General features: G+C 33.7%; 60 protein-coding genes, 4 tRNA genes and 1 other RNA gene (2 of these 65 only partly in view). 30 read left to right on the forward strand and 35 right to left on the reverse strand.

The annotated features are described in order from the left end of the window. Window positions 1-170 carry the 5' portion of an NADH-quinone oxidoreductase subunit NuoF gene (gene nuoF / locus AAGD65_RS06505; protein WP_064085745.1) on the reverse strand. 1,084 nt of this gene lie to the left of the window's left edge, so the window shows 170 of its 1,254 coding nt (coding positions 1-170); its start codon is at window positions 168-170; its stop codon lies off the left edge, out of view. A gap of 17 nt (window positions 171-187) precedes the next feature. Continuing rightward, window positions 188-260: transfer RNA gene (locus AAGD65_RS06510), tRNA-Lys, on the reverse strand. Between the two features lie 299 nt (window positions 261-559). Here AAGD65_RS06510 and AAGD65_RS06515 point away from each other — a divergent pair. From AAGD65_RS06515 to AAGD65_RS06530, 4 genes are all read left to right on the forward strand, one after another. Then, window positions 560-635: transfer RNA gene (locus AAGD65_RS06515), tRNA-Ala, on the forward strand. A 164-nt stretch (window positions 636-799) separates the two neighbouring features. Continuing rightward, window positions 800-2,248: an MgtE intracellular N domain protein gene (locus AAGD65_RS06520; RefSeq protein ID WP_264682703.1), complete on the forward strand. Its 1,449-nt coding sequence runs from the start codon at window positions 800-802 to the stop codon at window positions 2,246-2,248. A gap of 116 nt (window positions 2,249-2,364) precedes the next feature. Then, complete coding sequence (locus AAGD65_RS06525) at window positions 2,365-2,727, forward strand: hypothetical protein (RefSeq protein WP_264682702.1); 363 nt, start codon at window positions 2,365-2,367, stop codon at window positions 2,725-2,727. Between the two features lie 92 nt (window positions 2,728-2,819). Next, a complete protein-coding gene (locus AAGD65_RS06530; protein ID WP_264682701.1) occupies window positions 2,820-3,284 on the forward strand; it encodes a hypothetical protein in 465 nt (154 codons plus the stop codon). Window positions 3,285-3,361: 77 nt separating this feature from the next. On the opposite strand, the gene ccmE is transcribed toward AAGD65_RS06530, so the two are convergent. The 8 genes from ccmE to AAGD65_RS06570 are packed head-to-tail and all read right to left on the reverse strand — an operon-like array spanning window position 3,362 to window position 10,270. Further along, window positions 3,362-3,754 carry a cytochrome c maturation protein CcmE gene (gene ccmE / locus AAGD65_RS06535; RefSeq protein WP_264682700.1) on the reverse strand — a complete coding sequence of 131 codons (393 nt, stop codon included), beginning with the start codon at window positions 3,752-3,754 and terminating at the stop codon, window positions 3,362-3,364. Continuing rightward, a complete protein-coding gene (locus tag AAGD65_RS06540) occupies window positions 3,738-3,875 on the reverse strand; it encodes a hypothetical protein (protein WP_007302385.1) in 138 nt (45 codons plus the stop codon). The genes ccmE and AAGD65_RS06540 overlap by 17 nt, the downstream gene beginning before the upstream one ends. After that, a complete protein-coding gene (locus tag AAGD65_RS06545; RefSeq protein ID WP_264682699.1) occupies window positions 3,872-4,699 on the reverse strand; it encodes a biotin--[acetyl-CoA-carboxylase] ligase in 828 nt (275 codons plus the stop codon). The genes AAGD65_RS06540 and AAGD65_RS06545 overlap by 4 nt, the downstream gene beginning before the upstream one ends. 4 nt (window positions 4,700-4,703) lie before the next feature. Next, window positions 4,704-6,089, reverse strand: a complete 1,386-nt coding sequence (locus tag AAGD65_RS06550) for an NADH-quinone oxidoreductase subunit N (RefSeq protein ID WP_264682698.1) — start codon at window positions 6,087-6,089, stop codon at window positions 4,704-4,706. Further along, window positions 6,086-7,528 (reverse strand): NuoM family protein, encoded by a 1,443-nt coding sequence (locus tag AAGD65_RS06555; RefSeq protein ID WP_264682697.1) that lies wholly within the window; start codon window positions 7,526-7,528, stop codon window positions 6,086-6,088. The genes AAGD65_RS06550 and AAGD65_RS06555 overlap by 4 nt, the downstream gene beginning before the upstream one ends. Before the next feature lie 3 nt (window positions 7,529-7,531). Further along, the gene (gene nuoL, locus AAGD65_RS06560) at window positions 7,532-9,379 is read right to left on the reverse strand and encodes an NADH-quinone oxidoreductase subunit L (protein WP_264682696.1); all 1,848 of its coding nucleotides are present in this window, start codon (window positions 9,377-9,379) and stop codon (window positions 7,532-7,534) included. A gap of 4 nt (window positions 9,380-9,383) precedes the next feature. Further along, entirely contained in the window at window positions 9,384-9,692 is a 309-nt protein-coding gene (nuoK, locus tag AAGD65_RS06565) for an NADH-quinone oxidoreductase subunit NuoK (RefSeq protein ID WP_010404075.1), read from the reverse strand. After that, entirely contained in the window at window positions 9,683-10,270 is a 588-nt protein-coding gene (locus AAGD65_RS06570; protein WP_264682695.1) for an NADH-quinone oxidoreductase subunit J, read from the reverse strand. Before AAGD65_RS06570 ends, nuoK begins: the two co-directional genes overlap by 10 nt. A 204-nt stretch (window positions 10,271-10,474) precedes the next feature. Here AAGD65_RS06570 and AAGD65_RS06575 point away from each other — a divergent pair, with 204 nt between their 5' ends. Both AAGD65_RS06575 and AAGD65_RS06580 read left to right on the forward strand, forming a co-directional pair. Next, window positions 10,475-10,885: a hypothetical protein gene (locus AAGD65_RS06575; protein WP_264682694.1), complete on the forward strand. Its 411-nt coding sequence runs from the start codon at window positions 10,475-10,477 to the stop codon at window positions 10,883-10,885. A gap of 128 nt (window positions 10,886-11,013) precedes the next feature. Beyond that, window positions 11,014-12,927: an ATP-dependent helicase gene (locus AAGD65_RS06580; protein WP_264682693.1), complete on the forward strand. Its 1,914-nt coding sequence runs from the start codon at window positions 11,014-11,016 to the stop codon at window positions 12,925-12,927. 42 nt (window positions 12,928-12,969) lie between these two features. Here the strand turns inward: AAGD65_RS06580 and AAGD65_RS06585 are convergent, their stop codons facing one another. Beyond that, window positions 12,970-13,716: an alpha/beta hydrolase gene (locus tag AAGD65_RS06585; RefSeq protein WP_264682692.1), complete on the reverse strand. Its 747-nt coding sequence runs from the start codon at window positions 13,714-13,716 to the stop codon at window positions 12,970-12,972. A gap of 1 nt (window position 13,717) precedes the next feature. Continuing rightward, window positions 13,718-14,242, reverse strand: coding sequence for a c-type cytochrome (locus AAGD65_RS06590; protein ID WP_007302376.1), 525 nt, complete (start codon window positions 14,240-14,242; stop codon window positions 13,718-13,720). Window positions 14,243-14,534: 292 nt separating this feature from the next. Between AAGD65_RS06590 and ruvA the strand changes: the two genes are divergently transcribed. From ruvA to AAGD65_RS06615, 5 genes are all read left to right on the forward strand, one after another. Next, window positions 14,535-15,107, forward strand: coding sequence for a Holliday junction branch migration protein RuvA (ruvA, locus tag AAGD65_RS06595; RefSeq protein ID WP_264682691.1), 573 nt, complete (start codon window positions 14,535-14,537; stop codon window positions 15,105-15,107). After that, window positions 15,104-16,093: a Holliday junction branch migration DNA helicase RuvB gene (gene ruvB, locus AAGD65_RS06600; RefSeq protein ID WP_007302374.1), complete on the forward strand. Its 990-nt coding sequence runs from the start codon at window positions 15,104-15,106 to the stop codon at window positions 16,091-16,093. Before ruvA ends, ruvB begins: the two co-directional genes overlap by 4 nt. Before the next feature lie 268 nt (window positions 16,094-16,361). Beyond that, on the forward strand, window positions 16,362-17,597 hold the full coding sequence (locus tag AAGD65_RS06605) for a hypothetical protein (protein WP_264682690.1): 1,236 nt from the start codon (window positions 16,362-16,364) through the stop codon (window positions 17,595-17,597). A 491-nt stretch (window positions 17,598-18,088) separates the two neighbouring features. Then, complete coding sequence (locus AAGD65_RS06610; protein WP_264682689.1) at window positions 18,089-18,277, forward strand: hypothetical protein; 189 nt, start codon at window positions 18,089-18,091, stop codon at window positions 18,275-18,277. Window positions 18,278-18,306: 29 nt separating this feature from the next. Continuing rightward, entirely contained in the window at window positions 18,307-19,809 is a 1,503-nt protein-coding gene (locus tag AAGD65_RS06615) for a hypothetical protein (protein WP_341810924.1), read from the forward strand. A gap of 161 nt (window positions 19,810-19,970) precedes the next feature. Here the strand turns inward: AAGD65_RS06615 and AAGD65_RS06620 are convergent, their stop codons facing one another. From AAGD65_RS06620 to priA, 5 genes are all read right to left on the reverse strand, one after another. Further along, window positions 19,971-20,603 (reverse strand): ankyrin repeat domain-containing protein, encoded by a 633-nt coding sequence (locus AAGD65_RS06620; protein WP_341810925.1) that lies wholly within the window; start codon window positions 20,601-20,603, stop codon window positions 19,971-19,973. Window positions 20,604-20,691: 88 nt separating this feature from the next. Then, complete coding sequence (locus tag AAGD65_RS06625; protein ID WP_306794344.1) at window positions 20,692-21,192, reverse strand: IS630 family transposase; 501 nt, start codon at window positions 21,190-21,192, stop codon at window positions 20,692-20,694. Window positions 21,193-21,202: 10 nt separating this feature from the next. Beyond that, window positions 21,203-21,550 (reverse strand): transposase, encoded by a 348-nt coding sequence (locus AAGD65_RS06630; RefSeq protein WP_264336399.1) that lies wholly within the window; start codon window positions 21,548-21,550, stop codon window positions 21,203-21,205. Continuing rightward, the gene (locus AAGD65_RS06635; protein WP_341810926.1) at window positions 21,540-21,707 is read right to left on the reverse strand and encodes a hypothetical protein; all 168 of its coding nucleotides are present in this window, start codon (window positions 21,705-21,707) and stop codon (window positions 21,540-21,542) included. Before AAGD65_RS06635 ends, AAGD65_RS06630 begins: the two co-directional genes overlap by 11 nt. 131 nt (window positions 21,708-21,838) lie before the next feature. Then, complete coding sequence (priA, locus tag AAGD65_RS06640; protein WP_264682686.1) at window positions 21,839-23,824, reverse strand: primosomal protein N'; 1,986 nt, start codon at window positions 23,822-23,824, stop codon at window positions 21,839-21,841. A 98-nt stretch (window positions 23,825-23,922) separates the two neighbouring features. Here priA and AAGD65_RS06645 point away from each other — a divergent pair, with 98 nt between their 5' ends. The 5 genes from AAGD65_RS06645 (at window position 23,923) to AAGD65_RS06665 (ending at window position 29,524) form a co-directional block, all read left to right on the forward strand. Then, complete coding sequence (locus tag AAGD65_RS06645; protein ID WP_264682685.1) at window positions 23,923-24,891, forward strand: hypothetical protein; 969 nt, start codon at window positions 23,923-23,925, stop codon at window positions 24,889-24,891. A 9-nt stretch (window positions 24,892-24,900) separates the two neighbouring features. Continuing rightward, on the forward strand, window positions 24,901-28,257 hold the full coding sequence (locus AAGD65_RS06650) for an ankyrin repeat domain-containing protein (protein ID WP_264682684.1): 3,357 nt from the start codon (window positions 24,901-24,903) through the stop codon (window positions 28,255-28,257). A gap of 204 nt (window positions 28,258-28,461) precedes the next feature. Continuing rightward, window positions 28,462-28,758 carry a transposase gene (locus AAGD65_RS06655; protein ID WP_264682683.1) on the forward strand — a complete coding sequence of 99 codons (297 nt, stop codon included), beginning with the start codon at window positions 28,462-28,464 and terminating at the stop codon, window positions 28,756-28,758. A gap of 193 nt (window positions 28,759-28,951) precedes the next feature. Then, window positions 28,952-29,191: a transposase gene (locus tag AAGD65_RS06660; protein WP_264682682.1), complete on the forward strand. Its 240-nt coding sequence runs from the start codon at window positions 28,952-28,954 to the stop codon at window positions 29,189-29,191. A gap of 210 nt (window positions 29,192-29,401) precedes the next feature. After that, complete coding sequence (locus AAGD65_RS06665; protein WP_341810927.1) at window positions 29,402-29,524, forward strand: hypothetical protein; 123 nt, start codon at window positions 29,402-29,404, stop codon at window positions 29,522-29,524. A gap of 445 nt (window positions 29,525-29,969) precedes the next feature. On the opposite strand, the gene tldD is transcribed toward AAGD65_RS06665, so the two are convergent. Further along, window positions 29,970-31,400 carry a metalloprotease TldD gene (tldD, locus tag AAGD65_RS06670; protein ID WP_264682681.1) on the reverse strand — a complete coding sequence of 477 codons (1,431 nt, stop codon included), beginning with the start codon at window positions 31,398-31,400 and terminating at the stop codon, window positions 29,970-29,972. Between the two features lie 62 nt (window positions 31,401-31,462). On the opposite strand from tldD, the gene AAGD65_RS06675 reads away from it, so the two are divergent. From AAGD65_RS06675 to AAGD65_RS06685, 3 genes are all read left to right on the forward strand, one after another. Beyond that, window positions 31,463-31,547 (forward strand) — tRNA-Leu (locus AAGD65_RS06675). Between the two features lie 59 nt (window positions 31,548-31,606). Continuing rightward, window positions 31,607-32,080, forward strand: coding sequence for a hypothetical protein (locus AAGD65_RS06680; protein WP_007302339.1), 474 nt, complete (start codon window positions 31,607-31,609; stop codon window positions 32,078-32,080). A gap of 351 nt (window positions 32,081-32,431) precedes the next feature. Then, window positions 32,432-32,818, forward strand: a complete 387-nt coding sequence (locus AAGD65_RS06685) for a hypothetical protein (protein ID WP_007302338.1) — start codon at window positions 32,432-32,434, stop codon at window positions 32,816-32,818. Between the two features lie 5 nt (window positions 32,819-32,823). Here the strand turns inward: AAGD65_RS06685 and AAGD65_RS06690 are convergent, their stop codons facing one another. Next, window positions 32,824-34,134: a bifunctional folylpolyglutamate synthase/dihydrofolate synthase gene (locus tag AAGD65_RS06690; RefSeq protein ID WP_063630904.1), complete on the reverse strand. Its 1,311-nt coding sequence runs from the start codon at window positions 34,132-34,134 to the stop codon at window positions 32,824-32,826. Continuing rightward, the gene (locus tag AAGD65_RS06695) at window positions 34,131-34,715 is read right to left on the reverse strand and encodes a phospholipid-binding protein MlaC (RefSeq protein ID WP_213863858.1); all 585 of its coding nucleotides are present in this window, start codon (window positions 34,713-34,715) and stop codon (window positions 34,131-34,133) included. The genes AAGD65_RS06690 and AAGD65_RS06695 overlap by 4 nt, the downstream gene beginning before the upstream one ends. Window positions 34,716-34,832: 117 nt before the next feature. Between AAGD65_RS06695 and ssrS the strand changes: the two genes are divergently transcribed. From ssrS to AAGD65_RS06710, 3 genes are all read left to right on the forward strand, one after another. Continuing rightward, window positions 34,833-34,994, forward strand: a non-coding RNA gene (gene ssrS, locus AAGD65_RS06700) — 6S RNA. A 17-nt stretch (window positions 34,995-35,011) separates the two neighbouring features. Continuing rightward, window positions 35,012-35,473, forward strand: a complete 462-nt coding sequence (locus AAGD65_RS06705; protein ID WP_264682777.1) for a type II toxin-antitoxin system RatA family toxin — start codon at window positions 35,012-35,014, stop codon at window positions 35,471-35,473. 53 nt (window positions 35,474-35,526) lie between these two features. After that, a complete protein-coding gene (locus AAGD65_RS06710) occupies window positions 35,527-36,219 on the forward strand; it encodes a thioredoxin domain-containing protein (RefSeq protein WP_007302335.1) in 693 nt (230 codons plus the stop codon). Between the two features lie 28 nt (window positions 36,220-36,247). Here the strand turns inward: AAGD65_RS06710 and AAGD65_RS06715 are convergent, their stop codons facing one another. Next, entirely contained in the window at window positions 36,248-36,526 is a 279-nt protein-coding gene (locus AAGD65_RS06715; RefSeq protein WP_010403908.1) for a DUF2671 domain-containing protein, read from the reverse strand. A gap of 251 nt (window positions 36,527-36,777) precedes the next feature. On the opposite strand from AAGD65_RS06715, the gene AAGD65_RS06720 reads away from it, so the two are divergent. Continuing rightward, window positions 36,778-37,455: an O-methyltransferase gene (locus AAGD65_RS06720; RefSeq protein ID WP_006013497.1), complete on the forward strand. Its 678-nt coding sequence runs from the start codon at window positions 36,778-36,780 to the stop codon at window positions 37,453-37,455. Here AAGD65_RS06720 and AAGD65_RS06725 read toward each other — a convergent pair. Next, window positions 37,427-38,080 carry a glutathione S-transferase family protein gene (locus tag AAGD65_RS06725; protein ID WP_010403901.1) on the reverse strand — a complete coding sequence of 218 codons (654 nt, stop codon included), beginning with the start codon at window positions 38,078-38,080 and terminating at the stop codon, window positions 37,427-37,429. The two genes, AAGD65_RS06720 and AAGD65_RS06725, sit on opposite strands and share 29 nt — an antisense overlap. Before the next feature lie 320 nt (window positions 38,081-38,400). On the opposite strand from AAGD65_RS06725, the gene AAGD65_RS06730 reads away from it, so the two are divergent. Continuing rightward, a complete protein-coding gene (locus AAGD65_RS06730) occupies window positions 38,401-38,697 on the forward strand; it encodes a transposase (RefSeq protein WP_264374473.1) in 297 nt (98 codons plus the stop codon). Between the two features lie 132 nt (window positions 38,698-38,829). Then, a complete protein-coding gene (locus AAGD65_RS06735) occupies window positions 38,830-40,197 on the forward strand; it encodes a hypothetical protein (RefSeq protein WP_341810928.1) in 1,368 nt (455 codons plus the stop codon). A 44-nt stretch (window positions 40,198-40,241) separates the two neighbouring features. On the opposite strand, the gene AAGD65_RS06740 is transcribed toward AAGD65_RS06735, so the two are convergent. The 10 genes from AAGD65_RS06740 to AAGD65_RS06785 form a co-directional block, all read right to left on the reverse strand. After that, a complete protein-coding gene (locus tag AAGD65_RS06740; protein WP_264682789.1) occupies window positions 40,242-41,483 on the reverse strand; it encodes a citrate synthase in 1,242 nt (413 codons plus the stop codon). Between the two features lie 79 nt (window positions 41,484-41,562). Then, window positions 41,563-41,832, reverse strand: coding sequence for a 30S ribosomal protein S20 (gene rpsT, locus AAGD65_RS06745; protein ID WP_007302369.1), 270 nt, complete (start codon window positions 41,830-41,832; stop codon window positions 41,563-41,565). 43 nt (window positions 41,833-41,875) lie between these two features. Further along, window positions 41,876-42,601, reverse strand: coding sequence for a lysophospholipid acyltransferase family protein (locus AAGD65_RS06750; protein ID WP_029237643.1), 726 nt, complete (start codon window positions 42,599-42,601; stop codon window positions 41,876-41,878). Between the two features lie 56 nt (window positions 42,602-42,657). After that, the gene (locus AAGD65_RS06755) at window positions 42,658-43,644 is read right to left on the reverse strand and encodes a site-specific tyrosine recombinase (protein ID WP_341810929.1); all 987 of its coding nucleotides are present in this window, start codon (window positions 43,642-43,644) and stop codon (window positions 42,658-42,660) included. A gap of 371 nt (window positions 43,645-44,015) precedes the next feature. Further along, complete coding sequence (locus tag AAGD65_RS06760) at window positions 44,016-44,651, reverse strand: DnaA ATPase domain-containing protein (protein WP_015588224.1); 636 nt, start codon at window positions 44,649-44,651, stop codon at window positions 44,016-44,018. 18 nt (window positions 44,652-44,669) lie between these two features. Then, window positions 44,670-44,831 carry a hypothetical protein gene (locus AAGD65_RS06765; RefSeq protein ID WP_012481963.1) on the reverse strand — a complete coding sequence of 54 codons (162 nt, stop codon included), beginning with the start codon at window positions 44,829-44,831 and terminating at the stop codon, window positions 44,670-44,672. Further along, a complete protein-coding gene (gene ltrA, locus AAGD65_RS06770) occupies window positions 44,828-46,375 on the reverse strand; it encodes a group II intron reverse transcriptase/maturase (RefSeq protein ID WP_019236826.1) in 1,548 nt (515 codons plus the stop codon). Before ltrA ends, AAGD65_RS06765 begins: the two co-directional genes overlap by 4 nt. A gap of 435 nt (window positions 46,376-46,810) precedes the next feature. Further along, window positions 46,811-47,008, reverse strand: a complete 198-nt coding sequence (locus AAGD65_RS06775) for a hypothetical protein (RefSeq protein WP_230609272.1) — start codon at window positions 47,006-47,008, stop codon at window positions 46,811-46,813. Window positions 47,009-47,056: 48 nt separating this feature from the next. Then, window positions 47,057-48,130, reverse strand: a complete 1,074-nt coding sequence (locus AAGD65_RS06780; protein WP_264682792.1) for an AI-2E family transporter — start codon at window positions 48,128-48,130, stop codon at window positions 47,057-47,059. A 49-nt stretch (window positions 48,131-48,179) separates the two neighbouring features. Next, window positions 48,180-49,067, reverse strand: a complete 888-nt coding sequence (locus AAGD65_RS06785) for an alpha/beta hydrolase (protein ID WP_264682794.1) — start codon at window positions 49,065-49,067, stop codon at window positions 48,180-48,182. Between the two features lie 102 nt (window positions 49,068-49,169). Between AAGD65_RS06785 and ispD the strand changes: the two genes are divergently transcribed. Next, window positions 49,170-50,375: a 2-C-methyl-D-erythritol 4-phosphate cytidylyltransferase gene (gene ispD, locus AAGD65_RS06790; RefSeq protein WP_264682795.1), complete on the forward strand. Its 1,206-nt coding sequence runs from the start codon at window positions 49,170-49,172 to the stop codon at window positions 50,373-50,375. 84 nt (window positions 50,376-50,459) lie between these two features. Here ispD and AAGD65_RS06795 read toward each other — a convergent pair whose 3' ends face one another. The 3 genes from AAGD65_RS06795 to AAGD65_RS06805 all read right to left on the reverse strand — a co-directional run bounded on the left by AAGD65_RS06795 (window position 50,460) and on the right by AAGD65_RS06805 (window position 54,732). Continuing rightward, window positions 50,460-51,326: a ParB/RepB/Spo0J family partition protein gene (locus AAGD65_RS06795; protein ID WP_264682796.1), complete on the reverse strand. Its 867-nt coding sequence runs from the start codon at window positions 51,324-51,326 to the stop codon at window positions 50,460-50,462. Next, window positions 51,323-52,165, reverse strand: coding sequence for a ParA family protein (locus tag AAGD65_RS06800; RefSeq protein WP_264682797.1), 843 nt, complete (start codon window positions 52,163-52,165; stop codon window positions 51,323-51,325). The genes AAGD65_RS06795 and AAGD65_RS06800 overlap by 4 nt, the downstream gene beginning before the upstream one ends. An 86-nt stretch (window positions 52,166-52,251) precedes the next feature. After that, complete coding sequence (locus AAGD65_RS06805) at window positions 52,252-54,732, reverse strand: response regulator (RefSeq protein ID WP_264682798.1); 2,481 nt, start codon at window positions 54,730-54,732, stop codon at window positions 52,252-52,254. 159 nt (window positions 54,733-54,891) lie between these two features. On the opposite strand from AAGD65_RS06805, the gene hemF reads away from it, so the two are divergent. The 4 genes from hemF to AAGD65_RS06825 form a co-directional block, all read left to right on the forward strand. Beyond that, entirely contained in the window at window positions 54,892-55,716 is an 825-nt protein-coding gene (gene hemF / locus AAGD65_RS06810) for an oxygen-dependent coproporphyrinogen oxidase (RefSeq protein WP_264682799.1), read from the forward strand. A gap of 82 nt (window positions 55,717-55,798) precedes the next feature. Further along, on the forward strand, window positions 55,799-56,938 hold the full coding sequence (locus tag AAGD65_RS06815) for a hypothetical protein (RefSeq protein ID WP_179949529.1): 1,140 nt from the start codon (window positions 55,799-55,801) through the stop codon (window positions 56,936-56,938). A 68-nt stretch (window positions 56,939-57,006) separates the two neighbouring features. Then, window positions 57,007-57,078, forward strand: a tRNA-Glu gene (locus AAGD65_RS06820). Between the two features lie 32 nt (window positions 57,079-57,110). Continuing rightward, window positions 57,111-57,671 carry the 5' portion of a 16S rRNA (uracil(1498)-N(3))-methyltransferase gene (locus tag AAGD65_RS06825; RefSeq protein WP_015588133.1) on the forward strand. It continues 135 nt past the right edge of the window, so 561 of the gene's 696 nt are visible here — the first part of the coding sequence; it begins with the start codon at window positions 57,111-57,113; its stop codon lies beyond the right edge, outside the window.

Consider the following 57,671-nt stretch of genomic DNA (forward strand, 5'->3'; position numbering starts at 1 on the left):
CCCCCTCGACCTCTCAAGCCAGATTTCTTTACTTCATCAATGATTTTTTCTGATCCTAAATCCAGTAATTCCTTTGTTTTTTGCCAACTACCACGTTTTTTTGCACCCTCAAGTAGTGGTGTTTCTTTACCATTTAAGTTTGTGAATATTTTGTCCTGTTCTTTTAGCATGCTTTTAAGATTCTAAGTGATCCCGACGCGATTCGAACGCGTGACCCACTGATTAAAAGTCAGTTGCTCTACCGGCTGAGCTACGGGATCATTTTATTTTTCAGCTATACTAAACAGTAATATAGTTTTTATCCATTTTAATCAAACTAAAATTTTCATGTGTGGTTAAATAAATTATATAATGTACTGTATTAGTGATAATTTAATTAAAAATTTTTGAAGGAAAACTTCTTGTTAATTCAAAGATTCATTTGGTAAAGCTGACGTACAACTCTAAAAAGATAGAGAATTATACATAAATGCAGAATTTGTGCACTATTTAGCAATAGCCTCACAAATAAATATTTCTTGCATTTCAGCCTGAGTGATTTATGCTTTAAGCAAAAGTTGGGGGCATAGCTCAGCTGGTAGAGCATCTGTTTTGCACGCAGAAGGTCAGCGGTTCGATCCCGCTTGCCTCCACCAATATAGGTTTCAACATACCATAAAGCCAGCCTATCTATTCTATCGCGGTTTTATACTAATTCTCTAGTGATATTTGTTATTATGACTCCAATACATGCTAATTTAATTATAAATTAATCAGTAAATGCTAGAATAGCTATAATTAAATTAATTAGATAATACTTATGAGTGGAAAAAAACATGTCTTTAAGATGGTACCTGGACAGCAATTTTCATGCGGATCTAGTGGATATGAAACGTATTCTAACATTGAAGATCCTCAATCTATGAAAAAAGTCAAGCTTATATCGCTAAGCAAAGAAGACGATACGCTAGAATTATCTATAAAATTCTGTAGCGATTTTCTTGATAGATTCGGAATGTATTGCGTAGAAGAAAAACAAAACAGATATATTCGAGATGATAAACCTGGTTATTATAAGAACAGTAATTCATTTGCATATGACAATGATAGATTAGTTAAACTATCATTAAATTGGGGCATAAGAGATAAAACTGGTTATCATGATTTTGTAGGTGAAGAATTGAAGTACAAATATTTAACATGGGAGGAATCAGGTCTTGGTGACGATAAATATTATTTTTCAGATAAGGAAGGAAACATAATCGATTCACCTGACAACAAGATATTACAATACAGTATGCCACACCATGATACAGCAAAGGTGATAGAAGATATAACATCGTCTAAGATACCAAAGAGTGTACTAATATCAAGTGAGTTCGCCAAAACTTTTTTTAAGAACTTAACAGGAAATCAGTTAGAGACTCTTGCCGATATTCTTAATAATGAGAAATTACAGATTTTAGCAAAGAGCTTAACAAATGAACAACTAAAGGTTTTAGCAGAGAACTTAACAGATGGACAATTTCTAGCTTTAGTGGATCATTTAACCTGTCATCAATTACAAGCCCTTACTCACACATTGGATTCAAAAAAGTTAGGAATAATAGTCCCCTTATTAAATAAGGATCAGGTTACGAACTTAGTAAAAGACTTTAACCCAGATCAAGTAAAACAAATTTTCCCTCACCTTAAAATGGATCAGTTCCAGATGGCGATCAAGACAATGAGTAATGACCAGTTTGTAGAACTAATAAAAGATGCACCTGAGCAAATTTTAAGCACTCTTTTTAATGAGGCGTTAAAAGATCGACTTCCAATCTTAGTAAAAATGTTAGAAGGAGATAGATTACATAATTTAATTAATAAGTTAGACCACAAGAAACTTGAAATAGTAGCTCGAGAGTTAACTGATGATTCTGATAAGATTCAGATGGTTGTTAAGTCTTTAGCTAACAACCCAGAAAAACTTAAAGCTTTTGCTCATAGTATGTCTAATGAGCAGTTTAAAGAACTTTTGGATAATTTAGGTGCAGAAGAGCTTAAAGATATTATTCACAAATTGCCTCACGAGAAAGTTATATCTGTGATTGGTGATCTTAGCAGTAAAGATCAGTCCAATGCTATCATTGATGCATTAAAAGAGAAGTTTGATAAACAAAGCGAATCGATAAATGAGTTACACAAAAAGCTTGAAGAATTTATCACACCGCCACCAATGGATTCTCCATATGATGTTATGGAAGAAGGATATTATGAGTTAATATAGATAAATAGCTCTAGATTTGGAGCTATAGCAAAGTATTCCAATGATAAGCAACTTATACGTTGTTTATTATAGTTAAGGATTAGTTAAATTTTTTTACATGACTATGGAGGTAAGATATGACAATCGACAACAGTGTACAAAATAGCACACAGAATCTTGCAGGGATTAACAGTGAAGGAAGTAAGCCAATTATGAATAGAATTGATCCCATCAAATTCACAGCTAGTGGAACACCTTACACAGCAAATCAATTAAAGCAGCCTGCACCATTCTCCCATGTTCAAAATATTATTGGGAAAGTAACTGACAATATGAATAATATGATTGATATATTAAATACAACATTAAAAACTGAGCAAACTAAAGTTATAACATTGATAGATAAAGTTGGTGATGAAAATAAAGGACTAATAAAGACAATTAACGATTTAAAGTCCGAATTAGAACCACCGCCAATGGATGCCCCTGAGTTCATTTAAGAAAAAAAGTAACAGCTTGCCAGCAGGCTGTTACTCTTTTTACATGCTATTTCAGTGTAACTGAGTTGATTTTAAAATTTTATGGAGCTAACATGAGTAACAACAGTAAACAAGAAAGCGAAAATAACTTTGAAGTAATAAACCAAATGAGCGATTTCAACTTTAAAAAAATAGACAATATAGAAGTTGAAGTTAAGCCCACAAACTTTGAGGACATTTCAGATAAAATTGCAACAATTCATTACGTCTATCAAGTTATGGATAAGTTAATCTACGATTTAAATGAGAAGTTTGTTGTTGACTTAAATGTCTCACTTATGAACAACATAAAACAACTTCGAGAAGAGTCTCTTGATATGAGTAAAGCATTGGCTAATGGTTTATCTCATTTGAATAAGTTAATTCAGCAGGATGGATTTATTGATAATAATAAAGAATATAGAACATGGGCAGAAAAACTTGATCACCTAAGGGGCGAAGTTGAAAGATTAAAAGGAGCAATAATTGACCATAATAACGTAGAATGGGAAGCACCAACTCACTCTGATATATTATAGTAGTTAGGAAAGTAAAAGCTTGCTAGCAGGCTGTTACTCTCTCTACATATCGTTTCAATACAGCTGCATTAGGGAATCTATTTTAAAACTTTCGGCATATAGTTCTCATCATGTTTTGCAAACACCGTATCTGCAAGAAAGGTACTATTATCAAACATTTTACCTTGCACAACAATACCACTTTTTTCTGAAAACATTGGTGGAAGTATTCCCTGATATTTCACCATAACGCTCTTATTAAAATCTGTCATTTGAAAAACTACTTCGCTTTCGCTCCGTATCACGCTATTTTCAACAACCATTCCACCAACACGGATTGGCTTTTGATTATTTGGCAAGACTATGGCTTCACTTACTGTATAGAAAAATGAGATATTTTCTTTGAGCGTTGTTAAAATAAAAAAAACTGCACAACTTAAAAAGCAGAAAATTCCTGAAGTTATAAGTAATCGCTTATGTTTCTTCTTCATTATTATCTTTCAGGCTTTCTAGAATTTTTTTACTTTTAGTATAGCAAGAAACGGTAAAAATCAAATTTCCACCAATCAGTATGAAACTAATAAGGTAAGCAAAAATTACATATGTATTCATAATGCACTGCCAATAAATAACTCACCTGCATCAAAATAAATTAAGCTTCCATCCTTTTGCTGCAACACTAATTTACCACTTTTGTCTATATCAGCAAAAATTCCTTCATACAATTTGTCAGCTAACTTTACACTGATTTGCTCATTCATTTTGAATGCTTTTTTTAACCACATTTCTCGTATAGCATAAAACTCATCAAATAGCCATTGCTTTCTTAGCTTATTAAAATTTATTATTAATTCCTTTAACAGATCCATGTTAGACACAGATTCACCGTAATTGCTAATGCACGTTGTTCCTGGAAGTGGTGCATGATTGACATTAATTCCAATTCCTATAATGAGCCAATTTAAATTGGATTTTTTTTCAAGCAATATTCCGCTTATTTTCTTGCCATCGATTAGAATGTCATTTGGCCATTTATGTTGAAGATTGAGATCGTTTATGAATTGATCTCTTGTCATCCCAGTGCTTTGACACTGGGATCCAGAAGAAAAACCAGTGTCACGCACTGGAATGACACCGCAGTGGGTTTGATTATTCAAGAAATTTAACGATAATAAAGTATTTCCAACAGCAAGAGCAGTCACAAAAGTCAATTCTGTCAATTTGCTGACATCCGTTTCTTGGTTAATTATCAAACTCGCATAGAGATTACCCTCTGGAGAAATCCAGCTTTTTCCAGTGCGTCCCCTACCTTCTGTTTGTTTATCAGCAATAATGACAGTTTCATTTGATATCCCTTTCTCAATTAAACCCAATGCTTCTTTATTAGTACTTGGAACTTCTTTGTAATGATAAATACGAAAACCTTCAAGGATCACCTTGTCAGCCCTTTAGTTTAATGAGTGAGTCAAGATCTTCTACATACAAGAAAAGAATGAGATTGATCAGTGAAACCACTGAAGTGATAATGAATAGACCCCTAGAATAAGCAACCTTATTACCACTAGCTTTATCAAAATACATAACTTTCATGATATTTAAATAATAGTAGCATGATATCACACTCGCTATTACAAGGATCAAAGACAGGCTGATAAAGCCAGAATTTATTAAACTTTTGAATATAAAAAATTTAGCGATAAAACCTGCAAGTGGAGGTATTCCCGACATCGAGAGTAATAGTATAGAAAGATGGAATGCTAAAATTGGTTGCTTTTTTCCTATACCAGATAAATTTGCAATATCACAATCATCATCGTCAATTTGTACGAGATATGAGAATAGCCCTATGCTTGTGATGATATATATCACCAAATACATTAAGGCACTATCTGTTCCTGCTTGTGTAAAAATAGAAAGTGAAGCAAATATAAAACCAATGTGACCAATTGAACTGTAAGCAAACAGCCTTTTTAAGTTTTGCTGACGCAAGGCCCCAAAAGCTGAGATAAGCACAGACAATGCTGAAACGTATAAGAAAATAGGCTGAACATAACTTTTTACATTTACTAACTCTTCATTCATCAATCGAATTAAAAATGTTACAAGTGCAGCTTTTGGGGCCGTAGAAAAAAACGCAGTTACTATGGTAGGTGCACCTTGATAGACATCTGGAGCCCACATATGAAAAGGAGCAATAGCAAGCTTGAAACACAAACCAATAAGGATAAAAACTAACCCAAAAACTATTCCATAAGTTATCTGATGGTTTTGCAAGAATGAACCGAGCTCAGAGAAATTGACTTGTCCTGTATATCCATAAAGCAGCGACATTCCATATAGCATAATGCAGGAAGATAGTGCACTAAGTGTAAAATATTTCACTCCTGCTTCACATGAATAAGCTGAATCTTTATTAAAGCTCGCAAGAACATACAAAGATATACTCATCAACTCAAAAGCTAAATAAAAAGAAATCAGACTATTTGCTGAAACCAAAGTTATCATGCCAAATAGCGCAAAAAGAATCAGTATTGAAAATTCATATTTATAGTCATATTTTGATAAATTCAGCATCAAAAGTATTAAAATTCCTGTGCTGAGAATTAACCCTTGGGCTGACCTGATGTATAAATTGAGTTTTAACAACGAATTAAAGAGAAAAATTTCATTGTTTTCTGCCGAGATAATTAAAATAATCAAAGTTACCGCTGTGCAGCCAAGTGCTAATAAGTTGATAGTTCGGCGGTTAAATATAATCCCAAGCAGCAGCAACACTAACGAGGAGATAATAGAGAACGTTTCCGGCAATATCTGTATATAATTCATAGCGCATCATATTTGACTAACAAATTTGCCATACATGGCTTCAAATAATTCAGTGCAAGGGTTGGGTAGAATCCAAGCAAAATAACAAACACTGCAAGCAGAATTAAGATAGAAAATTCTATGCTATCCAAGCGGTTATTTAATAATTTAGAATAGCTAACCCCCCATATTATTTGCTTACATAAATTCAGCATATAAACTGCGCTTAAAATAGTGCCAAGTGCGATAAATCCTGTAAAAAACCCTATGCTCTTAAACATCCCAACCATAGCCAAAAACTCACCTGCGAACCCAGATGTTCCAGGTAGCCCTATTGAAGCCATTGAAAATAAAATGAACATAAAACCAAATTTTGGCATTGTGTTTACTATGCCAAAATATTTTGCAATCTCCAAAGTTCCAGTTCGAGTATATAGCATTCCAACACATAAAAATAAAGCAGCAGAAATAAGGCCATGACTAATCATTTGAAATATGCTACCCAGTACTCCTTCCTCACAAAATGAAAAGAGGCCAGCAGTAACGATCCCCATATGTGCTATTGAAGAATAAGCTATTAACTTCTTTATATCATCTTGAGCAAACGCAACTAGAGAAGCATATATCACCGCAATAATGCTCAGCACAACAACGAAATTTGAAAAATACAAACTTGCCTGAGGAAGCATTGGAATAGAAAATCTTAAAAATCCATATCCCCCCATTTTAATAAGCAAGCCAGCTAAAATCACAGATCCAGAAGTGGGTGATTGCACATGCGCATCAGGAAGCCAAGTGTGAAATGGAAACATTGGAACTTTTATTGCAAAGGAAATAAAAAATGCAATCCACAGCAATGACTGCACTTCAAGATCAAGGCTTGGCACTAATGTAGCTAATTTTTGTATATTAAACGTCCCAAAAGTGCTATAGATGTACACCAATCCAAGTAGAAATAATAATGAGCCAGTTAATGTATAAAGAAACAACTTAAACGTTGCATATACCCTGTGTTTTCCTCCCCAAATGCCAATAATAAAGAACATTGGTATTAAAACAGCTTCAAAAAACACATAGAAGCTTATAGCATTCAGTGAAATGAAAAACCCGACTACAAAACTCTCAAGCAGTAGAAATAATGCCATATATGACCTAAGGGTTGTATAACTCATTTTGCAGTTATAGAGTATACAAATTACAAACAAGAAAGTTGTAAGCAGAAGGAAAAGCAACGATATACCATCTATCCCTATTCCTACATTCTTGATTGGATAGCTGACAAACTGAAAGTCCGCATTGTTATAATCAAATCCTATACAAGCTACAATGCTAAGCAAAAATGGAAGTATAGCAAAAAATAGGGCAAGGAATCTTAGGTGTATAGATTGATGGTTAATCCTGATCGAGGATAAAATTAACGCTCCTATCAGTGGAAGCAAGAATATACTAAGTAACAACACCTTCTATTTAATTCCAATAATATACAAAGCACCAATTATTAAAGTAACAAACATAACAAATGCATAATCAAATATATAACCAGTTTGTAACTTTATAGAACTTTTTGAACATTCATTAACCAACCTTACAACACCATTTGGTCCAAATGAATCAATAGCCTTAACATCAAACTTCCATAGAAGCCTAGATATAAACCTTATCGGTGCAATTATAACAAACTCATACACCTCATCAAAGTACCATTTATTCTGCAAAAACTTAAGTAAAAATTTACTCTTAATTTGCCTAATTAGTTGATATTGGTAAATTAGGTACGCAAGAGCTATTCCACTTAGGCTCGCTAAGGTTGGCAGCAGTTTTATAAAGAAATTATGAGCTCCATGCTCATCAATCACCATTAAACTTGATTTCCAAAACGCATTACTAGTTATGTTCAAAATATTTGCTCCCCACACTCCAGAAAATACCGATCCAAAAGCAAGTATCAGTAATGGTATAAGCATAATCTTTGGTGCCTCATGTATATTAATTTTACTTTGTTTTTGGCTATGGAACACAAGAAGCAATAACCTCCAAGAGTAAAACGCTGTGAAGAATGCAACAACTAAGCTTATTACAAAAGCAAAGCTATCCGTGCTATAAGCATGTTCAATTATCAAATCCTTTGAGTAAAAACCTGCAAATGGAAATATTCCAGAAAGCGCAAGAGATCCAATCCACATGAGAGCGTAAGTGCAAGGGATTTTCTTCCAGCAATTTCCCATTTTCTGAATGTTTTGCTCATGATGCATTGCATGAATTACATTGCCAGCACCGAGAAATAGTAGAGCTTTAAAAAAAGCGTGTGTCATTAAGTGAAAAATAGCAACATTGTAAGCAGAAAGCCCACATGCCATGAACATATAACCAAGTTGACTGCAGGTTGAATAAGCAATTATTTTTTTTATATCGTTCTGAGTAATCGCAACAGTAGCTGCAAAAAAAGCAGTGAGCGCACCAACAATAACTATTAATTCCCTTGCAATACTTGATAATTCAAAAAGTGGTGAACATTTTGCTATTAAAAATATACCTGCTGTTACCATCGTTGCTGCATGAATGAGTGCAGAAACAGGGGTTGGTCCTTCCATTGCATCTGGCAACCAAACATGTAAACCAAGCTGTGCAGATTTACCCATACAGCCAATAAAAAGTAATATGCATATTATATGAATTATTTTAAATTCACAGCAGAATGCCCTAATGTTCTGCGTGCCAAGAAGATCAGTTGTGTCAAAAACTTCAGTAAAATTCAAAGAGTGAAATGTATAATAAATAAGAAAGATTCCAATCAATAGTGCAAAGTCTCCTACCCTATTCACAACAAATGCTTTAATTGCTGCATTATTTGCAGAATATTTTTGGAACCAAAATCCTATGAGTAAATAAGAACACAGGCCAACCCCTTCCCAGCCAAAAAAAAGCTGCACGAAATTATCGCTTACAACCAGCACAATCATGCAAAACGTAAATAGCGATAGGTAAGAAAAAAACCTCGACTTCCCCTTATCATGCTCCATATAACCGATAGAGTAGAGATGTACTACCAGTGAAACGGTGGTAATAACAATAAGCATTAAGGATGAGAGAGCATCCACACTAATTGCCCAATTTACTTTTAATACACTTAATGAAAATAGAGGAAATAAACTCAAGTGATAATTTTCAGAGAAGGTGAGAAAAACATACCAAGATAAAACTGCAGATATTCCAATCCCTGCCGTTGTAACTAACTGACTTTTTCTAAAAAATGCTCCAAACAATGAACCAAAAAGTGGCAGAAATACTATTAATTTCAGTATATCCATCATACTTTCATTCTTTCATTAAATTTGCTTGTTCAACGTCTATATTGCCACGACTTCTATAATATACAACCAATATTGCAAGCCCAACTCCTGACTCTGCTGCCGCAACAGTCAACACAAACATCACAAAAATTTGCCCAACTATATCATTCATAAAGGCAGAAAAAGCAACTAGATTGATGTTAATCGCCAGCAATAATATTTCTATTGATAACAGTATGTTGATTATGCTCTTACGGTTGATGAAAATACCACACACGCCAATAGTGAACAAAACAGCAGCAATTATCAAAAAGTGATTTAATCCTATTTCCATTCCACTCCTTTTCCAAATTTAGCCTTAATCAATTTTACAGATGAAGATTGTGTCAATTGCTTTAACACGTTCTGTTTTCTAACTCCTTTTTTCTTTTCCTGCAAAGTAAGAGCAATTGCACCAACAATTGCAACAAGCAGCAGAATACCAGAAAGATGAAAAGCGTACATGTAGTCAGTGTAGAGCAAATTACCGATAGCTTTCACGTTATTGTTATTATAGTTTATAACATTGCTTATATTCGGTTCTGAACTGCGAATTACAAAGCTGATGATTAGAAAAAACACAACACATAATATAGCACCAAGAGTGAAATGCTTTGCAAAACCCTGATGCAATCTTATGTAGTCAATATCGAGCATCATAACTACAAAGAGGAATAACACTGCAACTGCACCGATGTATACTATCAGCACCATCATAGCAATGAATTCAGCTCCAAGGAGAATAAAAAGCACTGCAGAGTTAACGAAAGTGAAAATTAAAAATAACACTGCATGCACAGGATTCCTTACGCTAATTACACAAACAGCAGATAAAATGCTAAGAATTGCAAAAGAATAAAAGAAAAAAGGCATTAATACTTTAACTGCAACAATAGTTACTAACTTAAAGTAATTATTGCTGTAAAGTCAATATTATATTAAACGTTTGAAAACATTGTACTACAAGCTTCAGCTCCATTTTAAATAGAGCATTTTCTCAGTAATGCAATAAACACTCTTGACATTTTAATTTATTAACGTATAATATATGTATATTAATAATCAGTAATAGCTAAAATGTATAACATATTTGGTTACTTCAAAACTTATGATAAGCAAAGTGGCAAGTTAGATGGCAAAAGTTATCAATACACCACAAGAGATCATGTGACAATTTACTTCAATAACACACTAGCCAGTTTAGGTAGATCATGGAGAGAATTTAAAGAAGAAGCATATGAGTTTATATATGATATCGGAGCTTGGTTGAAAGAAACATATGAAAATCTCACTGAACGACCTGAAATGCATAACTTCTATGTTCCAGAAAAACTTCCTGTTAAAGCTGAGGAAATAGAGATGAAGGAACTGAATCGTAAGCCATTCAAAACTCCACCTATCCACCCAACAAGCAGAAGCTCTAGTAGCCAATACCTCAATCAAGTTGTTGTTACTCGACATACACCTGAAGCTACTAAAACAAGATAGATAAAAAACCTACGTTTAAATATGTAGTACTTGAGTGAAGCATTCTTTAAACTGTTCTATTCAATAAAATCTTTACAATATTTGGATCATAGGTTTAACTTTACGAAGTTATAGTCTATAGGGCTTCAATGAACGATTATCTCTCACTGTTAAATCCAGAGCAACAATTAGCTGTAACTAACTTAAATGGGCCAATTTTGATACTGGCAGGGGCGGGAACGGGAAAAACAAGAACGATTACTTCAAGGATAGCGCACATAATTAGAAACGGTCACGCTTATTCTGATGAAATATTAGCAGTTACATTCACGAACAAAGCAGCAAATGAAATGATATCAAGAGTGCTTGAACTCACGGGCACAAACATACCATGGCTTGGCACTTTCCATGCAATTGCAGCAAAAATTCTACGTCATCATGCTGAAGTCGTGGGGCTAAATTCCAATTTTACAATTATTGGTGTGGATGACCAATTACAGGTAATAAAAAACATCATGAATGAAATCAGCCCTGATTACCTATCAGAAAAATGTAAGACCATTATGAATATTATTCAGCAATGGAAAGAGAAGTGTTTACTGCCATTCGAAGTGGAAAACGTTCAATCATTTAGGCCAGTGTACGTAACTGCACTCAAAGTCTATCACCAGTATCAGGAAAGGTTAAAATTCCTTAACTCTGTCGATTTTGGTGACTTATTGCTATATAACATACAACTCTTTAATCAAAAGACCGAGGTTCTATCCTACTACCAAAACAAGTTTAAATATATCATGGTAGATGAATATCAAGATACAAATGCAATACAATATCTTTGGCTAAAATACCTTGCAAAAGAGCACTCAAATATTTGTTGTGTAGGAGATGACGATCAATCGATATACAGTTGGCGTGGTGCAGAAGTTGAAAATATTTTGAAATTTTCCGATGATTTTAAAAATGCAAAAACCGTTAAACTGGAGTGTAACTACAGGTCAACATCCCACATACTTGCAACTGCATCATATGTTATCAATCACAATAAGACTCGCTTAGAAAAAAAGTTGTGGACAACAAACATTGAAGGGGAAAAGGTAAATCTAATAAAATTATGGGACGGGAAAGCTGAAGCAAGGTTCATAAGCGAACAGATATTAAAGCTCAATAAATACAGATTTAGTGACATTGCAGTGCTCGTAAGAGCGACTTTTCAAACTAGAGTGCTCGAAGAGTATTTTATAAAATATTCAATTCCCTATAGGATTATAAGTGGCGTAAAATTCTACGAACGTCAAGAAATAAGGGATATAATTGCATATTTGAGGCTTGTTACAAATAATAATGATGATCTCGCTTTTGAAAGGATCGTAAATCGTCCCAAAAGAAGCATAGGAGCTACAACTCTAAAGAAAATATACACGACTGCTCAGGATAACAAAATTTCTTTTTTTGAGGCAGCAAAAATATTGGTTAATAGTGATCAAGTAACCGAAAGAATTAAACTCTCACTAAATGATTTTTTAAATAAAATTAAAGCTTGGGAAGAAATAGTAAGCGTAAAACCACTGCATGAATTCGTTAAAATCGTAGCAAATCAATCAGGATATATGGAAATGCTTGAGAATGAAGGAGTGACGGGTTTAGCGCGAATAGAAAATGTTAAAGAGCTCATTTCATCTTTGAAGAATTTTGACAACGCTATAACCTTCTTGGAGCACATTAGCCTGGTGATGGAAGTGGATAATATGAATAGCGATGACACTGTATATGTTATGACTCTTCATGCAGCTAAAGGACTTGAATTTCCGTGTGTGTTTTTACCTGGTTGGGAAGAAGGATTATTTCCTCATCAAAGATCTTTTGAAGATAAAAGTGGTAAAGCTTTAGAAGAAGAGAGAAGACTTGCATATGTTGGCATAACTAGAGCAAAAGAAAGGTTGATCATTTCATGTGCAGATAGGAGGGAAATTAATAATCAGTGGCAACCAATGTGCACTTCTCGATTTATTAAAGAATTGCCAAGAGAAAATGTTGAGGTGATCAAGAATAGTGCCTACTGTTGAAGCTATAACTGCAGCTCTTACGACAAACACATCTGAATTACTTCAATTATATATTTCTCCTGGCAAAAATTCTCTGATGGTCTTAAATAAAATTTTCAGTGAATAATTATCAGACATGTTGTGTTTTGCTGATTTTATTAAGTGTACCTCAACGTCTGTTGACTTAATTTTTTCAGCTAAATTCAATGAAGTTTGATAAGGAACATCTTTATCATTAATGCTATGCAATAAGCGCACAGGACAGTTTATATCTATTGCTTCTCTGTTTAAAAGAAGGTTCTTTCTACCGTCTTCGATCAGATTTTTAGTTATTTTGTATGCACAATGCTCCGAAGTAAAATCTATTACACCTTTAGAACCTAGTTCTTCTTTTTGCTTGCCTGACAATTGCTTGAATATCAAATCTTCAGTAAAATCAGGAGCAGACGATATGCCGATTAATGCTGCAATTTTTTCTGGAAATTGAAGAGCAGTGAGCAGCATCAGCCATCCTCCCATACTTGAACCTATAATTATTTGTTTATTGCTAGTTAATTCACTTATCACTTTAGCACAATTTTTTTGCCAGTCACTTATTGTATAATCAGCAAAATCACCGCTTGAATTACCGTGGCCAAGATAATCAAAGAGCACGAGTGCTATATTATTTTCCTGGCAAAATTTGTAAATGGCAGTTGCTTTAGTTCCATCCATATTAGATGCAAATCCACCGAAAAAAACTACAGAAGCTTTCTTCCCTTGTAGCTTTCGATATGCTATATTTCCATCGAGTAATTTACAATAATTCATACTACTTTGGCAAGGCAACCGGACTATCGCTCATCGAACGCAAATAGCTGACTAGATCTGCAATCTCTTGTGGATTGGAAATGCCTGCAAATGCCATACGTGTACCTTTTATGTAGGCTTTTGGATTTTTTAAAAAAGCAAATAACTCCTCATACTCCCATTTCCCACCTTTTTCAAGTAGTGCTTTTGAGTAATTGAATGAGCTGCCAAGATGGGCCTTTTTATTTCCAACCACGTTCCATAAGTTTGGCCCCACTTTATTCATTCCACCTTTCTCAAAACTATGACAAGCTATACATTTTTTTGCTGCTGACTTGCCTTTTTCAAAGCTAGCATTCTGCATGAGCTCTCCAATATCAAGTGCCACTTGTTCAATCTTTTGTTGAGGCTCATTGCTGGCTGCTACTATTGTTTGGTGTTCAATTTTATAATCCTCTGGGTTATAGAGCATATCAACTACATTACTAACTATCATAATTATTAATCCAGAAAGTAAAATCGATGCTGCAATCTTATTAAGCTCCATAGTTAATTCTTATCAAGTAATGTTACTTAAATTATGCAAATATTTTCGCAAACAGCAAACAATTACCTTTATTCTACCAAAGATAGAAATTTCTATTACTTAGTTAATAGACCGCAATTCTGCTGCTGAAGTAACTCCGTGGTCCAGTCACATACTGGTCCAGAATAATATATTCAAATAGATTTCCTGCAAACCTGTCTACAATGATTGAAACTGGAACCACTTCTATAATGTTCGTTTGCTTGACCTAAGATTCAGGAGCATTTAAACTGAATTTTATAAAGTACTAGAAATGATAGGAAATCTAAGAGGAATAGTTGATGAGGTGTGTAGCGATCACATAATCCTGAATGTGAATGATGTTGGCTACATAGTATATCTTTCAGCCAAAACTTTAAGTGCTTGTTCGATTGGAAGTAGAGTAAAATTACTTATCGACACTTATGCAAATAGCAGAGAAAACGTTACTCAGCTATATGGCTTTATAAGTAAAGAAGAACAGCAGTGTCTGCGTTTATTAGTTAAAGTGAGCGGTGTCAGCTATAAAACCGCAATGTCAATTTTGAGCAAATTAACTCCAGAGCAACTGTTTTTGGCAATTATAAATGAGGATAAACTAGTACTTAAGGTGAGTGGACTTGGCCTGAAACTCATAAATCGAATTATTACTGAGCTGAATGGCAAAGTAAGTAAATTAGAGACAAATAACAATCATTTTCACTCAATTAGTGAAGATGCTCTTTCAGCTTTGATCAATCTTGGATATGAAAGAACAAAAGCTTATGATACAATAAAAAAAATAGAAGATGAATCACCAAACTTGGACACTAAAGATATTATTCGTATGGCGCTTAAAACAATATGAAGTCAATATCATGTAGTAAGGAATACTCTGAAGATGTACGTAATTTAAATATCAGGCCTGAGCAACTTGATGATTTTGTCGGGCAAAAAGATTTAATACAAAATTTAAAAGTGTTTATAAATGCTGCACAGACGAGAGCTGAAGCTTTGGATCACGTATTGCTCTATGGTCCTCCAGGGCTTGGTAAAACAACTTTAGCACAAATTGTCTCTAAGGAGTTAAGGGTTAGCTTTCGTGCAACTTCTGGTCCATTGCTTAGTAAAGCTGGGGACTTAGCTGCAGTGCTCACTACTTTAAATGCAAAAGATGTTCTATTTATCGATGAGATCCATAGATTAAATCGTAGCATTGAGGAAGTTTTATATACTGCTATGGAAGATTTTTGCCTAGATATACTAGTAGGTGAGGGCCCATCTACCAGAACTTTAAGAATAGATTTACCACCATTTACACTGATTGGGGCAACAACACGGCTTGGACTGCTTTCTGCACCGCTGAGGGATCGTTTTGGTATTCCCCTGCATCTTGAGTTTTATTCTTTTGAGGAACTGGTTGATATTATAAAAAGAGGTGCAAGAGTTCTTTGTGCTGAAATCGAAAAGGATGCTGTGCAGGAAATTGCCTGCCGCGCCCGTGGTACTCCAAGAATTGCTTTGAGATTACTCAGAAGAATAAGAGATTTTGTTGAAGTAAAAGATGATAAAAAAATTACCTGTGAAATTGCCGGTTCTGCACTATCAAAATTGGGTATAGATAAAATGGGACTAAATAAATTAGATATGGATTATCTGAGATTTTTGTTTAACACCTCAGGACCTGTTGGAATTGACACCATATCTATTGCACTATCTGAAGATGTTGGCAATATTGAAGAAACAGTAGAACCTTATTTAATCAAGGTCAGTTTCGTAAAGCGCACACCAAGAGGACGTGTTTTAACTGATCAAGCAAGGGAATACCTCAGCATTAATTCAGTGGTATGCTAGTATTATACTATATTTTATAACATTGTATAGTATTACACTAAACATTATAATATTCTCTTATTATATGATTTGCAGGTGTTTTAGAGGCAAATAAGAAAGTCTTCTGTTATAGTGAATATGTTCTTGAAAAATTACGTAATATATGCTAGCCTATATATAGTATGAATGTAAAAATATCAATAATTTATTGATATTTTTTAAGATTAATACTTATTAAATACTTCATATTATAAGATTGAGTTATTGTATTTTATAGACTTAAGATAAAATGGTAAAAAGCCTTCTAAACAATTATAGAAACAGTAATTCAATTAATGGAGAAAAAGCAATGAAAAATTTTTTAATCAATAACAACGAAGAGGACGGTAGCTCAATCTACATTAATCGAATCAGAGAGCAAGATCTCTCTGCAGAGCAGAAGCTCAATGAATTAAAAGGATTCATGGAGGAGCTTGCTAGGAAAGCTGAGCTCAAGAGAATAGAGCTTGAGCGTCAGGCTGCGAGTTGCATTGATGAAACATTATCTCAAGTAGAGCTACATATACAAGATAATGAGGATTACTTTACTGATGATAATCAAGGGGTATTCGCAAATTTCTTTGAATCCCTCTTTAATCTTTTTGAAGTAAATGTAGATCCGAAAGTCTACAAAATGCTCAAGGAGAAGAAAGAGAAAAATCTGCTTCTTTCGATAATTAAGTTTTTGCGTGATAAGCTTAAGGAATTAGTTAAAAAGATCTTCAAAAAAGATTTAGATTTAAGTTGGGATAAAAGGCTAGACAAAGAGATAAAAGAATTGCAGGAGAAATTACTCAGCGGTGAGTTATCTCCTGAAGAAGAAATAGCAATACTCGAACGTTTGCAAGCGTTGCAAAATTTAAAATTGAAGCTTCAAACTTTTCTCGTGGGCTCAGTCATTGCAATGTTTGCAGAAATTTTTGCAGTTGATTTAGCAGCAGTAGTAGAGCAAGATGTAACTGAGGAAAAAAGAGACAAAAAAGCAGAAAAAACAGAATCAAAAGAAGTTCGTCAAGAAATAGAAACAAAAGTGAATGAAATCACACCAATTTCCCTATTTAATTTTTCATCTCAAGTTCCAATGCCAATTGTTCTAGACAAGCAAGAACGTGCTATTTTACCAAAGCCTATAGAAAAATTAGTAGACACTCTACCTAAACCTGTTATAAGTCACAAAAATAGTGAAGTACCAAAACTGGAAAAAATGAATAAAGAAAAGAAAGAAGCAAAAGAAGAGAAAACTGAAAAACCAAAATTAGCTGTCTGTCCACCTGCTCCACACCAAAAGGAACGCAGGAGAGTTAAAAGACAAAAATGTGATAAGGATACAAGGAGAACAAAGAAAAAAGAGCTAAATGGATCTTCCTGCGAGAGAAAGCTTGGTGATCAGCAAAAGTCTAATGCTGCTGTGGAATTGCCAGGAGGATTAACTGATGATGTGAGAGTTGAAAACCATGCTTCTTCAGTCAAAGAGAGAGGTGTGTAAAGGTTCTCTCTTTTTTTTGTCATTCCAGACTGGTTTTTCATCTGGATTCCAGCATCAAGTGCTGGAATGACATGGCGGACAAGTAGCTCTCTCTCTTGTCATCCAAGTAGCTGACACTGGGATCCAGTAAACTTAGTTTAAAAAAGTTGTCATTCCAGTTTAGGATCCATTTTTCTTCTAGATTCCAGCATCAAGTGCTGGAATGACATGGCGGACAAGTAGCTCTCTCTTGTCATCCCAGTGCGTGACACTGGTTTTTCATCTGGATTCCAGCATCAAGTGCTGGAATGACATGGCGGACAAGTAGCTCTCTCTCTTGTCATCCAAGTAGCTGACACTGGGATCCAGAAAACTTAATTTAAAAAGTTGTTATTCCAGTCTGGAATCCAGGAGTATAAAAATGGTGAATAAAATTTATGTAAAAAAACTGCTTGTGCTGATAATTGATTCTTAATATACTCATTACATAATAATTTAATTCGGAGGCTAATATGGATGGTAATAATGATCCAAATAAAAAAGTACCTGATTCAGGGAGAACAAGGATTTATAAAAAAGATTTAGATCCAAAGAGAATAGATAATTTCAGCGATATGATTAAGCGTGAACAAGAGCGAATGAAACAAAATCAATCCAGTAGTAGTAAGAGTGGTCAGAGCAGCAGTATGGGTGGTAAGTAATTATGTTAATTAATTAGAGAGGTGGAGTTATGCCTAATAAAAGTAAAATAAATCAAGAATTAGTAAAAGCGTTTAATAGTATTCTTCGTTTCAGTAATGCTGTTGTTACTAATTTTACTGTAAAGGATGATCATATTGTTATCTCGTTTGATAATAATATGACTCTTGATCGGCGCATAAAGTACCTGAGCAGTATGAAAGAAAAAATAATACAAAGATTTTGTCCGGATGAAAGTATTCTTGATGATAATTTTTATACAAAGTTTTTTCCTTTTAACTTTGATCAAGGAAAATCGACTGTAGGTAATAAATTTTTGGTGCCAATGAGAAAAGAGGTGGTTTCTAATCTAAAGTTTTTGCTAGCTAATGAACTTGCGCGATTTACAACAGATCTTATTAAAGAGCAAAAAAAAGAAGACAAAAAATCGGAACTAGGTTATAAGAATCTATCAGATGATATAGAGCAGGAGATAGAAGAACATGTAGATTATAATATAATTGATGAAGTCTTTGATAAGGGATCTTATCTATATGGTGCGGAGTGTGTTGATAGAAATTTGCAACGTTCTTTTGTAGATTTGCTCTCATCGAGGATAAAAGGTTATGAAAATGGTCCTAAAAAACCTAAGGATTTTTTAGAAGAGAAAGGAAATTATGTATATCTAAAGAAAAGCATTTTTGATAATCCTAAGCTCATTAAAGACATAGCAAAGCATGAATTATCCTTTCATTGTCGTGATTTGGAAGTTTCAAGTACCGAGGATGAAATGAATGACACTCTGAAGCGCGCAATTGTTGATTTAATTTGTAAGGCACTACCGCACCTACCAATTGATTCTATGTGGCATACTTCTCACAAAGAAAGTAAAGATGAGTATTCAATTTTGGCTCCTGTTATTGATTGTGGTAATTACATAGAGTTTTTAAATGAAAAAGAAGTTGATCATATTAATAATAAGGTGTTTGGTGGTACAAAAGTATTGCGTGATGTAAAAGATGATATTGCAGAAAGAGGTCTTCCAACATATGGTGCCGAACAAATATATGCAATAGACTTTCGTAACCCAGACATTGCTTACTGTGTGATGGATAAGATCATGGAGAGCTCTTTAATCAGCGAAGATAAAGATAAAGTTAAATATAAGCTATCCATTGATCCTGCGCGTGTGCAAGCTATGAAACCACAAACTCTTGCCCCTTCTGAAGAAAAAGTAGGGACGGATGGACCAAGTGCAGATACAAGTGCAGATAGTGGTTTTGGTGATTCACCTAAGAATTCAGTTATAGGTAAATCACATGCTAAAAACTCAAGCAAATTCCTTAGGCCCGACTACTATGGTGAAGGTAAAGGTGGGGATGATGCTTCGGCTAAAGATAGTGGCTTTGGCCCTTCTTCAGCACGATCTTCAGCACGATCTTCTTTTAATAAGCCCAAAACAACATTTAACCAACCTTCTATATCACAGCCTGACCAATGTTCTGCAAAAAAGCAGACATCAACTAGTAAAAAATCAATTTGCTCTATTTCATAGCTAAAGAAAATTAGACTATTTGAGGACGAATTGTGAATGAAAGGTTATGTATCCGTTTAGATGCATGTGAGACCAGTGCCTTCTTTCTTGTTATACAAGTAGCTGACACTGGGATCACACTTGATTATGCAAGAAATCTAATGTTAAAAAACACACAGTTATTATTTAATTTCTGATATTGCTCCATTATCTGCAGCCTTTTCATGCTCGACAGAAGAGAGTTGAGGGTTAACAGCTTTTTCTATCGATTTAGCCTGTTTATAGTCTTGACTTAGGAAATATATAGCCAGTCCAACTGCTATTCCAGCAACAAGAGCAGATACTGCGAGTGCGCATAATATAATAGTCATTGAAGGTACTAAAGCACCACCAACACCCAGTCCAATACCGAGAAAAACTCCAGGTACAATGCCAATCAAACTATTACATCTAGCATTTCCTTTTTTCAATTGAGCTTGGTCTTGCATGCATTTAATGAGTAATTCTCTTGTATTTCCTTGAGCTAAATCTAATGGAATTTGCTTATTTACATTCTCTATCAAAGGATTTGCAACCTGTTCCAAAAGGGCTTCTATTGCCTTAGTGTTATTGCTTATAACAGCTTGGTGTAATAATGTATTGCCTCCTTCACCCTTAAAGTTCATGTGAGTACGAAACTCTTCCTTTGGGTTGCTTATTTGGTTGTTTTTTACATATGTCCTATTTTCTATAGCTTTTTCCAAATGTTTCATCACATCTTTTAGTGATTGCTTATCGAAACTTTGCACAAAATGAAGCAGAATTTCATGTATCACCGCTTCTTTTGTAGTTTTAGAGCATTGTAAAGTGAGTACAAACGTGCTTATATCAACAGTTATCTCTTTTGTGTTAGTATAGTATTTTCTAAAATGAATGATAAATTTCCATTATGGTATTACCAACCAAAAGTTGTAAGTCTGTACATTTATACATTAGAGGTCTGAGGCGGCTTTTGATGGTATGCCAACAGTGTTCTATGGGATTCAAATCTGGTGAATATGTTGGAAGATACAGCACATGACAGCCAAAAGACTCTATTAATGATTTTGTTTTAGTGGTCTTATGAAATGTAGCATTATCCATAACTATGGTTGTGCCAAGTGGCAATTTAGGTAATAACATCTTCTCCAACCATATATTGAATACCTCTTTGTCACACCCACCTTTGAAAGTCATTGGTGCAATAAATCTCATTCCAATCCACCCGGCTACTATACTGATTCTCTCTCGAGTTCTCCCTGGAATATCTGCATAAATTTTCTTTCCTCTTGGAGCACGTCCATATTCTCGGTATAACTTATTATCAACTCCTGCTTCATCTATATATAAGATGCTGGAATGGTCTATTTTTGAGATTTTATCAATAAATTGCTGCCTATCTTCTTGATTGCGCTCTTGATATAGTGTGACTTTTTTTTAAAGTAATTTTTAGCTGTTTTAGTCTATACCAAATTGAATTTATTCCAAATCCAAGATTTTGTTTCATCTCTGCCAGAGTATGATCTGGATTCTTTGTAACATATTCTTCGAGTATTTTTGGGTCTATTTTTCGAATAAAGCTACCGTTTTTAGATGGCTTTAGGCTTTCACCAGCAGCTTTCTTTTTTAACCAGCGGTACAGAGTTGCTATTCCTATCTCCATGAGCTCTGCTATCTCAACCTTTGTCTTCCCTTTTTCTATCATCAATACTGCCTTTTCCCTTAAATCCACACTATATGCCATTATAACTCAAATACTTCATTATACCTTTATCATTTACTTTAGGAAATACTATAGTTATTTCGTTAACTGTTTTTGGTTGAAGGAAAGACTTTAGGTATTCAATTCTTTGTTGACCATCTTTTATTTCACGAATTATTAAATTTAAACTATCAGTCATACGATTCTCCTTATTTTGATCATATTATTTATTAATAATATAATAAATTCTGCTGAGAGTCAAGCTTTTAGTTAAAAAATTAATATAATTTATTAGCAATCCCTACAAATGTCAAATAAATTCCAATAACATTAAAAAAAACTCACAGGATCAACATCTATTGTTACTGTAATGTTTGAACTCGAATTATAGTTTTTAATCCAATGTTTCAGCTTTTTCTTCAAAGATAGAATATGTTTATTGTGTATCTTTAGTAACACTCTATATCGATATTTATTATTTAAGAAATTTATTGCTGATGGTGACGGGCCAAAAATTTCGAGTTCTTTTTTTCTAGTCACGCACTGGAATGACAACGCAGAAGGAGTAGTAGTTGTATGCAAAAAGCTTGTTATCTCACTTGCTGCTTTCTGCGTTGCAAATTGATCCTTACCGCAAACTATAAGCGCTATTAATCTACTAAATGGCGGCATTTTAGCTTTGCGTCTTGACTCAAGTTCAATTTCATAAAACAAATCCCTTTTTTGCTGCTGCAATGCTTTTATTATCAAGCTTTCAGGATTATTAGTTTGCACTATTACCGTTCCTTTTTCGTTGAATCTTCCCGATCTTCCTGCAACTTGATGCAATAATTGATACGTCTTTTCTGCTGCCCTGAGGTCAGAATTTTCAAGTCCTAAATCTGCATTTATTACTCCAACTAAAGTTAATTTAGGGAAATTATGTCCTTTCGCAATCACTTGTGTACCGATTATAATATTCACCTCTTCCTTGAGCACTGAGTCAATGACGCTACCAAGCGATTTCTGATCGCTGCTGATAATTGCAGTTTTTGCATTTGGTAATAGTTTTACTATCTCTTCAAGTAACCTCTCAATTCCTATACCACAAAGGGATAATGACTGCTCACTTTGACAATTCGAGCATTTTTCTGGAAGTTTTGATTGGTAAGAACAATGGTGACACAAAAGGACGTTCTTTTTCTTGTGGTACGTAAGCCATACAGTGCAATTTGAGCAGGAAATTTTATATCCACATTTTTTACAAACTGCAAGTTGCGCATACCCCCTGCGGTTTAGAAAGAGCATAACTTGCTGTTTTTTTTCTATGGTTTGTTTTATCCCTTCGAAAAGCTCATTTGAAATCCATTGTTTATTATTCACTACTTTTATGTGCGGCAACTCTGCACCACCGAACCGTTCGGTTAGCTTTACATGGTTGTAATTCCCTTTTTTAACATGATAAATTGTTTCAAGCAGCGGAGTAGCGGATGATAAAATAATCGGAATATTTTCGAGCTTGGCTAAGACTATTGCCATATCTCGGGCATTATATATAACTCCCTGTTCCTGTTTAAAGGATGAGTCATGCTCTTCATCAATGATGATTAATTTTAGGTTTTTATAAGGTAAAAAAAGTGCTGACCTTGCCCCAATAATGATCTGCGCACTTCCATTTGCAATACTAAGCCAATTATTTCGGCGAGCTTTGGGAGTAAGTCCTGAATGCCACTCAGCTATATTTCCAGATATCTGACTGTGAACACGATTTACTAATTGTGAAGTTAGGACAATTTCTGGCAGAAGGATCAGGACTTGTGCATCGTTTACGATTTCAATTAACCTTGCAATCACAGAGAGATAAACTTCCGTTTTTCCAGACCCGGTTTCACCGTCAAGCAAAGTCACTGAATACTCATTCAAATTACTTATTATCTTATTGCGAGCTGCTTGCTGCTCAGGGCTTAATTGGCAATCTATTTCACTTATTTCCTGATTTTGCTTAGTGAAAACTAACTTATCTATCTGATTTACCTTTAATACTCCTCCCATTATTACTTTGGCAAGCATACCGATAGGTATTACATTATACTGCGCAACCCACTCTGCAAATTCGATCAGTTTTGGTCTGATACTCGGTAACTCGATCTTTTGTTCAATGCATTTTAATTCTCGATCACTCTTGCCGCTATATTTCCAAACTATTCCAATCAAACGCTTTCTGCCAAATGGTACCACTACGTAATCTCCAATTGAAGTTTCAGTATCTTTCTCAATTGCATATGAAAATAGCTGATCAATTGGAAGTGGTAGTAATACGTCAACTATTCTTGTCATAAGTTAGCGCTGTTTTTAGATACATAAAGAAGCCTTAATGCTTTTTTCATAGTACACAATTTATAATCATAAATATTAGAAATGTGAGGAAATTCTGTATGTTTAGCGATAAAATAGTCCTAGACTTTGAAATAGAAAAAGGTGACCGAATAGATCGGTGTTACTTCTCTACACGCATCAAACTTACAGATAAGAGCAAAAGTTTTCTATGTGAAAAGCTCGGTAAACCTAACAATTTAGATGATTACTTTAATCTTAATCCTGAGAATTTTTATATTTATTACAACAAATATAGTGGGCACTATGGTATAAATGAGCTGTATGTCAGAGATAATAATGGTAGATATTTAGCTACTAAACTTCCACTTGATCAGAGCGGATTTTCGATAGAGTTATCATTCGACGAGGTGAATTATGGCTTTTATCCTATGTATGCAATCTATAATCCCACTCAATATGACAAAAAGCAGGAAAAGAGCTTTGAAGATAATGGTGAATTGCAGCCGTTTGTGTCAAGTGTATTGGATTACTTTCTAAATGGCTTAACCATTCAAGATATGTTTTTGCAAATACAAAATGAGCTTGTTGAAAAAGAAACAAAATTAGAAGAAGACAGAAGAAAAGCAGAGGAAGAATTAAATAAAAAGAATGAAAAGTTAAGGGAACTCATAGAAAATGATGAGATTAAAGTACTTAAAGTAATAAAAGGCCATAGTATTGGGAATGGATGTTCAGCGGCAATTTTGCAGCTTGATGGTGATCTTGATGCAAGTAAGTACTACATAGCAGAGTATGAAGGCAATGAATACTTACATTGCACGAGCTCTGGTTATGACATACTGCTTGACCAGAGCGATTTATTTTTTGTTCTCAATAGCAGCTCTTATCTTGAACTTGAAAGCGGTTTCTACTCAATACCTGCTGGCAACTATGCTAAATATCTCGATACTAAGAATCTGCTTTTTAGCGATGATCAACTATCTAAGCAGTTATGCAAAAACAAGGTAAAGGCTGAATCTACAGTTAACGCATTTTTCTCAAGACTTATTTATAGTGAAAATTTTTAAGAGGTGAATATGAAATTTAAAACAAATTCTGAATATGATAAATCAAAAAATTTAGACTTAGATGCTAAAGACTCTACAGGCTATGCTGCTCTACATAAAGCTGTTTTTAGTGGGCGTTTCGATGAGGTCAAACTGTTAATAGATAAAGGCGTTAGAGTGGACGTGCAAGATAAACATGAGCTCACTCCACTTTTTTATGCTGTTATGAACAATGATGAGAAAATGATAAAATTTCTAGTCGAAATAGGTAATGCCGATGTTAACCTGGGTAAATATAATAATCCTCTTGGCATGGCTATTTCACGTGGACGTATGGAATTAGCAGAATATTTGATAGACAAAGGTGCAGATATAAACCGACAAGACAGTATCGGCAGAACCTTTCTGCATAAAGCTGCTGAAGATGGAAATTTAGCTGCAGTGAAATTTTTAGTAGAAAAAGGTGCTAGGCTTGATGTTTTAGATAAATGGAATGATACTCCTCTTCATGTTGCTGCAAATGTAAAAGTCAATAAAGGTCATACAGAAGTAGTAGATTATTTAATAAAAAACGGTGCAGATATAAATCTTACTCATAACTACACTCCGATACACCTAGCTATTACACGTGGAAATTTAGATATGGTGAAATGTCTGATAGATAATGGTGCTGATCTTTATATTAAAAGAGCATGCGATGGTACACCTCTTACTTATGCTAAACAGCAAGGGCAAGTGGAAATAGTAAATTACATGGATGGTGTAATGTCAAACCTTTCACGTAGCAAAACTGTATCCCTTGATAACACTAATATAAATATCAAGTATGACTTAGCTGCCAATAAGCTAGATACAATAGAAAAAAGCATTAAAGATGCTGTACGAGACTTTAAGGGTGCTTTTAATACCTCTGACCATGATATAAGGATCAATACTTATGTATTCAACACTCAAAATGAGTTTAAAGAGTACTTGAAAAAAGTTGGATTCGATGCTGGCGACGGTGTTAATGGCTACACAAGAATGATCGATCTAAATAAGGGAAATGCTGCTGACGTTTATGTCTACCTAGATAGTAAAGGGAATTTAAATCAACATACGTTAGAGCACGAGATAGGGCATGCAATGCACTTTGCAAATCTTGGTCTAAGCTATATCTTGCCAAAAGCAATGCACGAAGCTATTGCTAACTATGTTGCTGGTTTAGAAAATGGCAAACACATTAATGATCACGGAGATAAAGAAGCTTTAATTGCAATAAAAAATAAGAATCTTAAACTAGATGAGATATTACGTAATGATTATCAAGGAAATCACTACTATTCAGAAGCAGAGCAAGTAGTAAAGTTTCTTGAACATAAACACCCGGACTTAATTGATAATTTACTAAAGAGCCTCTCCACTTATAAGAGATATCATGATAGGGATCAAGGTAAGAAATTAGTTGAGGATTTTTTGACTGAGCTAAAAGGTTATGATCGAGAGTTTAAACAGTGGGTTAAGGCTGAGCTGAGTGGTGAACAACATATGGAATATAATGTTGTTGAATCTAACAGTGTTGAAAGTTCAACAAGCCAACAAAGTGCAGGCAAGGGTCTATATGGTTATAGCCCAGTACATAATGTAAGTGGTGATAAAACCAAGATAGAATCTAAATCAAGTGTCAGTAGAGAAGATTCTATGCAACCTGCTAAAAAAGCGAGTGAAGACGAACAAGGAAAAGCTGTTACAACAAAAGTTATGAAGTATAATAAACAGCCTTTCTTAAAGGTGAATATTGATGACAATAATGTAGAAAACACTATAGGAAAAGTAAACGAGATAAATAAGGTAACAGGTGCGACGAGTTTACATTTTGCTGCTTCATTGGGAGATTTAAGCAAAGTAGCAACGCTACTAAAACACAATTCATATATTGATACAAGAGACCATAATGGACAAACGCCACTACATTATGCCATTCAGTCAGGAAATACGGAAGTAGCAAAATATCTTATTGATCATGGAGCAAATCTTAATGTTCATGACAATTATTATCAGAAAACTAATACTAAATATGTGTATTATAAGACACCTTTACACTATGCTATTGAGTCTGGAAATATAGAGATAGCTAAATACTTAATAGATCGTGGTGCAAATCCTAATATTCAAGATGCTTATTCCCAAACACCATTATACAGTGCTATTTATTCAGGTAATACAGAAATAGTGAAGTATCTATTAGATCATAACGCAGATCCTAATAGTAAAAGTTATTATACTTTTCCGTTACTTGCTGCTATTAAGCTAGGGAATTCGGAAATAGTTAAGAGTTTAATTGAGTATGGCGCAGATCTTGGTATCAAGAACACGTCAGCTCAAACACTGCTGCACTATGCAATTGAGCTAAAACATACGGAAATTGCTAAATACTTAATAGATCGTGGTATAGATGTTGATACCCGTGATATTAGCTCTGGTAAATCTCCACTACATTTTGCCATGCACATGAAAAATATGGAAGTAGTTAAATATCTCATAGAGCACAATGCGGATATTGATATTCAGGATAGCTACGGCTTAACACCTTTGCATCTTGCTGTTGATCTTGGGAATAAGAAGATGATAGAGCAGTTAGTTGAAAAAGGTGCGAATATTAATGCTCAGGATAATGATGGTTGGACACCTTTAGTTCATGCAGTGAGGCATGGAAAGTTAGATACAATAGAATATCTAATAAAAAACAAAGCTGACGTTGACGTTGTAGGCAAAGATGGCAGGACACTTGTTGAACATGCTGAGTTATGGGCAGAAGAGAAAGGACTAGCAAGAGATGTAATAGATAGCAAAGGCGATAATGATTCTTATTATCGTGAGCTTTCAAAAGAAGCTGCAACTTGGGAAAAAGCTGGAAAGGATATGCTTAGCTATCTCAAAAAAATTACTATGCAAGAAGAAGAATCTAACGATATAGACCAAATGCCAGCAGATCAACCTGTAATTGAAGAAAGGAGTAAAAGATCGATAAGAGGAGACGAAGAGAAGCAAGAGGAAACAATTGTTATAGATAATGTGAAAGAAGAATCACAACATCCTTTAAAAATCAAAGTGGGTGAGACTGTTGAAATAGGGAAATATAAGGTAGAACTGCAAGTTACGTATGATGATGTAAGAAATTTTTATGACACTATACGTGGTAAATATCATGATGGTAGTGGATACAATTATGAGCAAGTAATGGTTTTGTACAATGAAATTGTTAGGCCAGCATCACAGCATCATGATGAACCATTTACTCTTGCTGAGTCCTATATTGCAGATGGGCATCTATTTATTAAAAATCAAGATTTTGGAATTTTGAATGATTTTAATGAGATGTTCTATAAAAGTGATGAGTTTATGTAATGTAAAAGGTGGATGAGAATTAATTGATATAAGGAATTAGATCTTTCACTGTCATCCCAGTGTTTCTTTCCCCTGCCATTCCGGCGTTTCCTTCTCCTGTCATCCCAGTCTGGGATGGCTTTGTTGCATCGCTCAAGTGAAAAGAACTGGAAGTTACTGACAAAATTCATTATAAAACAGCCATTTAACTGTTGAAGAAAAAATATGCCACAGAAAATGAAAGTCAGTAACCAAAACGAATATAACAAATTCCTTGAAAAAAGGGGGAATATTTTTCGTTACATCGATGAAGCTATCGAAAATTGGTATGAAAATAGTCCAAAAATGCAGGGCGGCAACTATATTTATAGTGATAAAGTTGTGATTTTGGTGCATATAATCGTTAATCTTTTTAGAATTGACTTAAGACAAACGGTAGGGTTTGTAAAAGGATATCTGCAACAAATAGGAAAAAATTTGCAGCTATTAACAAGCATCAAAAAAAACTTAATATTAAGATAAATGATTGCAGGATTGATAAAAGCAACATGGAAAATATTGAAATTATCATAGATAGCACAAATTTACAGTAACACTCCTGGCCACAGTAAGGAAAACAGTGCAGATAGAAAGTACCGAAGCTACGAGCAAGTAAGAAAGTTACATGTTATGTTAAGTGTGAATAGTAAAAAAGCTATAGCTGCAAGATACAGTAATGGCGTCTACTCTGACCACTTGCGATTTGCTTGAAGAAGTTAATTTTCAGCACAAAATAAAAGCATTATATGCAGATAGGGCATACGATAGGCAAAAACTTTATAAATTGTGTAAGAAATACGATATAAAAACAAAAGTTCTACCAAAAAAGGATGCAGCAGAACATTCAAAAATAGATTATATGTCTGACAGAAATGCTGCTATTAGGTTAAAAAATTATACGGTGAAGATGGCATGAAAGAATGGAAAAAGAAGTAAATTATGGAAAAAGATCTTACATAGAAGGATTTTTCTCAAGGTTGAAGCAAGTATTTGTTTAGGAATAAATCTGAGATAAATCGAGAAAAAGAACTAAATGCTATTTGCTTAATAAATTCACTGATATTGGTGTGGCTAAATTTGAGATAGTTACATGAATTTACCATAAATCACCATCTCATAAAGTGTGATGCAACAAAGCCAATCGGGAGTCGCAATAGTAAAAGTGAAAGAAATCTTCAAAGTAGAACTATCCCCCAAAGCTGCACATGGACATAGAACATCCTTTATCAGGGATGGACGTAAACATTGAAGATCTTCCCCTAGAGCTGGATATAGATATAAAGTCATTTATACCATTACCTATATTCGAGAAAAATATCACATGCCAAGAACCTTGTCAAAATTATATAATCTATCTCTAGAGCAGGTTATTGAGAATGTCAATCCACATAAAAGAGCCAGGTATTCCTAACACCACTAAACTCACAAATTCATTTGCTAGAGTTTATAAGTTCTTGTTTATAATAATTTTATTATATCATAAAACCATCTATATCGGCCTATTTAAACAGTATTTTACTTTCCTTAAGGATTTTTTAAAGATCACCTATTGAATTCTATGATATGATTTTTTGTGAGATTGTTATACACGTTATAGCAAGGAAGGCAGAGAGATTTGTTAAGTAGTTTTTGCATCTATATGAGCTACTTGAATAATGGTTACAATATAATTGTACAGCATGAGCTGAGTTCGCTTAGCCCTTATCTACATATTCAGTTCCACCAACAGTTATTGCATCGACCTTGAGTGTTGGCTGACCAACTCCAACAGGCACATTTTGTCCGTCTTTTGAGCACGTACCAACACCAGGATCTAACTTTAGATCATTACCAATCATTGATACTTTTTTTAGCACTGTTGGCCCATCACCAATTAGCGTTGCTCCTTTGACTGGTTGTGTAATTTTACCATTTTTTATTAGGTAAGCTTCCGAAGATGAGAAAACAAATTTTCCTGATGTTATATCAACTTGTCCACCACCAAAATTTACTGCATATAGGCCTCTCTTTACACTGGATATTATTTCTTCTGGTGTATATTTTCCTGGCAACATATAGGTGTTTGTCATGCGTGGCATAGTAACTTCTTTGTAACTTTCTCTTCTACCATTACCAGTTGGATTTACACCCATAAGTTTAGCGTTCATATGATCTTGCATATATCCTTTTAGAATTCCATCTTCTATAAGCACATTATAGCCAGGTAAAGTACCCTCATCGTCTATGCTAATAGAACCACGCAAATTAGGTAGAGTTCCATCATCAATTACAGTAATGTTACTGGCTGCCACTTGTTTACCCATAGAATTTGAAAATGCCGAGATTCCTTTACGGTTAAAATCACCTTCAAGTCCATGACCTACAGCTTCATGCAATAATATTCCTGGCCAACCTGAACCTAAAACAACTGTCATCTCTCCAGCCGGAGCTGGAATTGCCTCAAGATTTACTAGCGCTTGCTCTAACGCTTGGTTTGCAACTTCTTTCCACTTCTTCTCAGAAACAAACTTACTATAAGCGTCTCTTCCACCATGCCCTGCAGAACCTTTCTCCGCTCGGCCATTTTTCTCTACGATGACTAGTACATTAAAACGTACTAAAGGTCTGATGTCGCTTAACCTGTGATCATCTTTTATTATTTGTATAACTTGCCATTCTCCACTTAGAATTATTTTTACTTGCTTCACGTAGTTATTCTTGGACCTTACATACTCATTAACCTCATTGAGTAGTTTAATCTTTGAGTTCAGATCCATTTCATTTATGGGGTTAATCTTTGAATACAGCTCTCTTGTTCCCTCATTTAAGTTTATTGAATTTGTTTTGTTTAAAGATACTGAGTTTTTCACTATAGAAGCAGCGTTACTAATTTCCTTTTCGCTAATTTCAGAAGAGCAAACAAAAGACGTACTATCCTCACAAAAAGACCTGAGACCAAATCCTCTTCTGATATTTAAATCCATATGTTTTAATATATTATCATCAAAAATCAGGGATTCTGATTGGCAAAACTCTAAAAATAGCTCACCACCATCACTATTGCTCAAAGCGTTGTTGACTATTTTATATACATTATTAATATTAACATTGTTCTGAGCAAAAAATATTTGATCTAGATTTGGCATTACCTTTGAGCTAAAAATTGTTTAAGTATATTATTTAATTTTAACATAGTAAATCACAAAAAGCCCGGGTGGCGGAATTGGTAGACGCGCTAGCTTCAGGTGCTAGTAACTTTTCAAGTTGTGGAAGTTCAAGTCTTCTCCCGGGCACTCTGTATTGATTTTTGAGTCAATTAATGCTATGATATAATGTATTTACTACTAAGTTTATGAGTTATGAAGAAAAAAAGCTTGTTTACAGAAAGAAAATAAGAACTTATTCAAAACGCTTGGTTACTGCACTATCTATTGCTTCTTTGAGTGGGTACATAGCAGCATTAGCCCTAAATATTTCTTCCTTAAGCTTGTATTTTACTATTGTCAGCACTATACTAAGTGCACTTTCGCTTGCTTTAAATATATGGTCATTAACTGATCATTTTAGGCAGTGTGGCCTTAATAAGCAACTCGATACCTCTCGGCAAGAGAAATTAATGAAGATCTGCCTCGACATTGCATCTAACGTTTCATTTTTAATAGGAGGAATTACATCTATATTACCTCTTGAATTTCCTATTATCCCCTTTATTTCCGTTGCTTTTTTTATTCTAGGTTGTACCTTTATGGCAACCAATTTCATTCGAACTATGATTAGTCAGCCGCAAATAGATGAAACCAAAACCTCAAAGTTAGTGATCATTTGAACATTCAATCTGCAATAGCTGCCTAATTATTACATGTTAATAACTTAGCTTATTTAACTTGACAAATTACGCCATCTCCCTTACTATGATAGCAAGAGTATTTACCCTTGTTTTTAATCTCCGCGGATTTAACAGCAAAATTCAGTAAAAAACTCAAATATTTATTGGCAAATTACATAAAAATTATAGCGGCTGCATGTCTTTTTTATTTTTTCTACATTCAGCCAAATCGCGCTTGTTAGTACATTATCAATTTAAATTATTAAAACTCGCTATACGGGGGTTCTTTTGTCTTTTTTTACTTAGTAAATTTCTTAATATTTGTAGCTAAAGTAATTTTAGAGAGCCAGCGTGGGACACACAACCGCACTAACGTTTATTTTTGAAGGTACTATTTATATAGATGAAATGTTCAAAAGTAAAGCATTTAAATATCTAATTCTTACTTCCCAAATTTCAAATTATCTTCCTCCTATTTTATTAATAGCAGGTTTGGTGTTGCAGTACCAATCTAGTTGCGTAGACAGTAAAGTACTCATTGGATTTGCTATAGTACTAGGTTGTACTTTATTATTACAATTAGCAAGTGAGATCTACGAGAGAAAAGTTGTAAATCTTGTAAAAACTGAAGGAAGAGGTGATGAACAAAATGTACCTATAGGAGCATTAACCGAAAAGCCAAGCAGCATTGTAAATCCCGATAGTGTTCACGCTCATGGAAGAGAGCAAGTTGTGTAGTGCATTTATTGTTCTTGGATTAATTGATAGCTATTCTCCATACTCAAATCTCTGGCTAAAAATAGCGAGCCACAGATTAGTATGGTTTTGACGTTTTGTATAGAAGCTTTTAGTATGTGATTTGATATAGCATCTCTGATTGATTCACATTCGATAGCATTGATTCCTATATTATGAGCTCCTTCTCTAATTAAATCTGTACTTGTTGCTTTAGGTTCAGATTTAACACAAACGGCGCATAGTAGTTTGATGTATGGCTTTAAGTGCTCTAAGAACTCTGCGACGTTTCTGTTACGAGTAACACCAAAGATCATATAGATACCTTCAGCAAAATTGTCTCTTACCCACTTAGCTAACACTTTGGCACCATCATTGTTGTGCGCGCCATCTAGAAATAATTGCCAATCTTTTGGTAATAAAGAAATTAAATTACCTTCTTTTATAGACTCTAGCCGCGCAGGCCAATAAGTGCTCTGTAAACCTGAAGCAATGTCCTCTTCTCCAATATTAAATCCATACTTCCCACTCAAAATGCTACATGCTGCAATTGCGTTTCCTGAATTGATTATTTGATGATCTCCTTTTAAAGATGGCAAAGAAAATTCTATTGATTGAATAGTCGATTGAAAGACTATTCTGTTATTCTGTTTTTCACAATTCCACTCAAATCCTCCTCTATATAAGGGAGATTTTTTGTTTATTGCGTGTTGTTCTAGCGTGTTCATTATAGATTTTTCTTGTGGTGCTATTACGCAAGGAACATTAGGTTTCATTATTCCAGCCTTTTCACCTGCTATGGTTTCTACGGTAGGACCAAGATATTCTGTATGGTCAAGTGCAATGGAAGTGATGATCGTTAGAATCGGATTATCTATAACATTTGTTGCATCAAGCCTTCCACCCAGACCCACTTCAACTAAAGTAATATCAGCTTTATGACGAGAAAAAGCTAAGAAGGCTGCAGTCGTTGCGGCTTCAAATAGAGTGATGGGTTGTTCTGCGACTGCTATACGGCATTCTTCCAGTGAGTTATGTAATTCACTATCATCGATATCATTGCCTGCAACAACTATTCTCTCATTAAAATTCACTAAATGTGGAGAAGTGTACGTATGAACTTTATACCCTGCTGCTTGCATTATATATCTTATAAAGGATAGTGTTGATCCTTTGCCATTAGTGCCAGCTATGTGAATTATTGGCGGTATTTTTTTCTCGGGATTACCCAGTTTATTTAGAAAACTTTTTATGCGATCAAGAGAAAAATCCTTTGGCCTACTGCCAATCGGCTTAGGCCAATGAGGCATGTATATCATAAATTATTGTTACGTTTTAATTCATCTATTACACTTGCCATGCCATTCGTGTCGATCTTTTCACTAAATTGAGAACGTTGATTAATAGAAATACTTATTCCACTCATTACAACATCGTTTATTAAGAAAGAATTGTCACTTTTAGTCACTTTAAAGTCAATGTTTGTAAATTCCTCATCACCATAAGAAAATCTTGTTCCTATCAGACAAGTTTCATCGTCAACTGCTCTTGTACTCATTATGATCATTTCACTATTATTTATGTATTTATACAAAATTTTAGCGCACAAACGCGCGAGATATACTTCATATTCTTTTAGAAACTCTTCTTTTTCTTTCTGAGTAGATAAATTCCAATATTTCCCTATGACAAATCGAGATATTCCTTTGAGGTCAACATTATTCTGAATAATTTTCAGAAGTTCTTCTTGTACATGTTCTAGATTTTTTCTATTCCCTTTCATAGACGTGTTGTCTACTTGCTGCTTCATGGCAAGCACAAAAGTTTTGTGCCCTATACAATTCGCGTAAGCACTTGAGGAGATTACAATAAAAATGGTTAAGAACTTAATAAGATTCATAAGATATATTTATTAGCTATGATACTTAAAATGCAAAATTTAACAAAGGCAAAATAATGATCGCTAGTTTTAATATATCTATAGACATACTCTATATAAATAATCTATAATTAATTTAGGGGTCTGTGCTATGCGTTATGAGTTAAGTTAAATTTCCCGAGCGATAATTTCTGATCAAGGGAATTGCCTCTGTTAATTTCATTGAAATTAGTACGTGATGCCCACCTTAACTTTAGGTCTCAGGAATCTACTAAGACTGACGGTAGATATGGATCCCTTTTCCATTATTTAGGTTTATGTTACACCAATATAAAGAACAAGGTGTTTTTTTCTTTTCATCTCATGAGATATTTCAAGTTGTAATTGACGTTGAGAAGTATCCTGATTTTGTTCCTTGGTGCAAAGCTGTTTATATAAAAGAAAAAACTGATAGCCAAATGATTGTGGACCTCCTTGCAGCTTTTCATGGCATTAAAGGAAGTTACACATCAGAAGTGACCTTTCTTTCTCCAAATGGAGCAAATAAAAGTTGGATAAAAGCTGTGTCGTCAAATGGAATATTTAAACATTTATACAACGAATGGAAATTCACTCCTATAGATGAAAGTAAAACTATGGTAGAGTTCTATATAAAGTTTGAATTTAAATCCAATTTGTTTTCCGCCTTATTAAACTCAGTTTATAAATACACACAAAGTAAAATAATTGCTGCATTTAAAGACAGAGTAGAAAGTGTTGCCGAGAAAAAGTTATCTTGACATTATTTATATAAATGCATAAATTCTTTAATAAGTTAAGTGTTTCCATTGTAATGATTTTTAGATTATTGTTCTTACTTATTTTTATAAGTGTTAGTTCTTATGCAGCTATTGAACAAAACTTACCCAACACTCAAAAAACTGATGAAATAACATCAAAAGAACTACTGTCACTACTGCCTGATGATAAATTATTAGGTGATCCAAAAGCACCAATTTTAATGATAGAATATGCTTCGCTCACTTGTTATCACTGTTCTCTTTTTCATAAGAAAGTTTTTCCTAAAATCAAAGAAAAGTACATAGATACAGGTAAGATGTTATACATATTCCGTCATTTTCCTCTAGATTACAGAGGATTAAAAGCTGCAATGCTAAGTTATTGCTATGAAAAAGAAGAAGACTATTTTAATTTTAACAAAGCTGTGTTTAATGCAATAGACTCGTGGAACTACTCTAATTTTAGTGATTTAACTATACTACAAAAAATTGCTGCACTAAGCAATTTGAAGCAAGATGTATTTAACCAATGCATTAATGATAAAAAGATGATGGACAAAATTATAAATGATAAATCACTTGCAATTAATAAACTTGATATCACAGCTACTCCTGTATTCATCATCAAGATTAACGATGACAAATCATACGTAGAGAATGGTAAAATCAAACATGAAGGATATAGAGAGCTGGAATATTTCACTAATGTAATAGATGAGTTATATGGAAAAGCTATAGTGAAGTAATAACACTTTAGCTTACCATATAAAAACCCTATGCTGAATCAGTATTTTTTGATACTGTTTGTTGCTTTTTACGCTCAAACTCTCTTTTTTTACTGTGCCAAGCATAATAATACATAGCAATTTTATTCTCTATTAATACTATCGTTCCATCATAAAATTGGACCATATCCATAACTTTTTTCTGAGCTTCGTTAAAGCGTTCTTTGTACTTCTCGCGATAAGCTGGATTGTGCAGTAATTTCACTCCTTCATTATTATTAGATTTCTTGCTTAACGTTTCAACTTCGTTAGCAATGTTATAAGACATATAACCCCCTCTAATTGATTATAAAAATTACATTTTAAGAGAGATGTAAAATAAACGATCCCTTAATTCTAGTATAACAATTGGTTATTATACTAGTTAACCATAGTAAAATATATAATAATCTTTGTCACTTAAAATTTTACTTTATAAAATAACAACTTAAAATAAAAATTTTTATTATTCTTAACTCTATTGTTATATCTATAAATCTTATATAGATTAAACCTCCTTAGTTTATATTATAAAACTTAATGCGTCATAACTTTAGCAGAAAATCGTTGTACATAAGAAGCTTATTTGCAAAAGAGTATAAAAAAATAGAAGAACATTGTACTCTTGATAAGAAACAACGTATTCAAATCACTCCTGAAGAAGGAAAATTATTAAATTTATTTATCAAAATCCATAAAGTTAAAAGCATAGTTGAAATTGGCACGTTATATGGTTATTCGTCAATTTGTATGGTAAAAGCTTTACCGAAAGATGGTCATATATATACAATAGAAAATAATCCTCAACACTCAAGAATAGCAAAAAAAAATTTTAGTGCTTTTAATCTAAGTGATAAAATTACTCTAATAGAAGGTGATGCACTGGAAAAAATTAATGAATTATCAGCAAAGGCACCATTTGACATGATATTCATCGATGCTGACAAAAGTAGTTATCCTAAGTATTTAGATTGGGCAGAGTCATACATTAAACAAGATGGGCTAATCGTTGCAGATAACACTCTATTATTTGATACAGTATTTTTAGAATCTCCTCCAAAAGAAGTATCAGAAAAGTCATGGCATGCTATGAGAGAGTTTAACGATAGATTGTCAGATGAAAAAAAATATTTCTCCATATTGATTCCTACTGACGAAGGAATGACTGTAGCTTTAAAACTCACGCAAGTTAAAAATCAAGGTCAGCGTAATGTCTAGGGGGAGTTAAGCCAAAAACTCTCTCTAATAATATTTCGCGAAAACAAGGCCTTGATTTAACAATGGAGTACCATTCTTTTAAAATCTTACTTTTTTCCCATGGGAAACTATTTACGTAGTCTATTATAGAAATATGTGATGCTAAAGTAATATCGGCTAAAGTGAACTTATCGGTTGCAAGCCAAACGTTCTTGTTAATTAAGTGTTCGATGTATTCCATATGGCAAGGCAGGTTATTCTGAGCTGCATGAAGAAACCTAGAGTCAGGGCTGCGGTTAGTAATTACTTTTTCATTCATAATATACTTAGTAACTTCATTGTAAAATTTGCTATCGAACCAATTGATTAAAGCGCGTATTTTAGACTTAATAATAGTGGATGAACCAAGTAATTTGACGTCGCTATTGTAAGTCTCTTCTATATATTCACAAATGGCATTACTATCCGCTATTACAAAGTTATTATCTATTAATACTGGTACTTGTCCGATTGGATTGATCTCCATGAATTCATTCCGCTTTTCCCATGGATTTTCATATACCAAATCACAACTCAGCTTTTTTTCCTTGAGAAGAGCTCTAACTTTTCGTGAAAACGGACAAAGAGGAAAATGATATAAAATCATAATATTCCTCTTTTGTTATTCCAATACCTATATGTTGTCATTCCAGTACGTGACATTAGAATCCAGCTTATTTCATTATGGACATTACTTTTAACATATACTCCTAGAATCCATTGTCCATTGTATAATTTCCAAATATTTTTATACTTGAATCCCAGTACAACTGTACAAACATTGTAGTCTGAGAGCAATCCCCACCGGAAGGGTGTCATTTCAGTGATTGACACTGGGATGGCTTTGTTGAATCGCTCAAGTGAAAAGAACTGGCAGTTACTGACAAAATTCATTATAAATAGCCATTTAACTGTTGAAGAAAAAATATGCCACAAAAAATGAGAGTCAGTAACTGCCATGAATATAACAAATTTCTCCAAGAAAGAGGAAGCATTTTTTGTTATATCAATGACGCCATAGAAAATTGGTACGAGAATTGTCCAAAAATGCAGGGCGGCAACTATATTTATAGTGATAAAGTTGTGATTTTAGTGCATATAATCGTCAGTTTCTTTAGAATTGGTTTAAGACAAACAGTCGGGTTTATAAAAGGATATTTGCAACAAATAGGAAGAGATTTGCAGCTATTCACAAGCATCAAAAAAAACTTAATATTAAGATAAATGATTGCAGAAAATAATATAGAAGATATCGAAATTGCTATAGACAGTACAGGAATTAGTATATACAACAACACACAGCAAGGAAAATAGCACTGACAGAGTGGCTATGAGCAAACGAGAAAATTGCACGTAATGTTGAATATAAACAACAAAAAAGCCAAAGAAAAAATAATACAAAGATTTTGTCCGGATGAAAGTATTCTTGATGATAATTTTTATACAAAGTTTTTTCCTTTTAACTTTGATCAAGGGAAATCGGCTGAAGATAATAAATTTTTGGTGCCAATTAGAAAAGAGGTAATTTCTAATCTAAAGTTTTTGCTAGCTAATGAAATTGCGCGATTTGCAACAGATCTTATTAAAGAGCAAAAAAAAGAAGACAAAAAATCGGAACTAGGTTATAAGAATCTATCAGATGATATAGAGCAGGAGATAGAAGAACATGTAGATTATAATATAATTGATGAAGTCTTTGATAAGGGATCTTATCTATATGGTGCGGAGTGTGTTGATAGAAATTTGCAACGTTCTTTTGTAGATTTGCTCTCATCGAGGATAAAAGGTTATGAAAATGGTCCTAAAAAACCTAAGGATTTTTTAGAAGAGAAAGGAAATTATGTATATCTAAAGAAAAGCATTTTTGATAATCCTAAGCTCATTAAAGACATAGCAAAGCATGAATTATCCTTTCATTGTCGTGATTTGGAAGTTTCAAGTACCGAGGATGAAATGAATGACACTCTGAAGTCCGCAGTTGTTGATTTAATTTGTAAGGCACTACCGCACCTACCAATTGATTCTATGTGGCATACTTCTCACAAAGAAAGTAAAGATGAGTATTCAATTTTGGCTCCTGTTATTGATTGTGGTAATTACATAGAGTTTTTAAATGAAAAAGAAGTTGATCATATTAATAATAAGGTGTTTGGTGTTACAAAAGTATTGCGTGATGTAAAAGATGATATTGCAGAAAGAGGTCTTCCAACATATGGTGCCGAACAAATATATGCAATAGACTTTCGTAACCCAGACATTGCTTACTGTGTGATGAATAAGATCACAGAGAGCTCTTTAATCAGCGAAGATACAGGTAAAGATAAAGTTAAATATAAGCTATCCATTGATCCTGCGCGTGTGCAAGCTATGAAACCACAAACTCTTGCCCCTTCTGAAGAAAAAGTAGGGACGGATGGACCAAGTGCAGATACAAGTGCAGATAGTGGTTTTGGTGATTCACCTAAGAATTCAGTTATAGGTAAATCACATGCTAAAAACTCAAGCAAATTCCTTAGGCCCGACTACTATGGTGAAGGTAAAGGTGGGGATGATGCTTCGGCTAAAGATAGTGGCTTTGTCCCTTCTTCAGCACAATCTTCAGCACGATCTTCTTTTAATAAGCCCAAAACAACATTTAACCAACCTTCTATATCACAGCCTGACCAATGTTCTGCAAAAAAGCAGACATCAACTAGTAAGAAATCAATTTGTTGTATTTTATAGCTAAAGAAAATTAAACTATTTGAGGACGAATTGTGAATGAAAGTTTATTTGCCAAGGTAGAGCTGCCTTGGCCTACAAATCTTGGTTTCTTTATCGTTTACCATTTCATACCACTGGGCAACCCAACCAGTGGTTCTTGCAAGTGCAAAAATGGGTGTAAACATACTTGAAGGGATACCGATAGCATTCATTATTATACCTGAGTAAAAATCAACATTTGGATACAACTTACGTGTAATAAAATACTCATCCTTTAAAGCTATTTCTTCAAGTTTTTTTGCAATTTCAAGTAATTCATTGTTTTGCTCTAGTTTGCTTAAAATCTCATGACAAGCATCCTTTAATATAAGCGCGCGCGGATCATAGTTTTTATAAACACGATGTCCAAATCCCATTAGCTTAAATGGATCTTTATCATCTTTAGCTTTCTCAATGAATCTATCTACATCTCCACTTTGCTCTATCTCTTTTAGCATATTTATAACTGCCTCATTAGCTCCACCGTGTGCTGGACCCCAAAGTGTAGCAACTCCTGCAGACAGGCTTGCAAATAGATTAGAACCAGCTGACCCTACCAATCTGACAGCTGCTGTAGAAGCATTCTGTTCATGATCAGCATGAAGAGTAAATATTTTATCCAGAGCTTTTACAAAAAGGGTATTATTAACAGCACTGCCAAATATCATATTTAAGAAATTCTCACTATAACTTAATTTATTATTAGCATTTATGAATTCCTGATTGTTGATATGTCTATAAATCATTGCAACAATTGCAGGAACTTTTGCTATTGCAGAAATTCCAAAATCTAAATCTTCACCATTGACATTGTTGCCATGCATTTCATGGTAAGACGCTGACAAATTTGCAAAACATGCAACTAAAATCGACATAGGGTGAGCAGTTTTTGGAAATGCTTTGATTACATTTGTAACTTGCTCTGATACTTTGGATGATTCTTGTATTTTGAGAAGAAATTTTTTGTGTTGCTCTGAACTGGGTAATTCACCATAGAGCAATAAATAAATCACAGCAGTAAAATTATTATTCTCTGCCAAATCAGCTATATTATGTCCCCTATATTTAAGAACTCCTTCATCTCCATCAATGAATGTAATTGTAGAAGAGCATGAAGCTGTAGAAACAAACCCTGGATCGTAAGTGAATAATCCTGTTGTCTTATATAAATCCTTAATATTTAACACATCAGGACCTACTGTTCCACTTAATACGGGCAGATCAATTTTTGACCCATTACTTAGTTCCAATAATGCTTTTTTATCCATCACTTGAGCTACTTAATTTTATACAGAATATACAAACTGAAGAGTATATATTAATACAGCTAACTTTACATTAACCGTATTAAGCGGTCATCAATGCTTTTACTTTTGCATTTAAGCGACTTATTTTACGCGCAGCGGTATTCCTATGAATGACACCTTTATTTACACATTTGTGTAAATTGGATTCAGCATTCCGAAATGCCAAGACAACATTCTCTTTATCACCAGACTTGATTATATCAACTAATCTTCTAATAGCAGTACGAGTTTTGCTTTTTCGCATCTTATTTACTAAAGTACGCTTTGCTATTACCTTCATCATTTTTTTAGCACTCTTATGATTTGCCATATATTAATACCTGTACTTTTCTTTTAATTATAAAGTTTTTTTGTTAATTTGCAATATCAGTTTTTTCTGCAATTAATCTACTACTTCTTTCTTCAATGATTTTTTCTAAACTTTGCAAGAATTCATTTTTGTTTAACCCAGGATATATGGGAGGTAATATTTCTATTACCGCCTTTCCGGGATTCTTTCTCAGAGAAAGTATGCTTTTTGGCCAAAACAAACCAGTGTTTAAAGCAATCGGTAACACAGGAACAGATAATACGCTATATAAAGCAGCAATACCCGATTGATATTTTATATTTTGGTTTATAGTTGTTCTTGTACCTTCAGGAAATATTATTATGCCTCTATTTTCTTTTATACACACTTTTGCTAATTTCATGATATGACGCACAGAACTAATACCATCTGAGCGGTTAATAAAAATCATTTTTAATGCCATGAGATGCAAACCAATGAATGGAATCCATTTCAATTCACGTTTTAAAATAAAAACTGCTTTTCTAAAGAGTAGTATAAAAATAAATGTTTCAAATGGAGATTGGTGTTTAGATGCAATTATAAAAGGTTGCTTAGGAATGTTTTCCATTCCCCTCACTTCATATTTAATGCCACATAATAAACGCAACATGAATAATACAACTCTCACCGAGCAAACAAGGAAAATGGTTATTACACACTCAGGAAAGAAAATTACAGGGAGAGTAATTAAAGTATAGAATACTTCCCATAATATAAGGAGTAAATTAAATAATAAACTTGCAATCACAAACACACGTAAACTTATTTGAATTTAACTTTACTACAAAACTAAAAGCAATAAGTTTAATTATTGATCATCTGAGTAATAGGATGAGAATCAGCTAATTTGTCCTTTAACTTTTCGTTAGCAATATGAGTATATATTTGTGTTGTAGAAAGATTAGTATGGCCAAGAATTTTTTGTATCAGCACAATATTTGCTCCGCTATTCAGTAGATGGGTAGCAAGAGAATGCCTAATCACATGTGGAGAGATTTTATTTTCATCAATATTGCACTTTCTTGCTAATTCCTTTATTAATTGACCAACTCTTTGCCTTGTAATTGGTTTATTAGGTTTATCACCTGGGAATAGCCAATCAGATTTTTTGTTGTTAGGGAGCAGATTGTCACGAATTGATAAATAATCTTTAAGGCTTTGCAATGCTTGTTGATTAAAAAAGATTTGCCTTTCTCTGCCACTTTTTCCCTTTATTATTATGTAGCCTTCCTTACCATTACTGTTTACTAAATGTGATACTTCACATAACTTCATATTGATTAGTTCAGAAACACGCATCCCGGAAGAGTAAAGAATATCTAAAATTGCACATAGCCTTTTACTGCTTATCTCTTTATTCGATCCGCTTGCTGATTTTTTTACTGTTTCCATGAGCAAAAATATTTCTTGAACACTTAAATACTTAGGCAAAGGACGGGAAACCTTTGGATTTCTTAATTCACTATCATTGGCCGGTGCTGGATTAAAATCTATTATTCCATCATTAAATAGGCACTTATAGAAATTTTTGATAGCAGATATTTTTCTTGATATAGAGCTAGTTTTATATTTCTTTTGTGTACGTAAAAAGTTTACATAATCTTTAATATTAGCTTTACTTGCACCAACTAAGGTAGTGCCTCCTTCTAATAAAAATTTTTCAAGTTGGTGTAAATCTGAACGATAACTTTCCAAAGTATTTTGTGTAGAGGATTTTTCGGAAACCAAAGTATCTATGTAATACGTTATGTAAAGATCCTCTTTTTTATTTTGTGGTTGTTTATTTTTCATTATCAGCTCCTATATTTATTTCTTTGACTATAATTTGATTAAAAGTATTTTTTGTATTTTTTATAAGAAAATATGAGATAAATAAAACATTTATCAATAAAGTAAGTACTACAAACCTTTGTTTTAACCTTTTTTTTAAATTTGATCTTATTTTTACCATATTTCAATTATAACATCAAATCTATAAAAAACATCCTGTAAAGTAAGTTTTACTATCATATAAAATATTCCTTAGCTATGTCTGTTTATGCTTATTACATCATAGTATTTATTATAATTTTAACATAAAGAGATAGTGATTTCAACTTCATTATTGTATGGGTATTAATAAATCTTTAATATATATAACAAATGTCTTGCAGCAGAAGGAATCACTTGGGACTTTTTTTTAATAAAGTGTTAATAAAAGGAATGGTTACATTTGATCCTATGGATTCACTATCTATTTTTTCTATAATTTTATTAATGCTGTGGAAAGAACGTTCTATTCTTGCTAGAATATAATTAATCACTTTTAAATCAATTTTTAACTGTTTATCTGAAAATCGTTTTATTAGCATAATTCTTAATAATTCCTCGCTTGCAGGCAAAATTTTTACGCTGGTAGTTGACAATATTCGGGAGCTTAAATCTCTTAGTTTGAAGTTAAGCTTTTTTGGTGAAATTGAAGAAGTGATTAGCAGTCTCTTATCATTTTCTTTCATATAATTATAACAATGTAACAACATTTCCTCATCTTTAATGTTTTGTACATCCTCTAAAATAAACGCATCGCTATACCTAATTTCGCTTACAAAATTATTCACATTGATAAAAATTGCATTGTTTATTGATTGCCAAATATGAGCAAGGTGAGTTTTTCCAGAGCTGTTAGGTCCAAAAAGAATCAGGCATTTCCAAGATAAATCGTTAACTATTGAGTTATATACGTGCTTATTTTCGTCTAAGGTGATATAGTTTTGCCAGCAATAATCAACTTGATTATTGCTAAATAAATTTAATTGCACGTAAAGCCTCTTACATTACTACTTTTTGATAATAATTTTTGCATAAAAATTTACTTGGTCAGGTAAGGAAGCAGTATTACTACTACCCCCTCCCTTAGAAACGCAGCATGCAGGTTTCCCCACACTACGCTTGAGCCCCTTATCTAAGTTCTTCTTTTCTAGAACCGGCTTGTCCTTCATGATTCCTCAGGAAACATCATTCTTAATGGTGACACCAACAGTAGAGAACCTTCTCTTGAAAAGGAGCTTGCTAACATTCTTGTTCGTTTCACTCTCTCATCAAAATACTTTTTCCATTTTAAGTCAAGGGGATTTGCATCCGCTCTGATTTTAACATGTCGTCTGATAGGTATATCAATCAGCTTAAGCAGTCTTAAATACCGTATCTCTTTTGGTTTGTTCTTGCATATGGGTGCAGCAAAAACCCATTGGCGTTGACCCATTACTTTGAAGTAACGATTCTTTATCCAACGTAATCCTTTACGAGGATGTCTTTTCTTTGCCCATTTCCATAAACTATGCCAAATTTCATTGTCGATCTTTCTAAACGCTTTTTTAGCACACACATGGTGATAGTAATTTCCCCATCCTCTCAGTAGAGAGTTGAGTGACTTAATTACTATAGCCTGAGTGTTCGCTATATTTGCTTTTATCAATGTACGTGCTTTATTAAGAAGTCTTTTAATACTTTCTTTCGAAGGTTTAATAATTAACTTCTTATTATATCTACGTACATTACAACCAAGAAAGTCAAACCCTGTTGTAATAGATGTAATCTTTGTCTTCTCTTCTGACAGAATTAAACCTCGCTCATGAAGAAAAGATGATACTAAAGGCTTAACTTCCTTTTCCAGTACTTCATGTGTGAAACCTGAAATAATAAAGTCGTCTGCGTACCTGATTACATTCACTCCACTTCTGATTTTTCCTCTTCTTTTGCTACCTAATTTACCAAAGCGACTTTCTAATAACTGTTCAAGACCATCTAAGGTAAAGTTAGCTAGTATTGGAGAAATTATACTTCCTTGCGGAGTGCCAGCAGTTGTGGGATACAGAGTTTTCGATTCTAGGAAACCAGCTTTTAACCATCTATGAAGAATTTTCTTTTCCATAGGAATATGCTTCATAAGCCATTCATGGTTAATGTTGTCAAAGCACCCTTTGATATCACCTTCTAGTATCCATTGTGGTCGATTGCGTCTTGCCAGTAATAAGTGACAAGCAGCAATAGCATCCGCGCAGGATCTTTTAGGTCTAAAGCCATAGGAGTGACGATCACTGATCGTTTCAGCTATCGGTTCCAGAGCAAACAGATATAATGCTTGCATCGCTCTATCTTTTATCGTGGGTATACCGAGAGGCCTTCTTTTGCCATTAGATTTACTGATATAAATTCGTTTGAGCGGAGAAGGTTTATATCCTCTTTGTTTTAACAGCTTTATTCCTTGAAATTTAGCATTGCAAGTTGACCATAGTTGACGATCTACACCTGCTGTGGTTTTTCCTTGGTTTTCAGTTACTCTCTTAACAGCCAAAGCTTTTCCGCTAAAAGAGCGTGTGAGAAGATGTTGTAAAGCTTTTACCTTACCCCATCTTCCTTCTTGGACAGCCTTAACAATACGTCTTTGTAGCCTCACAATAACTTTCTGGCATTTCTTCCATGGCAATTGCTTCCATGCTTCAAAGCTTTCGGTAGATGCACTTACAGGTTTACTTGTAATCATCTGCTTTCCTACCTTAAGTGGTTAACAAAGTTTCTTGTCACGAGGGACCAAATGGAAGTCTGCTCGTTTTCACGCGAATTAATGTTACAAATTCTATCCATTTCGTTACAAAATGGCATTCGCTTTCTCCATTCTCCTTTACCTGCACTTCCATCAGCATTCCTTGCGGTTTGCTTGCCATGTAGGCGAAAATACAGGCTTACCCTGTTTCTCCAGTCATACAACAGTGGGTTAGGTGGCTTCTCTATACCGGTGGAGTTATTATTTGCGTACATCTAGAAATGAAAAATGTAACTTATCCACATTACCTTTTGGTCAGAGCTTATCAGCATCTTTAGCTCTTTCATCGTATCGGTACTTATAAAGCTTCACTTACGTTCACCATACCACTAGCCTAGCCCTCCAACCACATGATGCTTGCAGTTTATGCCCCTCTCACGATTGAGCATCTTCTTTTTCAAGAGGAGGTTCATTGTCCGCATCGCTTGGCACCAACCGGTTGCCCGATTCGCACTGATGCGTAGACTCAGACGGCAAAACATCTGGTTTAATAAGTTTTAGAATCCTTTCAGTTTCTTTCTGAATGAATTCCTCTCCTTTTAAACAATATGACCGAAGACTTTCAGGTCGCACCATCTCTCAAATGTATCAGAGGTCCTTTTTCTTTTTATCGTGAACTAATTAGCCATTTTTATAAAGCTCACTTTCAAAATATTTATTGACTGCATATTCTACTAATACACTGAACATTCCTATTATTGGAATAAAAAATAATATACCTATAAACCCAAAATATGAGGTGCATATGACAACTCCTAAAATAATGATAGTTGGATGTATATGAACTTTTTTTCCTATTAATAAAGGCACTAATATGCTTGAGTCTATTAATTGACCAACACTAAATAATAGCAAGACAGCAGTACTTTCAAACCATCCACTAAATTGAGTAATGGCGCTCAAAAATCCGATAATAGTGTATAATAATGGCCCTATATAGGGTATAAATGTTAATGTTCCTGATAAAATTCCAATAGCTACAGAATGCTTCAGCCCAATTATGCTAAGGCCCACGGAGTAAAAGATCATCATGACTATACATACGTTTAACTGTCCCTTTAGGTAATTAGATATAATGAAATCTACTTTGGAAAAATAACCTGCAGCTTTTTCTCTGTAAAGAATGGGAATTAGTTTATTAGCCTTTTCTACAATTGCAGGCCAATCACGTAATACATAAAAAAACACCACAAGCGTAATAGCTATTAATGATACCATGTAAATCAAATTAAAGCTTGAATTTAGCACTTGAATTATAAGATTACTGCCCATGCTAAGAGCATTTATAAAATAAGATATATAATCACTATAATTTTCTACTAGATTTTTAGACAAGTGATCAAATAAACTATCTTCAGTTTTTATATTAAGAAATTCTAGCACAGAAGGAATCACTTTAAGCTTTAATGAAGGTATCTTATTCACTAAGAAATTTAATATTAAAGTAATTTGAAAATATATAATAGGTAAAACAAATGTGATAACTAATATAAAAGCTATCAATAAGGTAAGTATTATAAAAACTACAGAACATGAACGTGGTATTCTATATTTTTCAAACTTGGTTACTAGCGGGTTAAATAGATGTGCAACAAAAACAGATATTAGACACGGAACAATCATAGGACGCATCAAAAATAATGTCCCTATTATGAAAAGCAGTACACAACAAATAGTTATATGACGTTTTTGCATGTGTTTAGAATAGTTAATTTACCGAAAAATATAAAGTTTTTTGTAAGTACTATCTATTCATTATTTTATTAGGCATGAGATCAGCCAAATTTTCACTCAATTGCCAACTAGATAAAACTCCGTTATGCGGGTTATCTGTAAAGCCTCTCAGATTAACGATCTTAATCGAATTTCTATTTAACAATAGATCATCTACTGCCTTTGCCAATTGTGCAGGATATGGTATTAAGGTGTCTCTTTCATGATTAATGACTACTATTGGTATATTATCATTTTGTAGCTTTTGTATATTGCTTACTATATCAAAATCTAAATTTAGGACCTTAAGCATCTTTTTCAATAAGCATGAGGGCAGTACACTTAAAATTTTTGCTTGAGGAATTGGAAAATGCTTTATTGCATTATGAAAAGAGCTGAAAGTGCTAGTAAAAATAACGCCTCCAAGTTTAATATTTTTGTCTGTAAAATATTTTAATACTTCTGATGCAACTGCTCCTCCAAAGGAATGGCCGAAAAGTATGATGTTTTCAGGTTTTACACCCTTGTCCATTAATTCATTGATTTTTTTTATCGCAGACTGAGATAAGCTTTTATTCTTATTTATAAATGGAATCATGAGTATTGATATAGACAAAAAAGTGCAAATCAAAGCTGCTAATATTGCTGAATTCGCTGTCCTAGACGTCATTGGGTTGGTAAATAATATCAGAGCGGGTGATAATATGGATATTCCTAAAAATAAGAAACTAGCTATTGCGTAAGTTATATAGTTTTGAAATGCAATTGGGTATTTATGTGCATGAGTGTAGAAATTAGACCTATGGAGATATGTAGATCTATCTTGTATATACCTGGACGCATTTTTATAATTATCACCTATTCCATGAAAAAATATAAGATGTATCTCATTTTCTTTATTATATTTAGCAACGTGCATTATTTCCCTCTAACATATATTACACCTAGTAAAAGAATATTCTTTTTTGAGAATTGGATCAAACTTTTTTAAAATGCTAGATAACTTGTATTAACAACAAAAATGATAAGCATGTACACTAACAGACTTGAGGAATACAAGATAGCAGCATTAATAGTTGCAGCAGGAGTAGGCAGTAGATGCAATGCCAAAATCCCTAAACAGTATATAAAACTGGCAGGTAAGTCTGTTTTATTTCACACAATTAGAAAATTCTTAGCTAATCAGTACATAAGTTACATAAGAGTGGTAGTAAATGAAAGTCAAAAAGATTTCTATAAAGAAGTTACGTCATCAACTATAGATACTAAATTGCTGAGTCCAGTATGTGGAGAAAAAAGCAGGCAGAGTTCAGTTAAACTTGGACTGGAGAGTTTGCAAAAGATCAATCCAGATTTTGTTATTATACATGATGCTTGTAGGCCTTTTGTATCAAATATTCTAATAAATAACTTGATTGAATCTATGATTAATGGTCAATATACAGGAGTAGTTCCAGCAATAGAAGTCGAGGATACTATATCGTTGGTGAGTAATAATTTCGTTGAATCTACGATTTCAAGAGAAAAACTTAGAGCCATACAAACCCCTCAAATTTTTAATTTCAGAGAATTATTATCGTGCCATCAGTCAGTCAAAGAATTTACTGATGATTCATCACTAATGGTGAAGCATAAAAAACATGTTGCGATTATTGAAGGTGAGAAAAAGAATTTTAAGTTAACTACAAAAGAGGATATCAATATGGCAAAACTTCTCTTTGGAGAGCCAAAATTCCGTGTCGGAACCGGTTATGATATACATAAATTTGTTAAAATTCAAAATGATGCTAAGAGCTTTATAAAAATTTGCGGTGTGGAAATTGAGCATAATATGGCAATAGAGGCACATTCCGATGGTGATGTTGCAATACATGCAATCGTTGATGCAATACTCGGAGCACTAGGATGTGGCGATATAGGAGAACATTTTCCTCCTAATTCCTCTAAATGGAAGGATTGCAATTCATCTCATTTTCTTGACTTTGCTGCTAAAAAAGCACAGGAAAAAGGATATAGCGTGTCTAATTTAGATATTACTATAGTTTGTGAAGAGCCTAAAATATCGCCTTACAAAGCAGGAATGAAGGAATTCATATCAAAAATATTAGAAATTAATGGTGAATTCGTAAATATCAAAGCAACCACAGCGGAAAAATTAGGTTCTATTGGAAGAAATGAGGGAATAGCAACGTATGCTTCTGTGCTATTGCGTGCAAATTTTTATTGAAGGTAGAAACGAAATAACTTACTTGACAAAATCCACCATTTCACTTCCATTGCAAGGAAAGTGGGAAGGTTTGTCAAGAAATTTCTATGAGCTACTTTCGACATTAATAGCTGATTCAAGTCTTCTATTCAAAATTTTCAATATAAAATCCAATTCATTTGAGTTGTTATAACGTATCATGACTTTACCCTTAGAATTACTGTCATTAATTTTGATCTTTAAACCAAGTTGAGAAGATATAGCCCCTTCTAGTGCTGCCATATCTTGATTTTTAGTATATTTATGCTCTTTTTGATCGTTATTTTGTTGTAAGTCTTTTATCAATTTTTCAGTTTGTCTAACGCTCAGGCCCTGAGAAACTATTCTTTCTGCAAGACTTTCCGCATTTTCAACATTAATCAATGCCCTTGCATGGCCCATAGACAGTTTTTTCTCGTTGATCATTGTTATCACTCCATCAGGGAGTGATAACATTCGAGTCATATTGGTTATGTGACTGCGGCTTTTGCCTAAAGTTGAAGCTAGTTCTTCGTGTGTATAGGAGAATTCATCTATTAGTTTCCTATACGCTTCACCTTCTTCTATTGGATTAATGTCTTGCCTCTGTATGTTCTCAATTATCGATACTTCTAAGCATTCCTTGTCATTTAAATCTTTTATGATGACTGGCACACTATCAAGATTTGCAATTTTACTTGCCCGCCAACGACGTTCCCCTGCTACTATTTCATAATCGTCATCATTTGGATCTTTGCGCACCACAATAGGCTGTATAATGCCATTTTTCTCTATCGAACTTGCAAGTCCTTTCAATGACTCTTCATCAAAATATTTTCTCGGCTGAAATTTGCTCGGATGCAGTAATGCAACGGGTAACCTATCTTCCTTATTATCATAATTATCGCCTATGAGGCCGGCAAGACCTCTACCTAAGCGCCTATTATCCTTCACGCCGTACCCTCACTTACCAGCTTTTTCTCTTTACAGATGCTCATGTGTTTCTTTAAAATTTCTTTTGCCAAACTTATATATGCTTGCGCACCAGGACACTTAAAATCATATACAATAGCGGGTTTTCCATGAGAAGGCGCTTCTGATAACCGTACGTTACGTGGAATAATGGTCTCATACAATGGGATGATAGTTTTATATACTTTATCATTTAAATACTGGCAAATATCATTTTTTATCTGCTCACTAAGTTTGTTGCGTCTGTCATACATTGTGAGCAATATTCCTTCTATTGCCAAGAAAGGGTTTAGGTTATTTCTTTTTATCAGCTCTACAGTCTTAACTAAATGGCTCAATCCTTCCAGAGCGAAAAATTCACACTGAAGAGGAACAATAATAGAGTTAGCAGCGGTCAAAGCATTGATAGTAAGCAGACCAAGTGATGGAGGGCAGTCGATGATTATGTACTCATAATTATCACGCACTTTCTCTAGAGTGTCTTTTAGTACGAATTTTCCCTGCTCAAGTTGTGATAGCTCAATTTCTGCAGCTGATAAGTCAACCACTGATGAAATTAACGATAAATTTGGAATTTCCTTTATATGAAAAATTGCCGACTCTACCAATTCACTTTCGTTGCTCAGCAGTATTTTGTATATATTTTTTTCTTCTCTACTACGATAAGAAACCCCGAGCCCTGTACTAGCATTCCCTTGGGGATCAAGATCTACCAATAAAGTACTTTTTCCCACAGCAGCAAAGGCTGTCGATAAATTTATACTAGTTGTGGTTTTACCAACTCCACCCTTTTGATTTACTATTGCAATGATCTTGCTCACGCCTTTTATCTTATGTATAAAATAACTCTATTGTATATATGCAAGAAATTTTTGCATTAGAAAAATTTTTTTGTTGCCAATCATGCTCAAAGTAAACTGCCTTTTTTTGTCTTGTGTAACACACTTTGAACCTTATTTCCTAACTCATTCAGAGTAAATGGTTTGGGTAAAAAATGGAAGTCTTCTATATTGATTTCATCGCTCTTTAAAAAAGCATCCTCTGCATACCCAGAAATAAAAATAACTTTGATGTTTGGCCTATGTATCAATGTTTCTTTAACTATTTCTGGACCACTCACCTCTGGCATGATTACATCAGTGATTATTAGATCTATGTGTTGATTTTTTTTTCTAATGATCTCTAGTGCCTCGCTGCCTATACTCGCTTCTATTACATTAAATCCTTTTCTTGTAAGAGCCTTAGCAGTAAATTCCCTTACTGAATCTTCATCTTCAATTAATAAAATTATACCATTACCTTTAATCTCTACCGGTTTCTCTATTTCTTGACTATCTTCCTCTTTATCATTTTCATCCGATATGTAAACTATGGGCAAAAATATGCTAAATTTAGTTCCATGATTCACTTTGCTAGCAACATAGATGTATCCTTCGGTTTGTTTAATAATGCCATATACAGTAGAGAGACCAAGACCTGTACCAGAAGTAATATCTTTGGTAGAAAAAAATGGATCAAATGCCTTTTCAATTATATCACTCGTCATTCCACATCCAGTATCAATCACTTCAATCACAACATAATTCCCATGTTCAATCGTTTCCTTATCTGGAGAAAACATATCCTGAGGTGTAGAATTTAATGAATCAACCTTTTGATTAAAGGTTCGTATAGTTAACTCTCCCCCCTTTTCCATAGCAGCACCAGCATTAACTGCTAAGTTAAGCATCACTTGCTCTAATTGTCCTTGGTCAGCCCTAACAGCACCCAAATCGCTACCATAATAAATATTAAATTTTATATTTTCACCTATTAATCTTTTGATCATTTCATAAAGATTAGCTATCGTACCATTTACATTAATAATCTTTGGCTGCAAAGTCTGTCTTCTTGAAAAAGCAAGAAGTTGTCTTACCAAATTTGACCCACGTTTTGCATTTTGCTGTATCTGTATTATATCTCCAAAAGATGGATCGCTAGCTGAGTGCTGGAGTAAAAGCAAATCACAAAATCCTATTATTCCGGTTAATATATTATTGAAATCATGTGCAATACCACCTGCTAACTGCCCTATAGCTTGCACCTTTTGATAATGCTCAAGTTTTATCTCTAGTTTTTTACGTTCAGTATTATCAATAAAATAACAAAGTATGAACATCACTTTATTATGAAGAAACTTATTAAAATATATTTTCATGTTATTACCGCCATTGAGCTGCACATCAAAGGACGCATTATTTATCCTATTACTTGAAAAATATTCACGCACTTTCATATGATAACCATCTGATATCAATGCAAAGATAGAACCATTATTTGACCCCGCAAGTTTTACTAATGCTATATTTTTCTTTATAAAATTGCCATTTATGTCGCATTGTGCAATAGCAATTGACGAATTTGTAAAACAAGGGTGTAGTTGATAATCAACAATATTTGATTCAGTTGGTGTTATAAAGCCGTGTATATAGCTATGATTGTATTTATCACAAAATGTAGCAGTACTCATATAAGCCTTAAATGGAGCACCGCTTATAGTAAAAAACATAATTTCATTTTTGGTTATTGTATCGTCATACTTCGATTGAGATATAAAATCATTGATTGAGCTACCTTTTTCCAATTTTTTTAGTTCAAACATGTCTAAAAATCTTTTATTTACAGATAAGATACCTCCTTTTGTATTTGCAACGTAAGTTGCTATATTGTGTTTCTCTATCAACTCTTCATATACCTGCTCTTTGTTTACCTGTGTTGCCTTCAGTACAAAATACCCATTCGGTCTTGCTATTGGGGCTAATGATAAATTTAAAGTCTTATTGCTATTTATAGCAATTTGTGGATTATCCGGTATTGGTTCAGAGAGCAAAAGAAAGTTAGATATTCTACTCTTCTTGCTTAAGGAAATGCATACTTTTACAGAAGTGTTATTTCTTAACGCATGATAGAGTGATTTTCTGTCTTTTTCTGAAACATCTCCTGCTTCAAGAATTTTATCTAGCGTAACATCATCGTTTATGTGATCTTTAAACCTTTCATAGAACCTCGCATCAGCATAAATAATACCCTCATCTTTATGTAAAATGAGACAAAACTCTGTATTATGATTCAGCGCGTTTGCAAATATTGCATTTTGAAACTCTATGATATTAAGTAGATACTTGTAACGTTTTATATTATATACCACAAAGAGAGTCATTAGAGTACTAATTAATAAATTAATCCCTATATTAACATGCTGACTATATACATTAGAAAAATAGAGTACTGATATTGCTATTGGAGGTAAGAACATAATGACTGCCATCACAACAATTGACATCCCATAATTTCTTAGTATGAAGTCAACTCTGTTCTCTTTTTTGTTATCTATGTATCTTTTACTCATTATTATTGCTTGGCATCCTTGCACATATAAAAATATTCTACTATATTGATTTAATTATTATAGATTTATTAACATCTTTGATGGGTAGTTACTATCCCAATCTAATTAAGTCCTATAAATATAGAGTACAATAATATTAACAAGCCAACAGAAGGCATTATGGAAAAACAAAAGACACAAGCATTTGAATGGTTCTGCGCACTGAGAAACAAGATCACCGAATCTTTCTTATCAATTGAGGTACAGTCATTCACAGAACCAAAAATCGAAAAAAGAAAGTGGAACCGACCAGGTGGAGGAAGTGGTGAATCTACAATTATCTTTGGTAATATTTTTGAAAAAGTTGGAGTAAACGTTTCAAGAGTATACGGAAAGCTCGCAGACTCAGCCATTAATGAAATTCCTGGTGCAAGTGAAAGCAATGGAGAGTTTTGGGCAAGCGGTATATCTTTAGTTTCTCACATGCAATCTCCCCTTATCCCTGCAGCACATATGAACACAAGGCTGATATATACCTCAAAACAATGGTTTGGTGGAGGAATGGACTTTACTCCAATTTATAAAGATGAGGGAGATTGCAAGTATATTCACGAATCAATTAAAGCAACTTGCGATGAGTTCAACATCGAATATTATCCGAAATTTAAAAAGCAATGTGATGATTACTTTTTTTTACAACATAGAAAAGAGCCACGTGGTATTGGTGGAATTTTTTATGACAATCTAACTTCTGGCAATTGGAAAAATAATTTTGAGTTCACAAAAGCAGTAGGTGAAGCCTTTTTAGAAATTTACTTACACATCATACACAAACATATGCAAAAATCTTGGACAAAAGAACAACGAGAAGAACAATTGATAAAACGTGGCAGATATGTGGAGTTCAATCTTCTTTATGATCGTGGTACAAGGTTTGGTTTAATGACTAATGGTAACCCCGATGCAATTATGATGTCGATGCCGCCTCTTGTTAAGTGGGTGTGAAAAGCGGTTATTAATATAAAATAAATCGTTATAGTTTAAAATTGTACCACAATGGTGAGCTTTTATATAGAGGGGTACAATCATGGGTATAGTAGATAGTTTTTTAATTAAATCCGCTAGAAATAGCAATATAAGAGGCGTGAGGCTAGCTTTAAGTCTTCATAATATAGTAAACAGCTTTGAAAAACTCTTTTCTAGAATTAATCCTTTTAGGAACAAGGGGTCATTTGACTTGAATAATGATCAAACTTTAAATCGAGCTTTAGAGTATGCAGTAACAAATCTTGATCATAATGTAATGACGTTACTTATTAGTGCTGGAGCAAATATTAATGAAATAAATAATAGTATAGGAAATGTAATCCTTCAATACAAAATAGCATCAGAAGCTATGCAGTACGGAGATAAGGACAGTCTCAAAGATCGTAAAGAAAAATGTTGTTTAGTGCTTGGTGAGCTAATAAAAAAAGAAAGAAAAGAAATATTGGAGATTTTGAAACAAACGGAAAGTTGTGACAAGCTTAAAGAGGAAGTAGAGCTAAAATTTAAGGCCAACTCACCTAAAAAACCTCCTAGAATTTTTGAGCATGATGATATTTTACTTTTAAAAGAGCCCATTTATGATGAGGTATATGACGCTAAGGTTAGTAACTCATTAGAAGAGTTGAGCGTATCGGAAGAATCCATTTATGCTGAAGTATATGATTTGCATAAAAGATCTACTGAAAATTTATCATTGAAAGATAGTGGTTATTCTAGTATATCAGGAGAACCTATTTATGAAGATGTAGATGATTTCTCAGAGCAAAAAAAGCCCACTAGCTTAAATCATAAAGAGCAACCAGAGCCTATTTATGCTAAAGTAGATTTATCGAAAAAGAGATCAGAAAGACAAGCAAAACATATAAAAGATAATTCTGGGACTTATCATGGATTAGTGCAGGATAAAGTGAATAATTTGCAAGTAAAACTAAATGAGCAAAGTGCTAATAAGCCAGCGAGTCAGCAAATCAAGACCAAGGCTGGCTTTAACGTAAAAGAAATAAGGCAAAATTTTGAGCGTAGAGATTCTGGATACGATTCTGGCTATGATTCAGATACAAAAGTTGAACAAAAATTAGATTTAGGATCTAAAGCTCCTAAATCTGAGATAGGTTCAGTAAGCATTGAACATGGGGTAATAGGAGGCTGTCGATATAAAATCACTGATATATCACTCTAACTGTGTGATTCAAAATAATTGAATTGACTTTATATGTATAATCGATATAACTCAGTTAGATTCAAGTCGACTCTTTCGTCTAGTGGTTAGGACACCACCCTTTCACGGTGGTAACACGGGTTCAAATCCCGTAAGAGTCACTCAAACAGAATGCAAATAACTAAAGTTTTGAATGAAAAAAATTAGGCTTTATGTTGAAGAAGCTTTATCACAAAATGTAAGTTTGGCTCTTCATCCACGACAAAGTCACTATATTTACAATGTAATGCGGCTTAAGAAGCATGATAACATCTATCTTTTTAATGGAAAGGATGGAGAATGGTTAGGAGAAGTAGTGAATATATCAAGTAAATCGACAAAAATTATAATAAAAGAACGCACTAAACAACAACAACATGAAAAAAATCTATATTTGTATTGTGCTCTGGTAAAAAGCGGCGCCTTAAGCAACATAGTAAGACAAGCAACTGAAATGGGAGTAACCTGCATTCAATTTATTTCAACAGAACGTACAGTAGTAAAAAACATTAACCTAAGTAGAGCGAAATTACAGGCAATTGAAGCTGCGGAACAATCCGGTAGGACAAGTATACCACAGATTTTTCTTCCTATTAATTTTTGTGAATTATCCGATTCCCAGAATAAAAATTTTGTTTTGTGTGATGAAACAGGTGAAGGACAACCTCCTAATAAAGTTCTAAAAGGCAAGAAAAACGTTGCTATTATTGTTGGC

The organism is Wolbachia endosymbiont (group B) of Chesias legatella (genome assembly GCF_964026945.1).
Taxonomy (GTDB): domain Bacteria; phylum Pseudomonadota; class Alphaproteobacteria; order Rickettsiales; family Anaplasmataceae; genus Wolbachia.

What these genes read in the sequence shown, in the direction of transcription:
- AAGD65_RS06630 (WP_264336399.1), bottom strand. Translation starts at nt 21,550, where the DNA reads ATGGCATATAGTGTGGATTTAAGGGAAAAGGCAGTATTGATGATAGAA.
- AAGD65_RS06780 (WP_264682792.1), bottom strand. Translation starts at nt 48,130, where the DNA reads ATGCAAAAACGTCATATAACTATTTGTTGTGTACTGCTTTTCATAATA.
- AAGD65_RS06520 (WP_264682703.1), top strand. Translation starts at nt 800, where the DNA reads ATGAGTGGAAAAAAACATGTCTTTAAGATGGTACCTGGACAGCAATTT.
- ruvA (WP_264682691.1), top strand. Translation starts at nt 14,535, where the DNA reads ATGATAGGAAATCTAAGAGGAATAGTTGATGAGGTGTGTAGCGATCAC.
- AAGD65_RS06705 (WP_264682777.1), top strand. Translation starts at nt 35,012, where the DNA reads ATGTTACACCAATATAAAGAACAAGGTGTTTTTTTCTTTTCATCTCAT.
- AAGD65_RS06530 (WP_264682701.1), top strand. Translation starts at nt 2,820, where the DNA reads ATGAGTAACAACAGTAAACAAGAAAGCGAAAATAACTTTGAAGTAATA.
- AAGD65_RS06735 (WP_341810928.1), top strand. Translation starts at nt 38,830, where the DNA reads ATGTTGAATATAAACAACAAAAAAGCCAAAGAAAAAATAATACAAAGA.
- AAGD65_RS06720 (WP_006013497.1), top strand. Translation starts at nt 36,778, where the DNA reads ATGCGTCATAACTTTAGCAGAAAATCGTTGTACATAAGAAGCTTATTT.
- nuoL (WP_264682696.1), bottom strand. Translation starts at nt 9,379, where the DNA reads ATGATGGATATACTGAAATTAATAGTATTTCTGCCACTTTTTGGTTCA.
- AAGD65_RS06585 (WP_264682692.1), bottom strand. Translation starts at nt 13,716, where the DNA reads ATGAATTATTGTAAATTACTCGATGGAAATATAGCATATCGAAAGCTA.
- AAGD65_RS06680 (WP_007302339.1), top strand. Translation starts at nt 31,607, where the DNA reads ATGAGTTATGAAGAAAAAAAGCTTGTTTACAGAAAGAAAATAAGAACT.
- AAGD65_RS06650 (WP_264682684.1), top strand. Translation starts at nt 24,901, where the DNA reads ATGAAATTTAAAACAAATTCTGAATATGATAAATCAAAAAATTTAGAC.
- AAGD65_RS06695 (WP_213863858.1), bottom strand. Translation starts at nt 34,715, where the DNA reads ATGAATCTTATTAAGTTCTTAACCATTTTTATTGTAATCTCCTCAAGT.
- AAGD65_RS06645 (WP_264682685.1), top strand. Translation starts at nt 23,923, where the DNA reads ATGTTTAGCGATAAAATAGTCCTAGACTTTGAAATAGAAAAAGGTGAC.
- priA (WP_264682686.1), bottom strand. Translation starts at nt 23,824, where the DNA reads ATGACAAGAATAGTTGACGTATTACTACCACTTCCAATTGATCAGCTA.
- rpsT (WP_007302369.1), bottom strand. Translation starts at nt 41,832, where the DNA reads ATGGCAAATCATAAGAGTGCTAAAAAAATGATGAAGGTAATAGCAAAG.
- AAGD65_RS06755 (WP_341810929.1), bottom strand. Translation starts at nt 43,644, where the DNA reads ATGAAAAATAAACAACCACAAAATAAAAAAGAGGATCTTTACATAACG.
- AAGD65_RS06740 (WP_264682789.1), bottom strand. Translation starts at nt 41,483, where the DNA reads ATGGATAAAAAAGCATTATTGGAACTAAGTAATGGGTCAAAAATTGAT.
- AAGD65_RS06575 (WP_264682694.1), top strand. Translation starts at nt 10,475, where the DNA reads ATGTATAACATATTTGGTTACTTCAAAACTTATGATAAGCAAAGTGGC.
- ccmE (WP_264682700.1), bottom strand. Translation starts at nt 3,754, where the DNA reads ATGAAGAAGAAACATAAGCGATTACTTATAACTTCAGGAATTTTCTGC.
- AAGD65_RS06785 (WP_264682794.1), bottom strand. Translation starts at nt 49,067, where the DNA reads ATGCACGTTGCTAAATATAATAAAGAAAATGAGATACATCTTATATTT.
- AAGD65_RS06765 (WP_012481963.1), bottom strand. Translation starts at nt 44,831, where the DNA reads ATGAAGGACAAGCCGGTTCTAGAAAAGAAGAACTTAGATAAGGGGCTC.
- AAGD65_RS06730 (WP_264374473.1), top strand. Translation starts at nt 38,401, where the DNA reads ATGCCACAAAAAATGAGAGTCAGTAACTGCCATGAATATAACAAATTT.
- AAGD65_RS06590 (WP_007302376.1), bottom strand. Translation starts at nt 14,242, where the DNA reads ATGGAGCTTAATAAGATTGCAGCATCGATTTTACTTTCTGGATTAATA.
- AAGD65_RS06550 (WP_264682698.1), bottom strand. Translation starts at nt 6,089, where the DNA reads ATGAATTATATACAGATATTGCCGGAAACGTTCTCTATTATCTCCTCG.
- AAGD65_RS06715 (WP_010403908.1), bottom strand. Translation starts at nt 36,526, where the DNA reads ATGTCTTATAACATTGCTAACGAAGTTGAAACGTTAAGCAAGAAATCT.
- AAGD65_RS06615 (WP_341810924.1), top strand. Translation starts at nt 18,307, where the DNA reads ATGCCTAATAAAAGTAAAATAAATCAAGAATTAGTAAAAGCGTTTAAT.
- AAGD65_RS06540 (WP_007302385.1), bottom strand. Translation starts at nt 3,875, where the DNA reads ATGAATACATATGTAATTTTTGCTTACCTTATTAGTTTCATACTGATT.
- tldD (WP_264682681.1), bottom strand. Translation starts at nt 31,400, where the DNA reads ATGCCAAATCTAGATCAAATATTTTTTGCTCAGAACAATGTTAATATT.
- ltrA (WP_019236826.1), bottom strand. Translation starts at nt 46,375, where the DNA reads ATGATTACAAGTAAACCTGTAAGTGCATCTACCGAAAGCTTTGAAGCA.
- AAGD65_RS06805 (WP_264682798.1), bottom strand. Translation starts at nt 54,732, where the DNA reads ATGAGTAAAAGATACATAGATAACAAAAAAGAGAACAGAGTTGACTTC.
- AAGD65_RS06525 (WP_264682702.1), top strand. Translation starts at nt 2,365, where the DNA reads ATGACAATCGACAACAGTGTACAAAATAGCACACAGAATCTTGCAGGG.
- nuoK (WP_010404075.1), bottom strand. Translation starts at nt 9,692, where the DNA reads ATGGAAATAGGATTAAATCACTTTTTGATAATTGCTGCTGTTTTGTTC.
- AAGD65_RS06610 (WP_264682689.1), top strand. Translation starts at nt 18,089, where the DNA reads ATGGATGGTAATAATGATCCAAATAAAAAAGTACCTGATTCAGGGAGA.
- AAGD65_RS06635 (WP_341810926.1), bottom strand. Translation starts at nt 21,707, where the DNA reads ATGACTGATAGTTTAAATTTAATAATTCGTGAAATAAAAGATGGTCAA.
- AAGD65_RS06655 (WP_264682683.1), top strand. Translation starts at nt 28,462, where the DNA reads ATGCCACAGAAAATGAAAGTCAGTAACCAAAACGAATATAACAAATTC.
- AAGD65_RS06690 (WP_063630904.1), bottom strand. Translation starts at nt 34,134, where the DNA reads ATGATATACATGCCTCATTGGCCTAAGCCGATTGGCAGTAGGCCAAAG.
- AAGD65_RS06665 (WP_341810927.1), top strand. Translation starts at nt 29,402, where the DNA reads ATGCAACAAAGCCAATCGGGAGTCGCAATAGTAAAAGTGAAAGAAATC.
- AAGD65_RS06580 (WP_264682693.1), top strand. Translation starts at nt 11,014, where the DNA reads ATGAACGATTATCTCTCACTGTTAAATCCAGAGCAACAATTAGCTGTA.
- ispD (WP_264682795.1), top strand. Translation starts at nt 49,170, where the DNA reads ATGATAAGCATGTACACTAACAGACTTGAGGAATACAAGATAGCAGCA.
- AAGD65_RS06710 (WP_007302335.1), top strand. Translation starts at nt 35,527, where the DNA reads ATGATTTTTAGATTATTGTTCTTACTTATTTTTATAAGTGTTAGTTCT.
- AAGD65_RS06725 (WP_010403901.1), bottom strand. Translation starts at nt 38,080, where the DNA reads ATGATTTTATATCATTTTCCTCTTTGTCCGTTTTCACGAAAAGTTAGA.
- AAGD65_RS06815 (WP_179949529.1), top strand. Translation starts at nt 55,799, where the DNA reads ATGGGTATAGTAGATAGTTTTTTAATTAAATCCGCTAGAAATAGCAAT.
- AAGD65_RS06570 (WP_264682695.1), bottom strand. Translation starts at nt 10,270, where the DNA reads ATGCCTTTTTTCTTTTATTCTTTTGCAATTCTTAGCATTTTATCTGCT.
- AAGD65_RS06660 (WP_264682682.1), top strand. Translation starts at nt 28,952, where the DNA reads ATGGCGTCTACTCTGACCACTTGCGATTTGCTTGAAGAAGTTAATTTT.
- AAGD65_RS06605 (WP_264682690.1), top strand. Translation starts at nt 16,362, where the DNA reads ATGGTAAAAAGCCTTCTAAACAATTATAGAAACAGTAATTCAATTAAT.
- ruvB (WP_007302374.1), top strand. Translation starts at nt 15,104, where the DNA reads ATGAAGTCAATATCATGTAGTAAGGAATACTCTGAAGATGTACGTAAT.
- hemF (WP_264682799.1), top strand. Translation starts at nt 54,892, where the DNA reads ATGGAAAAACAAAAGACACAAGCATTTGAATGGTTCTGCGCACTGAGA.